The organism is Pseudotabrizicola formosa, from assembly GCF_002900965.1.
Taxonomy (GTDB): domain Bacteria; phylum Pseudomonadota; class Alphaproteobacteria; order Rhodobacterales; family Rhodobacteraceae; genus Pseudotabrizicola; species Pseudotabrizicola formosa.
The window spans coordinates 573,317-630,987 of sequence record NZ_PJOM01000002.1 but is presented as its reverse complement, the minus strand read 5'-3'; the positions used below and the strand labels follow the sequence as shown (position 1 = coordinate 630,987).

The following is a 57,671-nucleotide window of genomic DNA, read 5'->3' as shown; positions in this document are numbered from 1 at the left end:
TAATCGGTCATCACGATATGCCCCGATTGCTCGCCGCCCAGATTGAAGCCCCCGGAACGCATGCGTTCCACCACATAGCGGTCGCCGACTGCCGTCCGCTCCAGCCCGATGCCGCGCGCGTCAAGAAACCGCTCCAGCCCAAGGTTGGACATCACCGTGGCCACTAGCGCCCCGCCGCGCAGACGGCCGTCCTCGGCCCAGCGGGCGGCCATCAGCGCCATGATCTGGTCGCCATCCGCCACATGGCCGGTTTCATCAAGAATCATCACCCGGTCGGCGTCGCCGTCCAGACAGATCCCCACATCCGCCCCATGCGCCACCACCGCCTCGGCGGCGGTCTGGGTATAGGTGCTGCCGCAGCGGTCGTTGATATTGGTCCCGTTGGGCGATACCCCCACCGGCACCACTGTCGCGCCCAACTCCCACAGCACATCTGGGGCGGCCTTGTAGGCCGCGCCATTGGCGCAGTCGATCACCACCTTCAGCCCGTCCAGCCGCAGCCCCGCCGGGAAGGTGGTCTTGACGAACTCCTGATACCGCCCGCGCCCGTCTTCGATGCGCTTGGCCCGGCCAATGTTCTGCGCCTGCGCCAGCTGGATCTCGCCTTCCACCATGGCCTCGATCTCGGCCTCGGCCTCATCCGACAGTTTGAAGCCGTCGGGGCCAAAGAACTTTATGCCATTGTCCTGATGCGGGTTGTGGCTGGCCGAAATCATCACCCCCAGATCGGCGCGCATGCTGCGGGTCAGAAACCCCACCGCCGGCGTCGGCACCGGCCCCAGCAGCAGCACATTCATGCCGGTGCTGGTCAGCCCGGCCGTCAGCGCGTTTTCCAGCATATAGCCAGACAGCCGCGTGTCCTTGCCGATCACCACCCGATGCGCCGACCCACCGTCGCGGCGGAAATACCGCCCCGCCGCGGCCCCCAGTTTCAAGGCCATCTCGGCGGTCATGGGGTAGGTGTTGGCGCGGCCCCGCACGCCATCGGTGCCAAACAGCTTGCGGCTCATGGGGTCATTCCTTCTTGGTGATTTTGCGTGGCAGCCTGCCACAGGGTCAGCGCCGCCCGGGTCTCGGCCACGTCATGCACGCGGATCATCTGCACCCCCTGTGCCACGCCCGCCAAGGCCACGGCAATGCTGCCGGGCATGCGCCGGGCCGCATCATCCTCTCCGGTCAGCGTGCCGATGAACCGCTTGCGGCTAGCCCCCAGCAGCACCGGCAGACCAAGGCTGTGAAACAGGCTCAGCCGCGCCAGCAGGGCAAGGTTATGCGCCAGCGTCTTGCCAAAGCCGATGCCGGGGTCAATCGCGATGCGGTTGCACGCAATGCCCGCCGCCTCGGCCTGCGCCACACGCGCCGCAAGCGCATCATAGACATCCAGCAGCACATCATCATATTCGGGCGCGTCCTGCATCCGGTCGGGCGTCAGAATCGAGTGCATCAGGATCACCGGAACCCCGGCCTTTGCCACCAGCGCGGCCATCTCGGGGTCGAACTGCAAGGCCGTCACATCATTGACGATCCCCGCCCCGGCCTTCAGCGCGGCCTTTGCCACCGCCGCCTTGCGGGTATCCACCGACACTGCCCGTTCAATCCCCGCCGCGCGCAGCGCCGCGATCACCGGCACCGCGCGGGCGGTTTCCTCATCCGCCGACACCTCGACCGCGCCCGGACGGGTGCTTTCGCCGCCCACATCCAGAATATCGGCCTGGGCCGCCATGGCGCGGGCCTGCATCATCGCGGCCTGCGGGTTCAGAAACAGCCCACCATCGGAAAAGCTGTCGGGCGTCACATTCAGAATGCCCATCAGCCGGGGCCGGTCCATGCTCAGCCCCGCGAAATCGGCACGCGGGGCCATCAGCGGCGACAGCAGGCTTGGGGATGCCTCGGTGGCCGGCACTACCACCGGCGCCCGTCCCCGCTCCAGAATTTCAAGGTGGGTAAAGCGGCACCAGCCCCCGGCCAGCACAATGGCGTCAGAGGGGCGGGCAGCATCATGCAGCGGGAGGGGGCGGATATATGTCATGCGCCCGGATTAGGCCCCAAAGCGGCGTTTTGGCAAGCGGATCGGTTAACCCTTTTCCACCGGAACGCGGCTTCCCGCCGGAAGTGCAACATTCCCGTGAACGATCAGGCCACGCGCCGCCATCTCTTCGGCCAGCCAAAGGGCAAGGGCCACCGGCTCCGCCGATTTTGGCCCATCCACCGCATCCAGCACCATCTTTGACGGGGCCCAGACCACCGATTGTCCGCGCTTGATGGCCCAGTCAATCTCGGTTCGCGTCGCCACCACCACACAGCGCGGGTCGCGCGCCGCCAGAGTCCAGGCGTTCTGCTCGATCGCCAGCAGGTCAATCCGGCGCTGCGTCGGGCGGTGCCCGGTCTGCGGGCGCGGGCAATCCGGCAGCCCGACGGTCAGGATCAGCGGTGCACCGCGCGCCAGCAATCCATCCAGCCGCTGGCCCAGATCGCTGGCCAAAATGGCCGCATTGTCCAGATGCACCACCAACGGATGCACCGCCGCCTCTTGCCCGTCCTGGCCCACCACCCGCAGCGGCATCTCGGCGCGGCTGCGCACGATTTCCACGCCAAGCTTGTAGGGCCCGATGTCCAGTTTTTCGATCCGCACAAAGGCACGCATCGCCTGCGGCTCGGCCAGAATGCGTTCTGCCACCCGTTCGGCAAGGGTTTCGAGCAGGTTCAGCCGTTCCGCCGCCAATTCATGCGCGATGGCCCAGGTGATCCGGTCATAAGACAGGATACGGTCCACATCATCATTCAGCGGAGCCGTCACCGGAGCCACTTCCACCACAACGTTGAACATCACACGCTGCTTGTGGCCGCGTTCCTGCTGAAACGCACCGATATCCACCTCGACAACATGGTCGCGCAGGGAGATGCGGTCGCGGGGGTCGGCACTGGCCGAGGCCTGGCTGCGCTCTTCGGGATGGGCAAAGGCAAGGCGGATGTCGCTGGTCATCTGGCCCCCCATCGGCCCAAAAGGGATCAAGGGCAGGTTACACCCCGCCCCCGCCTCCGATTGCCCCAAGGCGACCTGGGGCGCAAGCCCCGCGACATCAGGGCTGGCGGTAGAACAGATGGGCCCCAATGGCGGCGGTGCGCGGAAACTGCCGCGCCCACCGCGGGTTTACGGCGCGGGTGTGGAAATGCGTGGCCCCTGCGGTCAGCCCGCGCGGCGCGCCGTTCAGCATGATCGCCGCAATCCGGCCGGCCTTGTCGGCGGCCTGACGGTCGCGCATCACATCGCTGTGCCCATCGCAGACATAGCTGAACTGACAGCCGCCACCGCCACTTTGCTTGACCACGCCGCAGACGGTATTGGGATAGTCCCGGCTGTCAACCCGGTTCAGGATGACCTCGGCCACCGCAAACTGGCCTTTCAGGCTTTCGCCGCGCGCCTCGAAATACAGGGCGTTCTGCAGGCATTGCCACTGCGTATCCCCCTTGGGCGCGGGTTGTGCGGCGAGAAAAGTGTCTTCGTAGCGGATCAGCACCGGCTGGGCGGGGTCTTCTGCCTTGGCCGCCTTGGCAGTCTTTTGCTTTTTCGGCCCCGTGGCCAGTGCCGCCAGACGGTCTTCCGCCACAGCACCGACCGTTGCATGTTCCGCGCCCATAAGCGCGGCCACCTGGTCTGCCATGTCCAGATCAGGGCTGTTGGAATGGCTCACCGTCACCTCGGCGAAGGCCGCTCCACCCGTGGCACAGACTGCTAGAGCAGCCGTGGCCATGAATTGTCGCAAGCGCATTGTCTCGTGTTCCGTTCTGTTGCCGTCATCTGCACGACCCCGCAAAACACCCAAGGTCACGCAACAGCCGCTGGACTTACTGCAGGGTCCGGCCCCGAGTCCATTGCGGTGGCAGAAATGCAACAGTTTTCCGCGCGGCATCGGCGGATTCTTGCGCAAATCTTAAGAAACAATCTCAACAATCCCGCCCATACACATGATATTGTGGCATATTTTTGGTTAATTACTAGGGTCAATCAGGGCCAGATGTGCTGCGGCCAACCGCGCCAAAGGCACGCGATACGGCGAACAGGATACGTAGTCGAACCCCGCTTTTCGGCAAAAGGCGATTGATTCGGGGTTTCCGCCATGTTCACCGCAAATGGAAACAGTCAGATCCGGCCGGGTCTTGCGCCCGCGTTCGGCCCCGATCAACAGCAATTCCCCCACGCCATCCACATCCAGAATATGGAAGGGATCTTCGGGAAACACCCCCTGCTGCACATAAGTGTTCATGAACCGCCCGGCATCATCGCGCGACAAGCCGTAGGTCATCTGCGTCAGGTCGTTGGTGCCAAAGGACAGGAAGGCCGCATGCTGCGCAATCTCACCCGCCCGCAAGGCGGCGCGCGGCGTTTCCACCATCACCCCAAGTTTGTAGTCAAAATCCATGCCCGCCCTGACCCGTACCGCCGCCGCCACCGCATCAACGCGGGTTTTCACCAGCTCCACCTCGCGCCGGGCAGAAACCAGCGGGATCATGATTTCCGGCACCACGGCCGCACCCCGCCGCGCCACCTCGACCGTGGCCTCAAAGATCGCCTGCGCCTGCATGTCGTAGATTTCAGGCAGCACCACCCCCAGCCGCACGCCGCGCATGCCCAGCATCGGGTTGAACTCGGTCAGCGCCTCGGCCCGCCGGGTCACTTCCGACAGAGGCTTGTCCAGCGCCTCGGCCAGTTCGCGCAAGCCTTCGCGGCTATGGGGCAGGAATTCATGCAGCGGTGGGTCGAACAACCGGATACAAACCGGCAGACCGGCCATGATTTCAAACAGTTGCACAAAATCTGCCCGCTGCATCGGCAAAAGCCGCGCCAAGGCTGCCGCCCGGTCTTTCGAGGTGTCGGCAAAGATCATCTCGCGCATGGCGACCAGACGATCCTCTTCAAAGAACATATGTTCCGTCCGGCACAGACCGATGCCCTGCGCCGCAAATTGCCGTGCGGTGGCGGCATCGGCGGGGGTGTCGGCATTGGCGCGCACGCCGATATCGCGGAACTCATCCGCCCAGCCCAGCAAGGTCTGGAAATGGCTGTCGAGCGCTGGTGCCAGCATGTCGACCGACCCTGCCAGCACTTGCCCCGTGGTGCCATCGACCGTGATCACATCGCCTTCGCCAAAGCTGCGGCCTTCAACATGGATGCGCTTGTTCTTGCCATCCAGTCGCAGATCGGCCCCCACCACGCAGGGCAGACCAAGGCCCCGCGCGATCACCGCCGCATGGCTGGTGACGCCGCCGCGCTCGGTCAGCACCCCGGCGGCAGAATGCATGCCCCGAATGTCCTCGGGCGCTGTTTCGCGCCGCACCAGAATGCAAGGCTCGCCCCGCGCCGCACTGGCCTGGGCGGCATGGCTGGAAAACACGATCCGCCCCACAGCCGCGCCGGGGCTGGCGGCAATGCCGCGCGCGATCACATCGCGCACCCCCCGCGGATCGACCTGCGGGTGCAGCAGTTCCGACAGGGCGCGCGGTTCTACCCGCAGCACGGCCTCTTCGCGCGGAATCACCCCATCTTCGGCAAGGGCCACCGCAATCCGCAACCCCGCCCGGGCCGAGCGCTGCACCTTGATGGCATCCAGCACCGCCAGACGGCCATCTTCGATGGTGAATTCGATCTGCATTTCTTCGCGCAACCGCGCCCGGCAGGCCGCACCGTGGCGGATCAGGTCGGCCATCAGGTCCGGCGCAATTTCCTCGAGCGACGGGCCGCGCGCATCGCGGGTCAGGAACATCGCCTGCGACGCCTGCAACGCATCACGCCCCTGCCCCTGGCCCAGATAACGCCCGGTGATCTGCGGCTCACCCGTGACCGGATCGACGAATTGCACCACACCAGAGCCGGAAATGCCCTGCCCCAGCCCCTGCGCCATGGCCTGCACCACGAGCCCCAGGGGCGCATCCACCGGCGCCCCCTTGGCCTGCCGCAAGAGCCGTGCGGTCGTGCCCTCCCACGCCCGGGCCATGCTGCGCAGCACTTCCGAGAGTTGTTTCGCCGGATCTTGCGGAAATTCCTCATCCATTTCCGTCATATAGACCTGCAGCGCCGCTTTGAGCGCCTCTGGAGACGGGGCGGTGGCGGCGAACATGTCGGGATCGAGCCGGGCCACATGGGTGGCATAAGACTGCACGAAGCGCAGATAGATCGCATCGGCCGCCTGCTGCCCGTGCCGGGCGGCCAGCGCCCGGTGGCGGTCGGCGTTCAGCCCGATGTTGAGCACCGTGGCAGGCCCGCCCCAATCGGGGTTTTCGGGGGAAGGCCGGACCGAGATCAGCGGGGCCGCACCAAAATGCGCCATGATTCCCGCGCAATCCACCGGCGTGCCTGCCGCAATCCCCCGCACCGTCAGCGCCGGCAGCGCCACGGTCTGCGGCACCGGCAGATCCAGCCGCACCAGCCGCTGCAAGCACTTCGCCCGCCAGCCATGCGCCACCCGGTCGATGCGGGCGGTGGGCGTGACTTCGGTAAAGGCGACGCCTGGGTCGCCGATGCTGAGGACAGGGTCGAGTTTCTGCACTGCGGCATTCCTTCTTCTGGTGCCGACACTACACCGAATCCAAGGTCTGGCAAGCAGGCGGATGCGCGCGGGGTGGGTGACGCAAGGGGGGCTGTCTGCCCCCCTCGGAGCTTACGCTCCTCACCCCCCGAGGATATTTTTGAACAGATAATGTCAGCCGTCGAGCTTGGTCAGGTCGGCGACGGAGAGGCAGATCATGCGGATGCGGTGCAGCAGGTTCAGCCGGTTGCGGCGGACGATGGGGTTGTCGGTGTTGATCTGGGTGGCGGTGAAGAAAGCGTCGATGGGGGCGCGCAAGCCGGCCATCGCCTGCATGGCGGTGGCGAAATCCTCTTGCGCCATCGCCGGGGTGATGGTTTTTTCCGCGGTGTCGAGGGCGGCGAAGAGCGCGCGTTCCTCATCGGTTTCGGCGAATTTCAGGTCGGCGCCGAAGGAGTACTCCACGCCATCCTTCTGTTCCGCCTGCGTCAGGATGTTGCTGGCGCGCTTGTAGCCCTGCACAAGGTTGGCCCCGTCTTCGGTCTGCAAGGTGGCCTGCAAGGCGGTGGCGCGCTTGACCAGCAGGGTCAGGTCGTCATTGCCTGGCATGGCAAGGCAGGCGTCGATAACATCATGACGGATGCCCTGGTCTTTGAGGAAGACTTTGAGACGGTCGTGGAGGAAGGAGAGGAGGTCGGATGCAAGGCCCTTTGCCTCAGTCAACACCAAAGACTTTGCTTTTTCAGCCAACTGCACATCACATGTCTTTTCGGCGTCGAAGCGAACAAATAGTTCGTTACCATTTGCAGACGCATCATCGAAGGCTAGAGCTGTTTCGAGAAATTGTGTCAGCGTCCTAGGTCCATCCACATTGTCAGGGCGGTCATAGGGTTTTCCAAACGGCACATCTGCGTAGACCGCAAACTTTCTGCTTTGAAAGAGCGACTGGCCCATTAGCTTGCACAAGGTGCTCTGCACCCCATTCCCCAGCACCAACCTCAACACCCCCAACGCCGCCCTGCGCAGTGCAAACGGGTCTTTTGACCCCGTGGGCTTCTCGTCAATCGCCCAGAACCCCGTCAGCGTGTCGATTTTGTCGGCCAGTGCCACCGACACCGACACCGGGTCGGTCGGCACCGCGTCCGATGGCCCCAGCGGCGAATAGTGGTCGCGGGCGGCATTGGCCACCGCGTCCGGTTCGCCTGCCGCGCGGGCGTAGTACATGCCCATCAACCCCTGCAGTTCCGGAAATTCGCCGACCATGGCGGAGCGCAGGTCGAGTTTGGCCAGTTTTGCCGCCCGCTCTGCCAGATCGGGGTCGGCCCCGACCATCGGCGCGATCTCGCGGGCGAGGGCCGCGATGCGGGCAATGCGGTCGGCCTGTGAGCCCAGCTTGTTGTGGAAAGTGACGGCTTTCAGCCCCTCGGCCCATTCCGCCATGCCCGCCTTGGCCACGCGCAGGTCATTCTCCCAGAAGAATTTGGCATCCGACAGCCGCGCGGCCAGAACCTTCTGGTTGCCCTTCAGGATCGTCTCGCCATGATCCGCCGTCACGGTGTTGGCGACGGTCACAAAGCCCTCGATCCGCCCGGTTTTCGGGTTGTGGGTGGAGAAGAACTTCTGATGTTCCTTCATGCTGGTCTGCAAGACTTCCGCAGGCAGGCCAAGGAAATCATCGGCGATCCGCCCCATCAGCGGCACCGGCCATTCGACCAGACCCGCCACTTCCGCCAGCAGGCCCGGGTCTTCGACCAGCTCCATCCCGGCGGCGAAGGCAAGGGTTTGTGCCTCGGCACGGATCGCATCCTCGCGTTCGGCGGAGTCCAGAATGACATGGGCGCGCTTGAGCTTTGCCGCGTAATCTTCGAAATTGTTTACCACAAATGCCCCCGGCGACAGGAAGCGGTGGCCGCGCGTGGTGTTGCCCGAGGTGATGCCATCGACGGTCAGCGGCACCACCTCGGTGCCGCCCTCATCCGACAGGATGCACAGGATGGAATGCAGCGGGCGCACCCAGCGGAGCGAGCCGTTGCCCCAGCGCATCGATTTCGGCCAAGGGAAGGTGCGGATCACGCCCTCCAGCACTTCGGCGATGATGTCCGGCGCCTTGCGGCCCGGTTTTTCGATCACCGCAAAATACACCTCGCCCTTTTTGTCGGCGCGTTTCTCCAACTGGTCCAGCGTCAGCCCGGTGGCGCGCAGGAAGCCCTCGACCGCCTGCGCAGGCGCAGAGACGCTTGGCCCCTTGCGTTCCTCGCGCACGGCGCGGGACTCTGTGCTCAGCCCCTCAAGGGCAAGGGTCAGGCGGCGCGGGGTGGAGAAGGCCGCCGCATGGGCATAGGTCAGCCCAGCCTCGACCAGACCATCGGTTACCAGCTTTTGCAGGTCGGCGCGGGCGCGGGCCTGCATCCGGGCCGGGATTTCCTCGGAAAACAGCTCGATCAGCAGATCAGACATCGGATCAATCCTCGGCAGCGGGGTTCAGCTGATGCCAGGCAAAGGCCCGGCCATCGGGGAAGACGGCGACCACGCGGTCGATATCGGTGGCAATGTTGGATTGTGACAGGAAGGCAAGCGCCTCGCCCCGTTCCAGCGCAGTGCCGATTTCCACCGCGTCAAAACAGTCAAACCAGCCGGGCGCGATCAGCGGCACCGCCCCTTCATAGGCGACATAGGTTTCCGACAGCATGGCTTGCGTCATCGGCGTGGTGAAGCAGGCGCGGAAGCGCAGCGGACTGCTGCCGGCATCGATGCCGGTGACATCCTCGGCCAGGATCGGTTCAGGCTGGCCCGACTCGATCGGGGTGAGCAGGATTTCCTGCCCCGGGGTGAAACTGACCGGCTCATAAAAGGCATAGATCTGCAGATACCAGATCGCCACCCCTGCCAAAGCTGCTGATATCACGATTGCCCCCGCTGCGATTTTGCCGTTCATGCGCCCTGCTCCGCCGCATCCGCGCCCGCTTCGGTCTGGCGAAAGGCGTCAGCGCATTTCTTGGCCAGCGCCCGCACCCGGCCGATATAGGCCTGCCGTTCGGTCACCGAAATCACGCCGCGCGCGTCGAGCAGGTTGAACAGATGGCTGGCCTTGATGCATTGGTCATAGGCGGGATGCGCCATGATGATGCGCTTTTTGGTCTTTGGATCGTCCGGTTCAAAGCCCAGCAGACGGTCACATTCGGCCTCGGCATCCTTGAAATGCTGAAACAGCATGTCGGTCGATGCCCCGTCGAAATTGTGGCGCGAATATTCTTCCTCGGTCTGGCGGAAGATGTCGCCATAGCTGAGCGCAATCGGCGATTGCGGGTCATTGAACGGCATGGTCATCACATGGTCGATGCCCAGCACATACATCGCCAGCCGTTCCAGACCATAGGTCAGTTCTCCGCTCACCGGGCGGCAGTCATGGCCGCCGACCTGCTGGAAATAGGTGAACTGGCTGACCTCCATCCCGTCACACCAGACCTCCCATCCCAGACCCCATGCCCCCAACGTGGGGGATTCCCAGTCATCCTCGACAAAGCGGATGTCGTGCAGGCTGGGGTCAAGGCCAATGGCGCGCAAGGAGCCCAGATACAGATCCTGCAGGTCCGGCGGCGAGGGTTTGATAATCACCTGATACTGGTAGTAATGCTGCAAGCGGTTGGGGTTTTCGCCGTAACGCCCGTCGGTCGGGCGGCGCGAGGGCTGCACATAGGCCGCCGCCCAAGGCTTGGTGCCAAGGCTGCGCAGCGTGGTGGCGGGGTGAAATGTGCCGGCCCCCACCTCCATGTCATAGGGTTGCAAAATCGCACAGCCGCGCGCCGCCCAATAGGATTGCAGGCGCAGGATAATCTCCTGAAACGACCGTGGTTTGGTGATGGCCCCCTGAGCGTCAAGGGAATCGGGGCCGGAAAGCGGCGTATCTGACATGATGGTGACCCCCGGTGGCACGTAAAAGCCTTGAAATACACGGCTGTCATAGGCAAGAGGCACGACAGGGTCAATGCGCCGCCGAGCGCCTTTCGGGGTGCCGGACGCTTTGAACCCGGCCGCCGGGGCAAACCGCACCGGCAAAGCAAAAGACCGCAGCGCCACCCGGCCGCCCGCGGAAACCGAAGGGAACGAAACGGAATGCTGCGCGCGACGCTTGGGATCTGGATGCTGACGGCAACAGTTTGGGCCGGAATGGCCGCCGCACAACAACAATCCTGGGTGCAGGTCGAGGCCCAGCCCACGCTGGCCGAGGCGCAAGAGCGGGCAAGCGCCTATGCAAGCGCCTTTCCCGATGTGGTCGGCTATCAGCTTGGGTCGCGCTGGTATGGCATCGCCCTCGGGCCCTATGCCCCGGCAGAGGCGGCCCGGCGCTTGGCCGACCTGCGGCGCGAAAACCTGATCCCGGGTGACAGCTATCTCACGGATGGCACCAATTTCCGCGAGCAGTTCTGGCCGCTGGCGGGGGCGCAGACGGTGCCCCCTGTCACCCCGCTCGCCCCCGATGCGCCGGTCGAGGTCGCCCCCTTGGCCGAGCTTGACGCCGAGACCCCGGCTGCCCCCACGACCCAAGCCCTGCCCGACGAAACCGTCGCCGAGGCGCGGCGGTCCGAAGCAGCCCTGTCGCGCGAAGACCGTCAGGATCTGCAACGCGCCCTGCAATGGGACGGCTATTACACCGCCGCCATCGACGGCGCTTTCGGCCCCGGCACCCGCAGTTCGATGGCCGCCTACCAATCTGCCCTGGGGCTGGAGCCGACCGGCGTGCTGACCACCCGCCAGCGCGACATGCTGGTGGCCAACTGGCGCGCGGATATCGCGGAATACGGGTTTGAGACGGTGTCGGAGCCCGAATCCGGTATCGAGATCACACTGCCTTTGGCTTTGGTGCAGTTTGACCATTATGAACCGCCCTTCGTGCATTACGCCCCGAAGACACCCGATGGGATGCAGATCATCCTGATTTCGCAGCCCGGCGACACGGCGGCGCTGTCCGGCCTGTATGATGTGCTGCAAACCCTGACCATCATCCCGCAAGACGGCGCGCGCGCGCTGGCAGAGCGGTCGTTCGAGATCAACGGCGCGTCGGCCACCACCCGCAGCTATGCCTTTGCCGAAACCCGTGCCGGCCTTGTGAAGGGCTATATTCTGGTGTGGTCGCCGGATCAGGCTGATCGGGCCGCCCGGGTTCTGGCGCAGATGCAGGGCAGCTTCCGCGCCATTGGCAACCGCGCGCTGGACCCCGGAATGGTGCCGATGTCTGACGCGACGCGGCGCGGCCTGCTGGCCGGGCTGGATGTGCGCCGCCCCAAGCTGACCGGTTCGGGCTTTTATGTCGATCCGACAGGCCGGGTGCTGACGCCCGCCGACACCGTGGCCAGCTGTGGCCGCATCACGCTCGACGGGATGACAGAGGCACGTGTCAGTTTCGCAGATGCCGCCAGCGGCACCGCACTGCTGACCCCCGCGACCCCGCTGGCCCCGCCCGAATTTGCCGGGTTTCAGACCGCAGCCAACCGGGTGGGATCGCAGGTGGCGGTGGCCGGCTATAGCTATGGCGACAGCCTGCCCGCCCCGGTCATCACCTTTGGCCTGCTGGAAGACGTGCAGGGCCTGAACGGGGAGCCGGGGCTGCACCGCCTTGGCATCGACACTTTGCCCGGTGATGCCGGTGGCCCGGTGCTGGATGGCACGGGGGCCGTGCTGGGCATGCTGCTGCCGCGCGCCGCAGACCCGGCCCGGGTGCTGCCCGAAGGCGTGGAATTCGCGACCTCGGGCGCGGTGCTGCAACAGATGCTGACCACCCGCGGCATCGACGTGGCCGCCGCTGCCACCACCGGCCCCCTCACCCCCGACGCCCTGACCCGCCGGGCCAGCGGACTGACGGTGCTGGTCAGCTGCTGGGACTAGCGGCGGCGCACAACGCCCTGCCAAACCGAACAGCAAGAGCCGCCCCACATCCGAGGGGCGGCTCTTTTTTTTAGTCTGGCGTTTGGCTGGTCTGCCGGTCAGACCGGTTCAGACCCGGACACGCGCTTTTGTTCGACCGGCGCTTCCAGCCAGCGCAGGTTCAGGCCCGGCACCAGCATGGGCACCCGCCTGGCGTACTCTGCATACTCTGGAAACGTGGCGCGCAGGATACCTTCTTCGTAGTGCGCGCGGCGGATCTGCAACGTGACCCATAGGGCACCCAGCCCAAAGGCCAGCACCGACCCATGTGACAACAAGATACCCACAATCATCAGAAGTTCGGCGGCATAGAGCGGGTGGCGCACGATCGCATAGGCACCTTCCGTCCGAAGCTCCCGCGAGGATGCCATGATCGAAAAGGATTTTCCCAACTGCATCAGACAGGCAATCGACAGCGCGGTACCGATCAGGATGATCGCCGTTGCAACAATCCGCAATTCGGCACCGATCGGCTCTGGCGGCAAGAACACCAGCGCCATCATGATATAGGTGCCCAAAAGCGCAATGACCCGCGGCATCATGCCATCGGCGCTGTCCTTGGGCGGCAGGCGGACCATCGTGAAATACACGACGAGCAGCACGAACAGCGCGCTGACCACCTGTGACACAAGGATCAGACCCGCCTGCGGGATCTGGTCAGAGTGCTGGAAAATAAACTGGATGGCAAAGATCTTCTCGACCGCCAGATACCCAAAAATCAGCAACATCGCCAATTTTCCGAGGTTGTCTTCAACACGCGCAAACATCGCGGGAGTCCTTTCTGAGATACGCTGAGCAAGCCTTTTGGCAAGCACATTGAACGGGTGGATCATATGCTGATGGTAAAGGCGGGGAATCGGGGTCTCTAACCCGTAGGCCACAGGCTTGCGGTCCTGCGGCAGGAACATGGTGCCCGCAACACGGTCGATGATCGACAGCTGCGCCGCAAAATTGCGGTCATAGGCGTCTTTTTCATTGGCATGGTGCCAGTGATGGTATTCGGGCGACGCCAGAATCCATTTCAGCGGGCCGAAATTGACCTTGATATTGGAATGCAGAAGCAGGGCATGCACATGGTACAGCAAGTGGGCGATCACCAAGGCCTGAGCGCTGAAGCCAAGAAAGTAGACCGGCAGCAAGGACACCAATGTGGAAAACACCTGATCCACCGGGTGCACCCGGTGCGTGGCCAGCCAGTCCATGTCTTCGATGCTATGATGTACGGAATGGAACTGCCACAGGAAGGGAACGGTATGACAGATCCGGTGCGCGATGTAATATCCGATATCGGCCACGATCACGACGCAGATCACCTGAAACCACAACGGCAGCGCGGCAAGGACCGGGAACGGGTTCGGCCCCGCCACCGATCCATAGGCAAGCATCGCCACACCCGCAACGGCGGTAAACCCTGCCCGCACCACAAAACCGTTGAACAGCATGTAAAACAGATCGTTCTTCCAGTCCCGGCGCAGTATGGGTTGATCCGGGTTCAGCGGATACAGACGCTCCAGCGGGATGAAGATGCAGGCCAGAATGAAGATGAGGGTGTAGTCCACTGCCGTTGCCCTGCTCGATTAACCATCACCGCAGCCGTGGCAGCCAAGCATGGCTGAAATGTGGAAAAGCCAAGCCCGTTTCGTGCTCCCCCTCTGGCACAAGGCCCAGCGTCACAGCGCGGCCAATCTCAGGTCTGCCAGAACCGGCGCATGAACAGAACATAGACCGACAGCAGCTCCAGCCGCCCGACCAGCATGCCGGCCATCATCATCCATTTGGCAGATGCGGGAAAATCCGACACCGCGCCGGTGGCCCCCACCTCGCGCCCGAACACCGGGCCGACATTGGCGATGCTGGTCCAGGCGGCGGTGACGGCGGTCTTGAACTCCAGCCCGGTCAGCGACAGGGCCACCGACAGCAGGCCAAAGGTCAGGATGAACAGCGTGAAAAACACGATCACCGAATCCAGAACATCCTGCCCCACCGTGCGCCCGGCATAGCGCAGCGGATTGACCGAAGACGGGTTGTGCAACCGCTTGATCTGCACCTTGATCGCCTCGAACAGGATCAGATAGCGGAACACCTTGACCGAACAACCGGTCGAGGAGGTGCAGCCGCCGATCAGCCCGACGATGATCAGGATGACAAAGGGAAATGTGCCCCAGCCCGACAGGTCCACCGATGAAAACCCTGTGCCCGAAAAGGTTGAGACCACGTTGAAGGCCGACTCGCGCAGGGCGACCCCGAACGACATGTCATGGGTCAGGACCTCATAGAGCACCACCGCCAGGATCGCATAAAGGTTCCAGCGCAGATAGGCGCGCACCTGCGGGTCGTCCCAGATCGGCCGAAAGATGCCCTGTGCCAGCTGCACAAAGCGGATGAAGGGCAGGCTTCCCAGCAGCATGAAGGCCACAGCCGCATATTCCAGCGGTCCCTGAAACATGCCGAAGGACGCGTCATAGCTGGACATGCCGCCGGTCGAAACGGTGGTCAGCGCATGCATCACCGCGTCAAAGCCGTTCATCCCAAGGGCGAAATAGGTCAGCGCACAGGCCACCGTCAGCCAGACATAGATCTGAACCAGCGCCGCAGAGATATCCAGCGCGCGCGGCAGCACCTTGCCCAGCGTGTCGAACCCCTCTGACCGGAAGAACTGCATCCCCCCCACCTTCATCACCGGAAGGAACAACAGCGCCACGATCACGATCCCAAGCCCGCCCAGCCATTGCAGGATGCCACGCCACAGGTTTGCCCCGCGCGGCAGGGCATCCAGCCCGACAATGACCGTGGTGCCGGTGGTGGTCATGCCCGACACCGATTCGAACAGCGCATCGGTCACCGACAGGTCAGGGGCCCCCACGATCAGCGGCAAGGCCCCGAAGGCCGGCATCGCGACCCAGACCCCGGTGGTCAGCAAAAAGATCTGTTGCAGGGTCATCGACCCGCCCGCGCCATTGGCCGAGGCCAGCGCCGTGGCCCCGCCTGCCACCAGGCACAGGATCGCGGATTGCGCAAAAGCCTGCCAGTTCGGATCGCCCGCCGCCCGGTCCAGCGCCAGTGGGAACAGCATGAATACCCCCATGGTTGCCACCAGAAGGCCGATCACATAGGTCACAGGGCGCAGGTCGATCATGGCCCGAGCCTTGGCGAAGCCCGGCACCCGAGTCAATCAGGCAGGGGCAGCCAAGGAGGTCAGGGCCGCCAGAACGACGGCAAAACCACAACCAGCACCGCAAGCAGCCCCAGCCGACCCAGCAGCATCGCCGCTGTCATCACCCATTTGGCGGCACCCGGGAAATCGCGGAAGGTGCCGGTTTCGGCCAGCATCGGCCCATAGCCGTAGCCGATATTGCCGATCGAGGTCCAGATCGCGAACAGCGCCGAAATCATGTCCACCCCGGTCAGCGACATCGCCACCGTCAGCACCCCGATGATCAGGATATAGCCGGTGACATAAAGCATCATGGCGTTGATCACCTCATCCCCGACCCGGCGCCCGGCATAGCGCACCGGGGCAATGCGTCCGGGGCTGTGGATGCTGGCGATCTGCGCACGGACACAGGCCCAGGCCACCTGCACCCGGAACACCGACAACGCCCCCGAAGAAGAGCCCGAACATCCACCGATCAGCCCGACAATCAGCGCCACCGCCATCGAATAGCCGCCCCAGCCACCGAATGACCCGCTGAAAAATCCGGTGCCGGTGATGATCGACACCAGATTGAACAGCGCCTCGCGCAAGGCAGGTTCCGGCGCCATATCCGAGGTCAGCAGCCGCCACAGCGTCACGCTGGCCACCGCATAAAAGGTCCAGCGCAACAGCGCCCAGACCTGCGCATCCCATAGCACCGCGCCGCTTTGGCCGGTGACCATCCGGGCATAGAGGATATAGGGAAAGCTCCCCAGCAGCATGAAGAGCGCGCCCGCATATTCGGCCGCCCCCGGATATTTGCCGAAAGACGCATCCGCGGGGGAAAACCCGCCCGTGGCAATGGTGGCCGCCCCGTTCACCACGGCGTCAAGCCAGCTCATCCCCAGCGCCAGATAGGTGATGATGCACAAAAGCGTCAGCCCGGCATAGACCGCCAGCAGCGCCAGGGCGATATCGGTCGCGCGCGGCAGCGCCTTGCCCAGCGTGTCGAACCCTTCGGTGCGGAAGAATTGCATGCCCCCCACCCGCATCACCGGCAGAAAGATCATGGCGACAAAGGCGATGCCAAGCCCGCCAATCCAGTTCAGCATGCCGCGCCACAGGTTCATCCCCGGCGGCAGTGCGTCCAGCCCCACAATCACCGTGGCCCCGGTGGTGGTCATGCCCGAAACCGCCTCGAAATAGGCATCGGTAAAGCCAAGACCCGGCGCGCCCAGGGCAAAGGGCAGGCAGGCAAACAACGGCAAGCCGGCCCAGACCAGCACGGTCAGCAGATAGGCCTGACGGGTGTTCAACCGCACAAGATTGGCATTGGCCGTTGCAATGCGCAAGGCTAGCCCTACCCCGCCCGTGATCAGCGCGCTTTCGAAAAAATCCCCGGCATTCGGCAGCTTGGCCCAAAAATCTGCCAGAGCTGGAACCAGCATCATGGTGGCCAGAAAGATCAGCAGGGTGCCGATCACATGTGCAAGGGGCCGGGTGTCGACCATGGTGGCCGGAGTTCTGAGCCGCCTTGCACGGATCGTCAAGGACGATCCGTGCAAGGCAGTGGCAAAAACATCAGCCGATGTGGAACAGCGACTGGAACAGGCGCGGGTCCAGGCTGTCCTGGGCAAAAGTGCTGCCTTCGGTCAGCAGGCTGACCGCATCATGGCTGTGCAGGCTTTCCTGATGGCTGGCCAGCACCCGGAAATCGCCAATGCGCGGATCGCGTTTCAGCACGGCGCAGAACAGACGGGCGGCATCCTCGACAAAGATCGGATTGGCGGCGTTCAGCTCGGCAAAGGCCTGTTCATCCTCGCGCTTGACCATGACCTGCGTCTCGGTCACCACGGCGGCGCGGGCGATCTCCACCAGATCTTCGACCGACAGCACATCATCCAGCACCTCGACCGAGATCCGCGCAACCGAGCGCTGCGAATGCGGCGTGGCCAGCTGGCCGCGGGTGTTGCGCGCATGTTCCGACAGTTCCAGAGAGCAGGGGCAGGTGCTGGAATAGACGTAATCCAGATGCACGATCTTCTTGCGCACCCCGGCCTGTTCCACCAGTTCAAAGGCGACATCGTAATATTGCCAGCCCGACAGACCGGAGCGCAAAGAGCCCACCTTCATCGGATACGAGAACCGCATCTGAATGCGCGCATCAAAGCTGCCCAGATCGGATTTGTAATCCTCCAGCGCATCCTCGATCACCGCAAAGCCGAAGGCGCGGTCGGCATGGGCATAGAAGGACCGCATGATCCGGCTCATGTTGATGCCCTTCTTGCCGGCCTCAAGGCTGACCGTGCCGGTAACGCTGGTTTCCAGAAGCACGGGTGCGCCGTCACGGGTCTGATAGCGCAGCGGCAGGCGGAAGTTGGAAATCCCCACATGCTGAATCCGCTGCCGCTCGCCCCGGATCAGGCTGGCAGGGCCGTTCTGCAGGTCGGGCAAGCTGTCCTTATAGGCGGTCGTCACCTCAAAGCCCTGCGGATAGGCGCGGCTGAAGGCCGGGCCGCCGGCATCGGGCAAAAGATACCCCACCGAAGGTTCCAGCGTTGCAATCTCGTCATCCGACGAGCGCGTGGCCCATTGCCGCAACAGGGCAAGCGCTGCCGCAGCCTCGTCGCGGCTCGGCTTGCGGTCGATCTCGGGCGTGTGGATGTTCATGGGGATCGGTCCTTCCGGTTCAGGCCGGGCGCGTGCCGCGGGCCGTCAATGTCAACAGGTATACGCAGGCTGGTCTGTGTCGGATCAGTGCCAGGACAGCAAAGAGCCTGCGACATTTGCACCACCCCCCGCGCGTCCCGCTCTCTTATATGGGCGGCCCTGCCCCGCAGACAAGTCTTGCGGAGCAAAGCCCTGCGTCCCCCGCCTCAGGCCCGGTCCAGGGCGGCCAGCAGATCGGCGATCAGATCCCCCGCATCCTCCAGCCCGACCGACAGCCGGATCAGCCCCGGCGTGATGCCAAGACTGTCCTTCTGATCCTGCGGCAGGCGTTGGTGGGTGGTGGTGGCGGGATGGGTCACGATGGTCTTGGCATCGCCCAGATTGTTGGAAATCTTGGCAATTTCCAGCGCGTTCAGGAACCGGAACGCCGCCTCTTTGCCTGCCGTGATATCAAAGGCCACCATGGTCCCGCCCGAGCCCATCTGCGCCATCGCCAGCCCATGCTGCGGGTGGCTGTCGAGGCCCGGATAGATCACCCGCCCCAGCTTGTCATGCCCCTGCAAGGCCTGCGCGATTCTGAGCGCCGACTCCGCCATCGCCCGGCACCGCAGATCCAGCGTTGCCATGCCGTTCAGATGCATCCAGGCGGTAAAGGGCGACATGCTGCCGCCGGTATGCTTCATATAGGGTTCCAGCACCTTGCGGATGAAGGATTGGGTGCCGCAGACCACGCCGCCAAGCGCCCTGCCCTGCCCGTCGATATGCTTGGTGGTGGAATAGACGATCACATCGGCGCCCTGATCGACGGCGCGGGAAAAGATCGGCGTGGCAAACACATTGTCCACGACCACCAGCGCCCCTGCGGCATGGGCAATCTCGGACACCGCGCGGATATCGACCAGCTCCAGCGTCGGATTCGACATCGATTCAAAGAACACCGCCTTGGTGCCCGGCGTGACAGCGGCGCGCCACTGGTCCAGATCCGCCCCGTCGACAAAGGTCACCTTGACCCCGAACCGTGTCAACACCTCTTCCAGCACGTAAAGGCACGACCCGAACAGCGCGCGCGACGACACCACATGATCCCCCGCCCGCAGCATCGAGGTCAGCGCGCCCGACACTGCCGCCATGCCGCTTGCGGTGGCAAAGGCGTCTTCTGTGCCTTCCAGCGCCGCAATCCGCTCTTCGAACATCCGGGTGGTCGGGTTGCCATAGCGGGCATAGATGAACTCATCCGGCCCCGACTGCACAAACCGCGCCTCGGCCGATTCCGCGGTCGGATAGACAAAGCCCTGCGTCAGGAAAATCGCCTCGGCCATCTCGCCATACTGGCTGCGGCGGCTGCCCTCATGCACCAGTTTCGTGCGCGTGTTCCATGTGTCAGACATGCCGTCCCCTCAGGCAAAAGAAAAACCCCGAAACCGGCAAAGGCTCCGGGGCATGCGCCCAAGACCCTTTTAGCGGAATGTTTAACGTGGCCCGCAATCCGGTAACAAAGCACCACAAAACGCGGCATACGCCTTTGCCGGCAGAGGGTCAACGCCCTTGCGACCGGTCAGAGCCACCGGTTTCACGGGCCATGTGTCCCTCTGGCAAATCCCGCCGCGCAACGCGCTTTTGCAGGTGCCGCCTGCGCTATGCCTTGCCGTCATCCTCGGGCTCGATCAGGAACCGCTGCAATGCAAAGATCTGCCACCACAGGAAGGCCATCAGCGCGGCAGGCATGGCGAAGGTTTCCAGCTTGACCCAGGTGTCGGTCGACATCGTGCGCCAGATGATTTCATTCGCCACCGCCAGCGCCACGAACATCAGACACAGCCGCCGGGTCAGGATCATCCAGCCGGTCCGCTGCATCGGCATCAGATCGCCGATGACATATTCCAGCCAGCTTTGCCCGCGCAGCAAGCCGATGCCCAAAAGCCCGGCCAGACAGCCATAGACGATGCTGGTCTTCATCTTGAAAAACCGCTCGTCGTTGAACCAGGCGGTCAACCCGCCGAAGAAGATCACCATGAAGGCGGTGAACACCTGCATCCGGCTGATGGTGCCGGTCAGCACCCAAAGAATGCCCATGGCCAGCAGCAGGATCGGCACAAAGACCAGCGCCGAGACGATGAAGCCGGAATACTCGGTACCGGCGATGGTGAAACTGTCTTCCTTGATCCACAGGTAGATCGCAAAAAACGCGAGCGTCGGCCCCAGTTCCAGCACCTGTTTGGTCACTGCATTGATCTTGCGTTCTGCCATGTCTATCCCGCCTGCACCATGATTGCCCCGCCCGCCACGCCTGCCATCAGCATGGCCCGGGCAAAGCCCACTTTTTCACCCAATATCGCCCAACCGATGAGCCCCGCAAAGACCGTAGAGGTTTCACGCAGCGCCGCAACCTCGCCCACCTTGCCCAGCCGCGTCGCCAGCATGACCCCGCCAAAGCTGACAAAGGCCACCAGCGCCCCGATCATGCCCCGCAGCACCAGCGGCCCCGCCGGGGGCAAGGGCGCGCCGATCCCGCGCCACTGCCGGTATGCGACCAGCAGCGGGAAGTCGATGGCGGTGATCAGGAAAAACCACGCCAGGAAGGTGAACGGGTCCGGCGTCAGCCGGATGCCCCAGGCGTCATAGGTGGTATAGACCGCCACCAGCAGCCCCCCCGCAAAGGCCCAGGCCAGCCCGGCGCGCAACGCCCCGCGCGCCACCACCCCGCCGCGCAGGTTCAGCCCCGCCAGCGCGAGGATCGAGCCCGACAGGATCGCCACCCCCAGCCATTGCAGCGCCCCATAACCTTCGCCCAGAAAGATCGCGGCAAAGGCCAGCGTCGCCAGCGGCCCGGTGCCGCGCACCACCGGATAGACCACGGTAAAGGCCGCCCGCTCATAGGCCAGGGCCATCGTCAGCTTATAGGCGAAATGAATGCCAAGCGCCCCCAAGAGCACCAGCCACTCCACCCCCTGCGGCCAGGGCACAAGGAACAGGGCCACCGGGGCGGAAAACACCGCGATCCACAGATCGATCGACCCGCGCGTGACCCAAGGATCATGCCGCCCCTTCTGCAAAGCGCCAAAGACCGCATGGGCAAAGGCCGAAGTCAGCGCAAGGATCAGCGCCAGCCGCAGGCCTTCGGGGGTGCCTTCGAGAGAGATGAGCCAGTCTGACATGAAACGCTGTCCTTGCTGGACCCCCGGGGGCTTTGCCCCCGGACCCCCAGGATATTTGGAAACAGATAATGAGGTTAGCTGTCGAGCCCGACAAGCGCGCGCGCAAAATCATCGGGGTCGAAGGGGGCGAGGTCGTCGATCTGTTCGCCCACTCCGATCGCGTGGATCGGCAGGCCGAACTTGTCGGCCAGCGCCACCAGCACGCCGCCCTTGGCCGTGCCGTCAAGCTTGGTCATCACCAGTCCCGAGACATCGGCGATCTTGCGGAAAATCTCGACCTGGGCGACGGCGTTCTGGCCCGTGGTGGCATCGAGCACCAGCAGCGTGTTGTGCGGTGCTGTCGGATCGACCTTGCGCAGGACGCGCACGATCTTGGCCAGCTCTTCCATCAGATCGGCGCGGTTCTGCAACCGGCCTGCGGTGTCGATCATCAGCAGGTCTGCGCCTTCCGCCCGCGCCTTGGTAAAGGCGTCAAAGGCCAGGCTGGCCGGATCGGAGCCTTCGGGCGCGGTCAGCACCGGGACGCCCGCACGGGTGCCCCAGACCTGCAACTGCTCCACCGCCGCCGCGCGGAACGTGTCGCCCGCCGCGATCACCACCGATTTGCCGGCGGCCTTGAACTGGCTGGCCAGCTTGCCGATGGTCGTGGTCTTGCCCGAGCCGTTGACCCCCACCACCAGCACCACCTGCGGTTTGGTAGGGTAAAGCGGCAAGGGCCGCGCCACCGGGGTCATGATCCGGGCCACTTCGGCGGCCAGAGCCTGGCGCAGCTCGCTGGCGGAGATCTTCTTGCCGTAGCGGCCCTCGGCGATATTGGCGCTGACCCGCAGCGCGGTCTCCACGCCCATATCGGCCTGGATCAGCACATCTTCGAGGCTTTCGAGCATTGCATCATCCAGCTCGCGCCGGGGCTCCTCGGCCCCGGGGGCGCTGAACAGCCGGCCCAGCAGGCCTGGCTTTGCGCTTTCGGGCGGGGGGGCGGCTGCGCCGGCCTGTGCCGGGGCGTCGGACACCAGCGCCTCCAACCCCTCGCCGATCTGGTCGGATGAGCGGAACATCTTGTCGCGCAGCTTTTTGAAGAATGACATCGGGGCCCCGGTCCTGTGACGGCACTTTGCTTCCACCTAAGCCCAAAACCGCCGCGATGGAAGGCAGTGCGGACAGATCTGCCCTGCAAGCCCCTCAACGGCCCGCAAAACAGCGGGCTGAGCCCGGCTTGCGGCGGCAAGGGCGATGGACAGGGGGCCGAGCTGTGCTAACACCCATGCCATGACCCAGCGCCCCGTGCCCCTGCCGCTCTTTGCCGCCGCCGCCCTGTTGCCTGCCGCCCTCCTATGCCTTGGCGTCTGGGCCGGAGGCGGGTGGCTCTGGGCCGGCGCAGCTTACATGGCGGTGCTGGTGATCCTTCTCGATCAGCTGATCCCCTATGTCGGCGGCCCTGCGCCAGAGGGGGCAGAGTTTCCGGCGGCCGATGCGGTGCTGGTTGCGGTCGCCCTCGCCGTGGTGGCGCTGCTGCCGCTGGCCGTCTGGGGGGCCAGCTCCGACCATCTGCGGACGGGCGAAAAGCTGCTGCTGGTCTTTGGCACCGGCACCTTTCTGGGGCAGGTCGGGCATCCGGCGGCGCATGAGCTGATCCATCGGCCGGGCCGCAGGCTTTACCGGCTGGGGGTGCTGGTTTACGCGATGCTGCTGCTGGGTCACCATGCCTCGGCCCACCGGCTGGTGCATCACCGGGCGGTGGCCACAGCGGAAGACCCCAATTCAGCCCGGGCCGAAGAAAGTTTCTGGCACTTTGCGCCCCGGGCATGGATCGGTGGGTTTCGGGCGGGATATCTGGCTGAATCGGCCCTGCGGCGGCGGGTGGCAGGCAACAGGGGGCTGCACCCCTATGTCTGGTATCTGGCGATCGGGCTTGGCAGCCTGGGTGCCGCAGCGTTGATCGGCGGCGGCAGGGGCGTGCTGGTCTGGCTGGCGCTGTCGGCCCATGCGCAGATGCAGCAACTGCTGGGCGATTATGTGCAGCACTATGGTCTGACCCGCGACCGGCTGCCCGATGGCCGCTATGCCCCGGTCAGCCCGCGCCATGCGTGGAACACGCCGCACTGGTTTTCCTCGGCGCTGATGCTGAATGCGCCGCGCCATTCCGACCATCATGCCCACCCCGCACGCCCCTATCCGGCCCTGCGGTTGAGCGAGGACGCGCCGCTGCTGCCCTGGCCCTTGCCGGTCGCCTGCGGCATGGCCATGGTGCCGCGCCTGTGGCGGCGGCGCATGCGCCCGCATCTGCAGCGCTGGCAGGCTGGGAACGCGCAGGAACCCGCTCAGTAACATCGCTGTCACTGGCATTCACAACGCCGGCATGCGACACTGCGATCATGCTTGACCGGAGGTTAACCCGATGCGCCAATCCGACCTGAGCCGTCTGCGCGGTCTTGCGTTCTGCCTGGCCCTGCTGCCCACAGCACTGCCCACCGCGCTGGCCGCCGCCGAACCCCCCGTCCCGATGACAGCGGCCGAGTTCGAGGCCTATACCACCGGCAAGACCCTGACCTTCAGCCAGCGCGGAGAGGTCTACGGGGCCGAGCAATACCTGCCGGGCCGCAACGTCCGCTGGGCCTTCAAGGGAGATACCTGCCGCAACGGGACATGGTACGAAGAGGCGGGGCTGATCTGCTTTGTCTACGACCACGATCCCGGCCCGCAATGCTGGACCTTCTGGCGGGATGAGGGGCGGCTGACCGGGCTGTTCATCGGGGATGGTTTCGGATCGGAACTGTCCGAGGTCGCCCAATCGCCCGACCCCCTTGCCTGCGCCGGGCCCGACCTGGGGGTCTAGGCCGCCGGTCAGACACAGCGCGCCAAGGCCAAGCTCAGCCTGCCTCCATCAAGAAGGTTTGAAAGCCTGCGGAGAAAACATGCTCTGTGGAGTGTAGCTTTCACAAATAGGCCCCGCGAAGCGCCAAACAGCGCGGTTCAGGCAAAGACACCCCGGAAGCGGTGCAAGAAACTACGGCCTTATCTTGTCATTTTCGAACATTTCTGGGGCGCAGGTGGCAAGATTTGTGCCCTGGCTTGCAGAATCAGAACAATGACCCTTGCTCCGGGGGTTTTGCACCCCCGCCCTTGCGCGGGGCGGATTTGCCCGCCGGACCGCCCAAGGCCAGACGCCCATCGTGGAATTCCACCTCCAGCGCCTGCGCTTTTTCGGCCGCCGCGCGCGAGGTGACCACATCGCCATCGCCACGCACCACCGCATAACCGCGCCGCAGGGTCTGGGCATAGCCAAGCGTCTGCCGCGTGCGGTCCAGCGCCTCCAGCCGCCGGGACAGATCGGTCAGCCGCTGCACCGGCGCAGCCTCCAGCCGTGCCGAAACGCCTTGCAAGACCGCGCGTTGGCCGGTGATCTTCCCCCCGGCCTGCGTGATCAGCCGCGCCAGCGAGGGCGCAAGACGCGATGCCCATTTGTCAAATTGCCCGTGCCACAGGTCGCGCCGGCGCGCCAACCGCGCCTCAAGCGCCTCGGCCCGCCGGGCGAGCGCCTCACGCCGCCGCACCACCAACCCGACAAGCGTGGTGCTCGACAAGCGGCCAGCCTGGCGCGCAAAGACCGCGCGCTTGCGACTGACCGCCAGCGACAGCCCGCCCGCAAGCCGCCCTGTCGCCGCATCCAGCCGCTGCGCCGGGGTGGCCAGCAAGGTCTCGAGCCGGGGCAGCGCGCGGGCCAGATCGCGCAGCCGCTGACCGCGCAAAGCCACGCCTTGGGCCAGCGCCCGGCTCAGCCGCGCCCCCAGCGCATCCACCGCGGCCAGCAGCTCCAGCCGCACCGGCACCGCCATTTCCGCCGCCGCCGTCGGCGTGGGCGCGCGCCGGTCTGCGGCATGGTCGATCAGCGTGGTGTCGGTCTCATGCCCCACCGCCGAGATCAGCGGAATGCGCGAGTCTGCCGCCGCCCGCACCACGACCTCCTCGTTGAAGCCCCACAGATCCTCCAGAGACCCGCCACCGCGCGCCACGATCAGCACATCGGGGCGCGGCACCGCGCCACCCGGTTCCAAAGCGTTGAAGCCACGGATCGCCGCCGCCACCTGCGGCGCGCAATCCTTGCCCTGCACCGCCACCGGCCAGATCAGCACCTGGCAGGGAAAGCGGTCGCGCAGCCGGTGCAGGATGTCGCGGATCACCGCGCCAGAGGGAGAGGTGACCACCCCGATCACCCGGGGCAGATAGGGCAAGGCCTGTTTGCGGCCCGCATCGAACAGGCCTTCGGCCTGCAACGCCGCGCGGCGCTTTTCCAGCATCGCCATCAAGGCGCCCGCCCCTGCCGGGGCCACATCCTCGACAATCAGCTGGTATTTCGACTGGCCCGGAAAGGTGGTCATCCGGCCGGTGGCGATCACCTCCATCCCCTCTTCCGGGCGGACCTGCATCTTGGCGACCTGCCCTTTCCAGGAAATCGCGGCGATCACCGAGCGATCGTCCTTGAGGTCGAAGTACAGATGCCCCGAGGCCGGGCGCGACACCCGCCCCACCTCGCCGCGCACGCGGACCAGGCCGAATTCGCCCTCGATCACCCGTTTGACCGCGCCGGACAGTTCCGACACCGTGTATTCCGGACTGTTGCCGGCGGGGGTGGGGGTATCGTCCAGCAGATCCATAGCGCTTGCCTCCATCAGGCGCTGACCTTATGACGCCCGGGAACGAAGGCCAAGGGGGCGCGCCCATGAACATCCTGATCCTCGGTTCCGGCGGGCGCGAACATGCGCTGGCCTGGGCGGTCAAGCAAAACCCCAAGACCGACCGGCTGATCGTGGCCCCCGGCAATGCCGGGATCGCCCGGCTGGCGGATTGTGCCGAGATCGACATTCTGGATGGCGCGGCGGTGGTGGCGTTCTGCGTCGAAAACGCCATCGATTTCGTGATCATCGGGCCGGAAGCGCCGCTGGCCGCCGGGGTTGCCGATGCCACCCGCGCGGCAGGGCTGCTGACCTTTGGCCCTTCGGCGGCAGCCGCGCGGCTGGAAGCGTCCAAAGCCTTCACCAAGGACATCTGCGACGCCTGCGCCGCCCCCACTGCGGCCTATGCCCGCTTTACCGAACCCGGCCCGGCCCGTGCCTATGTGCAGGCGCAGGGCGCGCCCATCGTGGTCAAGGCCGATGGGCTGGCGGCGGGCAAGGGCGTGATCGTCGCCATGACAGAGGCAGAGGCGCTCGCCGCCCTCGACGACATGTTCAGCGGCGAATTCGGGGCAGCCGGGGCCGAGGTGGTGATCGAGGAATTCATGGCCGGCGAAGAGGCCAGCTTTTTCATCCTGACCGATGGCGTGAACGCCCTGCCCATCGGCACCGCACAAGACCACAAACGGGTGGGGGAGGGCGACACCGGCCCCAATACCGGCGGGATGGGGGCCTATTCCCCTGCCCCGGTGCTGACCCCTGCCCTGCAAGCCCAGGCGATGGAGCAGATCGTGCTGCCCACGATCCGCGAAATGGCGCGGCGCGGCACACCCTATCAGGGCGTGCTCTACGCCGGTCTGATGATCGAGAACGGCCAGTGCCGTCTGGTCGAATACAACGCCCGCTTCGGCGACCCCGAAACCCAGGTGCTGATGATGCGCCTGGGCGCGCAGGCGCTCGACCTCTTGCTGGCCTGCGCCGAAGGGCGGCTGGACCTCAACCGCGTGACCTGGGCCGAGGATCACGCCCTGACCGTCGTGATGGCGGCCCGTGGCTATCCGGGCGCCTATGCCAAGGGCAGCGCCATCCGGGGCCTCGACGCCCTGCCCGAGTCCTCCTCTCAGATGGTGTTCCACGCCGGCACCGCCGAGCGCGACGGCCAGATCCTTGCCGCAGGCGGGCGTGTGCTGAACGTCACCGCCCGCGGGGCCAGCCTCGCCGAAGCACAGGCCCGCGCCTATGCCATGGTCGATGCCATCGACTGGCCCGACGGCTTTTGTCGCCGCGACATCGGCTGGCGCGCGCTTTGACCACCGCCAGTCCCCTGTTCGGGCTGCGGGAGCCTCCGGCGGGGATATTTAAGAACAGATAATTGGCAGGCAACGCGCTGCTGTAACATCGGGTCACAGAGATCCTCGGAGCGCGCGCGCAGTTTGCGCGCCGGCGGGGAAGCTTCGACACCAGGCACAGCATGGCAGGGCTTGCGCCGCCCCCCGGCCCGGCCTATGACACGCCCGATTGTTTTGGGGGGCCGTGGGAAGGAACTGATCCATGCCGCTTCTGGTGATGAAATTCGGCGGGACATCGGTGGCAGACCTGTCACGGATCGAGAACGCCGCAAAAAAGGTGCAGGCCGAGGTCGCGCGCGGCTATGACGTGATCGTCATCGTCAGCGCCATGTCGGGTGAGACCAACAAGATGGTGGGCTATGTCGAGGGCACGTCAAAGCTTTATGACGCCCGCGAATATGATGCCGTGGTGTCCAGCGGCGAGAATGTCACCGCCGGGCTGATGGCGCTGCGCCTGCAGGAAATGGACATTCCCGCCCGCAGCTGGCAGGGCTGGCAGGTGCCGATCAACACCACCTCGGCCCATGGCTCGGCCCGGTTCATCGACATTCCGCGCGCCAATATCGACGCCAAATTCGCCGAAGGCTTCAAGGTCGCCGTGGTGGCGGGCTTTCAGGGCATCTCGGCCGAGGGCCGCATCACCACGCTGGGCCGGGGCGGGTCTGACACCACCGCCGTGGCCTTCGCCGCCGCCTTCGGCGCGGAACGCTGCGACATCTACACCGATGTGGACGGCGTCTATACCACCGACCCGCGCATCGCATCGAAAGCCCGCAAGCTCGACCGGATCGCGTTTGAGGAGATGCTGGAACTGGCCTCGCTCGGCGCAAAGGTCTTGCAGACCCGGTCGGTCGAACTGGCGATGCGCTACAAGGTGCGGCTGCGCGTGCTGTCCTCGTTCGAGGACACCGATGAGAACTCTGGAACCCTGGTCTGCGACGAGGATGAAATCATGGAATCGAAAGTCGTCTCTGGCGTGGCCTACAGCCGCGATGAAGCGAAAATGACGCTTGTTACCGTCGAGGACCGTCCCGGTGTGGCAAGCGCCATTTTCGGCCCCCTGGCCGATGCCGGGGTGAATGTCGACATGATCGTGCAGAACATCTCGGAAAAGAACTACGGCACCCATGCCGGTGCGGTGACCGACATGACCTTTTCGGTGCCGGTCAATCAGGTCGCCCGCGCGCAAAAGGCGATGGAAGACGCCCGCGCCGCCGGGATCATCAAATATGATGAGCTGATTTCCGACACCGATGTGGCCAAGGTTTCGGTCGTCGGCATCGGCATGCGCAGCCAGGTCGGCGTGGCGGCCCGCATGTTCAAGGCGCTGGCCGCCGAGAACATCAACATCAAGGTCATCGCCACCTCCGAGATCAAGATTTCGGTCCTGATCGACCGCAAGTATATGGAACTGGCGGTTCAGGCGCTGCACGACTGCTTTGAACTCGACAAAGCCTGACAGAGGGGCCTTTTGACAGGGTTTGACTGCGGGGCCTGATTGGGGGGGCCTGATTGGGGGGCCCTGATTGGGGGGGCCTGAAACCGGGCCCCAACAGATCAGGCCCTTTGCGCAAGCCCCCGGAAAGGCACGATCTGCCAAGGGCACCCTCTGGCAGCTGCCGCCTTTTGCGGCATCCCACCGCCGGCTTGGCCCCATGCCGCAGCGCGGCGTCTTTCTTCCCTCCCCATCCGGCGCGGCCTCGCCTATAGAGAGGCAAGCCAAAGGATGCTCCGCAATGCCAGAACGGTCAGACAGCGACAGCCGAAAACTTCTGCGCCGCCTGCGTGATGTGCTGGGCGCACAGGCCAAGGGCCAGGAACGGCTGGATCAGATCACCCATCTGATCGCCGATTCGATGCATACCGAAGTCTGTTCGATCTACCTGTTCCGCGACCCTGAAACGCTGGAACTCTGCGCCACCGAAGGGCTGAAACCCGAAGCCGTGCATCAGACCCGCATGAAGCTGGGCGAGGGTCTGGTCGGTCGGGTGGCACGCAGCAACACGCCCGTCAACACCGCCGATGCGCCGTCGGAAAAGGGCTTTCGCTACATGCCCGAAACCGGCGAGGAGATTTACTCCAGCTTCCTCGGCGTGCCGATCCAGCGGGTCGGCGAGAAGCTGGGCGTGCTGGTGGTGCAGTCAAAAACCGCCCGGCAGTTTTCCGATGACGAGATCTATGCGCTGGAAGTGGTCGCCATGGTGCTGGCCGAGATGACCGAGCTTGGCGCCTTCACCTCTGACGATGATGGCATGCGCGCCCTGCACCGCCAGCCGGTGATGTTTCACGGGGCCACCGGGCAGGAAGGGGCTGCCGAAGGGAATGTCTGGCTGCACGAACCCCGCGTGGTGGTGACCAACCCGGTCGCCGATGACCCGCTGACCGAGATTGACCGCATCCGCGAGGCCGTGGGCCAGCTGCGCGTGTCGGTCGATGACCTGTTGTCGGTGCAAAGCCTCGACAAGGACCAGAAACAGGTGTTGGAAGCCTACCGCATGTTTGCCAATTCGCGCGGCTGGCTGCGCCGGATGGAAGAAGACATCCAGAACGGCCTGTCCGCCGAGGCGGCGGTGGAAAAGGAACAATCCGCCGCCCGTGCCCGGCTGGAAACCGTGCCCGACGCTTACCTGCGCGAACGGCTGCATGATCTGGATGACCTGTCCAACCGCCTCCTGCGTATCCTGACCGGGCAAGGGGCCGATACCGGGGCCGCCATGCCCGACAATCCGGTGCTGGTGGCGCGCAACATCGGCCCGGCCGAGCTGCTGGATTATGGCCGAAAGCTGCGCGGCGTGGTGCTGGAGGAAGGCTCGGTCGGCAGCCATGCGGCCATCGTCGCCCGCGCCCTTGCCATTCCGCTGGTGATCCATGCCCGCCGGGTGACCACCGAGGCGCTGAACGGCGACCATATCCTGGTCGATGGCGATCAGGGCATCGCCCATCTGCGCCCCGAAGAAACCGTGGCCCGCGCCTTCCGTGACAAGATCGCCATGCAGACCCAGGCCCAGCAGCGCTATGCCTCGCTGCGCGACCTGCCCGCGCTCACCCGCTGCGGCACCACGATCGCGCTGCATATGAATGCGGGGCTGATGGCCGATCTGCCCAGCCTGGAAGGGTCGGGCGCCGATGGCGTCGGCCTGTTCCGCACCGAGCTGCAGTTTCTGGTGCGCAACAAGATGCCGCGCCGCGCCGAACTGGCCTCGCTCTACGCCCGCGTGATGGATGCGGCCAAAGACAAGCGGGTGGCCTTCCGCACGCTCGATATCGGGTCCGACAAGGTTCTGCCTTACATGAAACCGAATGACGAACCCAACCCGGCCATGGGCTGGCGTGCCATCCGGGTGGGTCTCGACAAGCCCGGCGTGCTGCGCATGCAGATCCAGGCCCTGCTGCGCGCCGCCAATGGCCGGCCGCTGACGGTGATGTTCCCCTTCGTGTCCGAATTCGCCGAGTTTCAGCACGCCCGCGCCCATGTGCTGCGCGAAGTGCACCGCGAACGCTCCCTCGGCCATCTGGTGCCCCGCCAGCTCGACATCGGCGCCATGCTGGAAACCCCCAGCCTGGCCTTTGCCCCCGATGCGTTCTTTCAGCTGACCGATTTCGTCTCGATCGGTGGCAATGACCTCAAGCAGTTCTTCTTCGCCGCCGACCGGGAAAATGAACGGGTCCGCCGCCGGTATGACATGCTCAACCTGTCCTTCCTCGGCTTCATCGAGCAGATCATCGCGCGCTGCGCCGCCACCGGCACGCCGCTGTCATTTTGCGGCGAAGATGCGGGCCGCCCGATAGAGGCGCTGGTTCTCGCCGCTCTCGGCCTGCGCAGCCTGTCGATGCGCCCGGCCTCGATCGGCCCGGTCAAGGCGCTGATCCGCCGCGCCGATCTGGACCAGGTCCGTGCCGTGATCGATGCCGCCCGTGCCCGCGGCGATGACAGCGCCCGCCCGGCGCTGATGGAGCATCTCTCGGGCTTGCGCGACTGACCGCGCAAGCTCAGGTCTGCCCCTGCCCCTTACCTGTTGCGCAAATATCCCCGCCGGAGGCCGTCCGCGGGCGGGTTGGCCGCAGGCCAGACGCCCGCACAAAAACCGTGCGGCGCAGCCGCGCCTTCAGATCCCCGCCCGCAGCCGCGGTGACTCGACGGCTTTTCGGAAATCGGCCAGCACCTGTTCGGCCCCATGGATCTGCGACAGCCGCAGCAGGGCAAAGCGCACCCGGGCGATCTCGGAATAATAATTCAGGAATGCCGCATTCAGCGCCGCGCCTGTCACCGCCCCGATCACCGGAATCGCCTGCGCGGCCAGCTTTTGGCCCAGAGCCGTCGCCAGTTTCGGCGCGACACTGGCAATCACCTTTTGCACCGCAGGCCCGGTCAGCGTCAGCCGGGCCGAAATGAAACTGGTGTTGATCCCGTCATCTTCCGCCAGCGGGCTGCCCGCGCCGAACACCCGGATGCACTCCGCCCGCACCATCGGATCCTCCGGATCAAAGCCTTCGGCCCGCGCCGCCTGGCGGATCGCATGCAGGATCAGCGTCACCGCCAGCGGCAGTTCGGCCAGCGCCGTGGGCAAGCCGCCCGCCCCGCCGGCGGCACCGCTGGCCATGGCCGCCAACAGCGGCCCGCGCGTGCCGGTGTCTGGCAGCCGGTCACCCTGCCCCGCCACGGTCATCGCCGCCGACAGCGCCTGCGCCACCACCCGCTCGATCTGCGTCCGGTACCCCTCTGGCACCATGGCCATCTGCCGTTCCAGCGTACCGCCCAGACGGTTCACCAGCCCGATGACCGGCCCGTTGGCACGCTTGTGCCGCGCGGCAAGCGCCCGGATTTCGGGCAGCATGTCCTGCGGCGGCACAACAGTCGACAGATCGGCGGGCAAAGGGTCCATGGCCTATGATATGGGGGCAATCCGCCGCCGCGCAATGGCGCATCTTCTGCGGCTCATGTTCTGGCAGCAGGGGGCCTTTCTCAAGGCCCCTGCCCGCTCAGGTGGCTTTGGTCACAGCCCCCGTCACCCCGTCCCAGGCCCCGGCCTTCAGCGCCAGCCCCAGCACGCGCTCGGGGTTGGTGGGCGGGGGCATCACCACGCCGTCCAGCCGCCGGAACCCGAACCGCCCGTAATAGGGCGCATCCCCCACCAGCAGCACCCGCTCCCAGCCCAGACGCCGCGCCTCGGCCATGCTTTCATTGATCAACAGCGCCCCCAGACCCTCGCCCTGCCGGGTCGGGTGCACCGCAATCGGCCCCAGAAGCAGCACATCCTGCCCGCCCACCAGCGCGGGCCAATAGCGGATCACCGCCGCCAGCGTGCCATCTGCGTCGCGCAGCGTCAGGCACAGCGCCGCCACCGTCGGCACACCCTCGCGCAGGCGATAGGACGACAGCGCCGTGCGCCCGGGGGCAAAGCACAGGTCATACAGGGCCTCGACCTCCCACCAGTCCTCCTCGGTCTCTTCCGCCAGCCTGTACACCCGGACCGCTCCCCGCTCAAACCCCTGCAACCACGCGTGATTCTGCGCACAGCCCCAAGGGCGTGGCACCACAAAGCCGCGTGACAAGCGCCCGTAACATGCGTTTATGTCAGGTTCAAATACCTGTTCCCCAAAGACAGCTTTTCTCCCGACCCCCGCCGAAAGGACCCCGCGCCCGATGTTCTACCGCCCCGAAGATGGCCACGGCCTGCCGCATAACCCGTTCAACGCCATCGTCACCCCGCGCCCCATCGGCTGGATCTCGTCCACCGGGCCCCAGGGCGACAATCTGGCCCCCTATTCGTTCTTCAACGCCGTTGCTTACGTCCCGCCCCAGGTGATGTTCGCCAGCACCGGCGCCAAGGACAGCCTGCACAACATCCGTGAAACCGGGGTCTTTGCCGCCAATATCGTCGCCGCCCGCCAGCTGGAGGTGATGAGCGCAACCTCCGCCGCCCTGCCGCTGGGCACCGATGAATTCGCCACCGCCGGCGTGCCAAAGGCCGCCTGCACCACCATCCCCTGCCCCCGGGTCGCGGATGCCCCGGCCACGCTGGAATGTGTGGTGACGCAGATCATCCCGTTGAAGGGCCAGAACAATTTCCTGATCCTGGGGGAGGTCACCGGCATTCACCTGCGCGATGATTGCCTGGTGGAGGGCCGCTTCGACCCCGGCCGCTATCACCCCTTGGCCCGGATGGGCTACCGCGATTATGCCATCGTGTCAGAGGTCTTCGAACACCTGCGCCCTGACGACGCCTGACCGGAACGCAACAGGCGGGCACGCAACAGGCGGGCAGACTCTCTGCCCGCCTTCTCGGCTCCCCCTCGCGCCGTCACCTTGCGGCCATCAGCGCGCCAGGGTCGGGTCCGCCTTGCCGCGCAGGTAATAGATCGCGCCCCCCAGCACAGCGCCGATCACCCAGGCATAGCCCTGCAGATCCGCCAGGGCCGGAACCCAGACCGTCGCCACCGAAAACACCGCCGCGATGCCAAAGGCCAGAAGCGCATGCGGGTTCCAGCCATTGCCATAGTGATAGCGCCCGCCCTGCATGTTATACAGATCGGCGCGGTTCAGCTCCTGCTTGCGGATCAGGTAGTAATCGACCACCAGAATGCCATACAGCGGGGCCAGCGTCGCTCCCAGCGTGTTCACGAACCCGCTGATCCCGATCGAACTGATCACCGCCGTCCACAACCCGCCGATCACCAGCGCAAACACCGAGGTGACGATCCCCGCCTGACGAAAGCTGATCCGCCCGGGGGCCAGATTGGCAATGCCGTTCACCGCCGGAATGAAATTGGCCACCAGATTGATGCCCACCGTCGCCGCAAAGAAGGTGATCGCCGCAATCACTCCCAGCAGCACGGAATCCGTCCGCTCCACAATCTCGGTCGGGTTGATGATCTGCTCGCCATAGACCGCCGCCGCCCCGGCCGTGGTCAGCAGGGCAAGCGCCGAAAACAGGATCATGTTGAGCGGCAATCCGGTCAGATTGCCCTTGATCATCGCCTCCTTCGATTTGGCATAGCGCGAAAAATCGCTGAAATTGATCATCACAGCCGCGAAATAGGCGATCATCGTGCCGACAATGGCGATGAACCCGGCAAATTCGGTGCCCCAGGTGCCTTCGGGATTGGCAAAGATCGTCGCCGCCTGCTGCAACAGCTGGCCATCCGATTTCACCCAGAGCACAGCCACCAGCCCGATCATCACCGCATAGACAAAAGGCCCGGCAATGTTGAGGAAGGTGGCAACCCAGGTCATGCCGCGCCAGAAGATCACGATATGGAAGGCCCAGACAATCAGGAAGGACAGCCAGTCGATCCCGGTCAGTCCCAGAAATTCAGCCCCGCCCGAAGCCCCGGTCACCAGCCGGATCAGCAGCGCCAGCGCGGTAGAGGCGAAATAGACCTGCACCCCGTACCAGAACACCGCCACCGTGGCGCGCAGGATGGCCGGCAGCTTGGCCCCCGCCGTGCCCATGCTGGCGCGGGCAAACACCGGATAGGGAATGCCGTATTTCTCTCCGGCAGCGCCCGACAGGTTCACCAGAAACATCACGAACAGCCCCGCGGCGATCAGGGCGGCAAAGGCGGTCCAGCCGCTCACGCCATAGCCGATGAACAAGGATGCCACCAGGCTGTAGCCGAACAATGACTGCACGTCATTGGCCCAGACGTTGAAAATCGCAAACCAGCCCCAGGTCTTTTCATGCGGTTCGGTCGGGCGCAGCGCATCCTCGTCGCCGGCCAGGTCTTGCGTTGCTGTGATGACTGCCATTGTGTTGTCCCTTCCACTGTTGCTGTCGTGTTGGTCGATCAGGGCCTTGCCCCTTGTCTCCGGCTGTTGTCCGCCGGTATGCCGCAGCGCTTTCCCACTGGCATTGCGAGAAGCATTCATCGTAACATGTTAGATACAGGCCCAGACTCAGACTACACAGAACGGCAAAGAAGGACCTTATTGAAATGAATGACAATCGGCCCCAGACCGCTGGCATTGCCCCCAAGGCCGACGAAACAGGCGCCGCGCCAGACCTGTGCACAAATCAACCGCAGGGCGATCAGTCTGATCAGGCCTACCGCGCCCTTGTCGAGGGGTTGCGCGCCGGCACCCTGCGCAGCGGCATGTTCCTGTCCATGCCGATGCTGGTCACCCTTCTGGCCTTCCCGCTTGCCGCCGTGCGCGAGGCGGTCAAGCGGGCCGAAGCCGCCGCACTGGTGCAGATCCTGCCCAAACGCGGGGTGATGGTGATGACCGCCGACCCCGACACCACACGCGACTGCATGGACCTGCGCGCGATGCTGGACCTGCACGGCGCGCGCCGCCTGCTGCTAGGGGGAGGCAGCCTGCCGCTTGCCAGCCTGCGCGCCACGCATGAGGCGCTGCTGCGCGACGCCCGCGCGCCTGCCGCCGATCTGCAACGGCGCGCCATCACCACCGACCTGTCGCTGCATGACGCGCTCGCCACCGGGCTCGACGGCCCGGTCTTGCGCAGGATCTACGCCGAAAACCGCGACCGCATCGCCGTGATCCAGACCCAACGCCCGTTTCTGGCCGACCGTATCCTGCCCGCGATGACCGAACATCTGGCCATCATCGCGGCGCTGGAGGCGCGCGATCTACCGGCCGTCGAACAGGCCATCCGCGACCATCTGACCAACACCCTGCGCTGGTGGGGTATCGCCAACCGCTGAAGGCCACGCGCCGCGCCGCAGCATCAGGGCGCGGTTCACCCCGCCCCCACCGGCCCAGCCCACCCAACACCCGATATGCCAGGCTCACGCACCCGATCCAAACTTAACAACTCCTTAATGCCCTATATCCAACTCATTGATTTTCCTCGCTTCGCCCTCTTGTAACACAGGGGGAAGCCCCCCCCTTCCCCCGGCCCCGCTCCCGGCCTAAGATCAGGCCGGAACACGCGGGCAAGCACAGGGGCGGCGCGATATGGATACCATGATCGGCATCATCGGGGGCTCGGGCCTCTATCAGATCGATGGGCTGGAGGGCGCAAGCTGGGTGCGGGTCAAAACCCCCTGGGGCAAACCTTCGGACGAGGTTCTGGTGGGCCGGCTGGATGGCGTTGCCATGGCCTTCCTGCCCCGGCACGGGCGCGGCCATGTCCATTCCCCCGGTGCGGTGAATTACCGGGCCAATATCGACGCCCTCAAACGCTTGGGCTGCACCGATCTGGTGGCCGTCTCCGCCGTCGGCTCGCTGCGGGAAGACTACGCGCCGGGCGACTTTGTGATGGTGGACCAATACATCGACCGGACCTTCGCGCGCGAAAAGTCGTTCTTCGGCAGCGGCTGCGTCGCCCATGTCGGCTTTGCCCACCCCACCTGCCCGCGCCTGTCAGGCCATGTCGCGGCGGCGGCCCGTGCAGCGGGGACAAGGGTGCATGACGGGGCCACCTATGTCGCGATGGAGGGGCCGCAGTTTTCCACCCTTGCCGAGTCTCGGCTCTACCGGCACTGGGGGGCCGACCTGATCGGCATGACCGGAATGCCCGAGGCCAAGCTCGCCCGTGAGGCCGAGCTGTGCTACGCCAGCCTTGCCATGGTGACCGATTTCGACTGCTGGCACCCGTCGCATGGCGCGGTGGATGTGGCGCAGGTGGTGGCGACGCTGGGGCGCAACGCACAGGTGGCGCGCGACACCGTGGCCCGCCTGCCGGCGCTGCTGGGGGCAAGCCGCGCCGCCTGCCCGCAGGGCTGCGACCGGGCGCTGGATCATGCGATCATGACGGCACCGGCGCAGCGCGATCCGGACCTGCTGGCCAGGCTTGATGCCGTCGCCGGGCGGGTGCTGTGACGCGCCACCTGCCCCTTGTTGCCCTGCTGCTGGCCGTTTCCGGGCCATCGCATGCCTTTGATGGCGTGGCGGTGGATGGGCTCTTGCCCGATGCCGATTTTTTCCGCGCCGCCACGTGCGGGGCCGCCCCCGGGCAGGACTGCCTGCACCCGCCCCTGCGCTGGCCCCGGCCGACCCTGACCCTTGCCATTCTGCCATCCGAGGCAGAGGCCGGGCTTTTGGACCGCATGCTTCTGTCGGCCAGCGTGGATTACGCGCTTGCCCAGATCAACGCCGCCGGATCGGGCCTGACCATCACCCGCATCGCAGGACCAAAGGCCGATATCCGCCTGTCGCTGACCGATGCCCGCGAGGACGGCCAAATTGCCGAGGTGCCCGGTCTGTCGGGGGCCGGGCTGATGGGGGTGGGCTATGCCACCCTGTGGTACACGCCAGATCATCAGATCACCGAAGCGGCGATTCTGATCTCTACCGCCATCACACCCGGTGAGATCGTCTCGGTCGTGCTGGAAGAGATCTTCCAGACCACTGGCCCCCTGTTCGACATAGAGGGCGCGGCTTATGAAGGGGTGTCGATCCTGTCGCAAAGCTCGAACGCCACTGTCACCATCGCGGGTCAGGATGCGCGCCTGTTGCATCACCTGTACCCGCCCGAACCCTGAAAGCCTGCCATGCCCGGCCCCAAGCCCGCACACAAGACCGTCAAGGACTATATCCGCACCATCGTGGATTTCCCGCATGAAGGGATTCTGTTCCGCGATGTGACCACGCTGTTTGCCGATCCGCGCGGCTTCCGGATGTGCGTTGACCAGTTGCTGGCCCCCTATGCCGGCATGCGGATCGACAAGGTGGTGGGGCTGGAGGCGCGCGGGTTCATCCTTGGCGGGGCGGTGGCGCATCAGCTCTCGACCGGGTTTGTCCCGGTGCGCAAGAAGGGCAAGCTGCCGGGGCAGACCATCGCCCAGGCCTATACGCTGGAATATGGCGAGGCGGTGGTCGAAGTGCATGACGATGCGCTGCGGCCGGGCGAGGCGGTGCTGATTGTCGATGACCTGCTGGCCACCGGCGGCACCGCCGAGGCGGGGATAAAGTTGATCGAACGCCTGGGCGCGCAGGTGGTAGGCTGCGCCTTTGTCGTCGATCTGCCCGATCTGGGCGGGCGCAAGAAGCTTGAGGCCCTGGGGATGGATGTGCACGCCCTTTGTGCCTTTGAAGGTCTTTGACAGGTCCGGTTAACCCTAACTTAGAGAATCGTGCCTAAAAAAGGCCTGCGCGGCCATGGTCGCGTTGCTGCTTGCAAGGGCGAAAGCCCTGTTTTGATGTGCTGCTTGCAACCACACGTCACCAACTGCCCCGTCGGTCCGAAAGGGCCGGCGGGGTTTCTGTCTTGGCACCGTCATCACACTCGCCTAGCTTGCGCCCATGACAGCCAGCTTATCAGACTTGGCCCGCACCTTCGCCCGCATCGGCATCTTGTCTTTTGGCGGGCCCGCCGCGCAAATTGCCCTGATGCACAAGGTGCTGGTGGAAGAGCGCAGGTGGCTGACCGAGAAAGATTATCTGTCGGCCTTGTCGTTCTGCATGCTGCTGCCGGGGCCAGAGGCGATGCAGCTTGCCACCTGGGCGGGGTGGCGGCTGCACGGGGTGAAGGGCGGTTTGATCGCGGGGGGTCTGTTCGTCTTGCCCGGCGCGCTGGTGGTGCTGGCGCTGTCGATGGCCTATGCCGCCTGGGGGCAGTTGCCACTGATGCAGGCGCTGTTTCTGGGGGTCCAGGCGGCTGTCATCGCCATCGTGATCGAGGCCCTGATCCGGGTGGCGCGCCGCGCGCTGAAGGGAACAGCGGCTTATATTATTGCGATTGCTGCCTTTCTGGGCCTGTTTGTGCTGAACCTGCCGTTTCCGGTGATCATCCTTGCCGCCGGGATCTGGGGCCTGCTGACCGCGCGGGGCAATCGCATGGCCCAAGCCGCCCCAGCCGATACGACCGCGCCGCACACGGCACAAACGCTTTGCCTTTGGCTGGCGGTCTGGTTGCTGCCCCTAGCAGGCCTGTGGCTGCACGGCGGGCTGCTGTTCGATGTCGGCTGGTTCTTTTCGAAACTTGCGGTGCTGACCTTCGGCGGGGCCTATGCCGTGCTGGCCTGGATGACGCAAGACGTGGTGGCGGTACAAGGCTGGCTGACCACGCCGCAGATGATGGCCGGGCTGGGGCTGGCCGAAACCACGCCAGGGCCGTTGATTCTGGTCAATGAATTCGTGGGCTTCATGGCGGGATATGGGGCGGGCGGCTGGGGGTTGGGCGTTGCCGCGGCGGTCGTCGCCCTGTGGATGACCTTTGTGCCCTGCTTTTTGTGGATTTTCGTCGCGGCACCCTATCTGTCGCGCATCACCGCGGCGCCTCGCCTTGCCGGGGCTTTGTCCGCCATCATGGCGGCGGTGGTTGGGGTGATCGCGAATCTGTCAGTGTGGTTTGCCCTGCACCTCATGTTCTCGCGCCTGACACCGCAGGGCTTTGGCCCGGTACAGATGCTGGTGCCCGATCCGGCCAGCCTGAACCTGACAGCGCTTGGGCTTGCCATCGTCTCGGCGCTGCTCTTGCTGGGGCTTCATCGGCCCCTGTGGCAGGTTCTTGCCACCTCGGCACTGCTCTCGGTTGCAATCAGTCTCGCCTGACCCCTTTTCATCGGGGTCAAATCCCCTATGCTGGGGCAACAAGAAACTGAGGGTCCGGAATGGCGCGGTCGATCGACTACGGAAATCTGATGCATCGCGCGATGCGCAGCCTGATCCAGTCCGTGCTGGAGGATGTGGGCCAGAACGGCCTGCCCGGCGCGCATCATTTCTTCATCACCTTTGACACCACCCACCCCGAGGTGGAGATGGCCGATTGGCTCAAGGCCCGCTATCCGGCGGAAATGACCATCGTCATCCAGCACTGGTTCGAAAACCTGACCGTGACGGAAGACGGATTCACCATCACGCTGAACTTCGGCAACCAGCCGGAGCCGATGGTGATTCCCTTCGATGCGGTGCGCACCTTTGTCGACCCATCTGTCGAATTCGGCCTGCGCTTTGAAAGCCATGTCGAAGAGGATGAAGAGGAGGAAGACGAAGATGATGGCGATGATGATCCGCCACCCCAGCACGACGCCGAAGTTGTCAGCCTGGACAAGTTCCGCAAGCAATAGACCCCGGTTTGCGCAAAAAGCGATAGGCTTTGGCGTAGTATGCCACGGTATGCCGATTGATTTTCCTGCGCCCGCCCCGTAAGGACAGGGCAGCAAAATCAGGAGGCTTGCCAATGTCCGCCACCCGTACCGAAACCGACAGCTTTGGCCCGCTTGAGGTTCCTGCCGACAAATACTGGGGGGCGCAGACCCAGCGGTCGATCATCAATTTCCCGATCGGTTGGGAAAAGCAGCCCGTCGCCATCATCCGCGCCTTGGGCGTGATCAAGAAGGCCTGTGCTCTGGTCAACATTGACCAGGGCGATATCCCGGCCGAGTTGGGCAACGCGATTGCCGCCGCCGCGACCGAAGTGATCGACGGCAAGTTCGATGACAACTTCCCGCTGGTGGTCTGGCAGACCGGGTCTGGCACCCAAAGCAACATGAACGCGAATGAGGTGATCTCGAACCGCGCGATTGAAATGCTGGGTGGGGTGAAGGGCAGCAAGAAACCTGTCCACCCGAATGACCATGTGAACATGGGCCAGTCCAGCAACGACACCTTCCCCACCGCGATGCATGTGGCCACCGGCATGATGGCCCGCGATGTGCTGCTGCCGGGGCTGGAAAAGCTGCATGCGGCCCTGCTGACAAAATCGGAAGAGTTCAAGGATATCATCAAGATCGGCCGCACCCATACCCAGGATGCCACACCGCTGACGCTGGGCCAGGAATTCGGCGGCTATGCAGCGCAGGTCGAAAAGGGCATCGCCCGGGTCAAGATGTGCCTGCCCGACATTTATGAACTGGCCCAAGGTGGCACCGCCGTTGGCACCGGGCTGAACACTCGTGTCGGCTGGGATACCCGCGTGGCCGCCCGCATCGCCGAAATCACCGACCTGCCTTTCGTGACCGCGCCCAACAAGTTCGAAGCCCTGGCCGCGCATGATGCCATGGTGATGTTTTCGGGCGCTCTGAAAACGGTCGCGGCGGCGCTGTTCAAGATCGCCAATGATCTGCGGCTCTTGGGGTCCGGTCCCCGCTCCGGCCTGGGCGAGCTGATCCTGCCGGAAAATGAGCCGGGCTCGTCGATCATGCCGGGCAAGGTGAACCCCACCCAGGCGGAGGCGCTGACCATGGTCTGCGCCCATGTCATGGGCAATGATGCCGCCATCGGCTTTGCCGGAAGCCAGGGGCATTTCGAGCTGAACGTCTATAACCCGATGATGTCGTATAACCTGCTGCAATCCATGCAGCTTCTGGGCGATGCGGCAGGGTCTTTCACCGACAATATGGTGGTGGGCACGCAGGCCAATGTGGCGCGGATCGACAAGCTGATGAAGGAATCGCTGATGCTGGTCACGGCGCTTGCGCCCACCATCGGCTATGACAACGCCACCAAGGTCGCCAAGACCGCGCATAAGAACGGCACCACCCTGCGCGAGGAGGCCATCGCGCTTGGTTTTGTCGATGGCGAGACCTTTGACCGCGTGGTCCGGCCCGAGGATATGATCGGCCCCAAGGGCTAAGTCTTCGGGCGTAAAAAAAACGGCGGTCAGATCTGACCGCCGTTTCACGATGACTGCGATCCCAAACGATCGTTCAGGCAGCCTTGCGGCGGCTGCGCGACACGACGCCGCCCATTGCCAAAGCCGACAGCAACAGCAGACCGGCAGCAGGGACCGGAACGGGTGCCGTCACATCGACCATGATCGACCCTGAGTTGTCGCCATACTGGGTGTCCCAGGTGAACAGCGACAGTGCACCGCTGGTTGTCGCGTTGAAGACGCCACCCAGACCGATAAAGAAGAAGTCACCTGTGCCGATCCGGCCGACCAGCGCGCCGAAATCAAAGGTGGCCCCGCCAAAGCTGAACCCGCCGTAATCCACGGTTCCAGAGATTTCCTTGCCATTGGCCCTGAACGTGCGCGGCGGCGCGCCGAGCGACCAGGTATCCTCTGGGTCAGTTACCATGACAGAAAAGCTCTGACCGGCGGTCAGAGATTGACCTGTGACATAACCCGCGCCGTTGATGTTGGCGACAGCCGCCCCGACATCATGTTGTATCGTTGCCGCAGCAACCGGTGCCGCAGCGAGCATCGCCGCCACAGCCAAACTTGTTCCAAGCTTCATAATCGTCTCCAGTAAAATCACACCACAGGGGGAAAATATCACTGTGCCCTGCCGCAAGGAACAGATAACCAAGATGCCGAACAAAAAATGTGGCAATAAAATGGCAATTGTGTCTTTTTTGGGGAGCTTTCGGTAAAATGGGCACCGTCGTAAACCTTCGGCAAAGGCGAAAACAAAAGGCGCGCGACCAGCAGGCCAGACTTGCGGATGAAAATGCTGTGCGCTTTGGCCTGACCCGCGCCGAGCGCGACCGGCAAAAGGCAGAGGCCGAAAAAGCGGCCCGAGATCTTTCGGGCCACAAGCGCGAACCATAGGGCGGGCCCTCCCCCATCTTGCGAGCGCGCGCCCCACCTGTTAGGGCAGATCCCATGCTGTCATATCAACACCTGTATCACGCCGGAAATCTGGCCGATGTCCACAAGCACGCGCTGCTGGCCACGACGCTGGACTACCTGACCCGCAAGGACAAACCGCTCACCTATGTGGAAACCCATGCGGGGCGCGGGTTGTATGACCTGACGGCGCCCGAGGCGGTGAAAACCGGTGAGGCCGCAAAGGGCATCGCCATCGCCGAGGGCTGGTTCCCGGCCAGCCACCCCTATGCCCGCGCCCTTGCGGCCACCCGTGACCAGCGCGGACCGAACGCTTACCCCGGCAGCCCTCTGATCGCCGGGCATCTGCTGCGCGAAACCGACAGCATGCACTTGGCCGAACTGCACCCGCAGGAACATGCGGCACTGGACTATGCCGCCGCCCCGTTCGGGGCCAAGGTCTATCACGAGGATGGTCTGGCCAAGGCCCTGTCAATCTGTCCGCCCACCCCCCGGCGCGGCATGGTGCTGATCGACCCGTCCTATGAGGTGAAGACGGATTACGAAACCATTCCCCGCGTGCTCGGCCAGTTGCACCGCAAATGGAATGTCGGCCTTATCTACCTGTGGTATCCGATCCTGCGCGAAGGGTATCACAAGCCGATGCTGGCCGAACTCAAAGCCCTGGCCCCCGAGGCGATGGTGCATGAGGTGCGCTTTCCACCGGTGCGGGACGGGCACCGGATGGAAGGGTCGGGCATGGTCATGATCAACCCGCCGTTCGGCCTCGAGACCGAGACCAAACGCCTGACCGGATTGTTCCGCAAGCTCGGCTGACGGTTTTTTCCAGGTCACCAGCCGGATGTCTGGCCCGGCCGGGGCGCTCAGTCGCCCAGCATCCGCGCCGCCATCTCGGTCAGATCCCGGCTCAGCCCGTCGGTGGCCAGCATCCGGCGCAACACGTCGCGCACCCTGCCCTGCCGGTCGGCGTCATAGCGTGGCCAGGTCTCGAACGCCGTGGACATCCGCGCCGCCGTTTGCGGGTTCAGCGGGTCCAGCCGCAACAGCCAATCGGCCACCAGCGCATAGCCTGCCCCGCTGCTGTGGTGGAACCCGGCATGATTGCCCGACAAGGCCCCGATCACCGCGCGGAAGCGGTTGGGGTTTTTCCAGTCGAAATCCGGGTGTTCGGTCAATCCGCGTGTCACCTCTGCCGCCCTGTCAGGTGCGGCATAGGCGATCTGCAACGCAAACCATTTGTCCATCACATTGCGGTCAGCCGCCCAGCGTGCGGCAAAGCGTGCAAGCTCTTGCTGGCCCGAACCGATATCCAGCAGGCAGGACAGAGCGCCCACCTCTTCGGTCATATTATCCGCCGCAGCATAGGCCGCCTGTGCCGCCCGACCGCCATCAACCCGGGACAGCAGCGACAGGGCCGCCAGCCGCAAGGCCCTGCGCCCTGCGGCGCGGGCGTCGGGGGTGAAGGGGCCCGGCTCGGCCAGGGCGGCAATCAACCCCGGCAAGGCCCCGGCCAGCCGCTGTGCCAAGGCATCACCCATCCGACGGCGGGCGGCGTAAATACCTGCCGGATCAGGCACATGACCCGAGGCATGCAAGGTCTGCGCCATATCGTCATCCGATGGCAGGCGCAGGCACAGCGCGCGGAAGGCCGGATCAAGACTGTCATCCTGCGCCACGCGCGCCAGTGCATCCAGCCAGTCCGGCCCCGGCGCTGCCCCTTCGGTCACCATCCGCGCCAGCAGATCCTTGGCAAGCGCGCGTCCCGCCTCCCATTTGTTGAACGGGTCCGTGTCATGCGCGAGCAAAAAGGCGCGCTCCTCCGCGCTGACCCTATGATCCAGCACCACCGGCGCGGAAAACCCGCGCAGGATCGACGGTACCGGGCGCGCCGCCAGCCCTTCGAACCGGAAGGATTGGCGGGTTTGCGTCATCTCCAGCACCGTGGTCGGCACCACCTCATCGCCATTGGGGTTCAGAAGACCCACCGCAATCGGCAGCACCTTGGCCCCTTTGTCCGGCTGCCCCGGTGTGGCTGGGTTTTCCTGTTCGAAATGAAGGGTGTAGACGCCGTCGTTGAAGTCATCTCTCACCTTCAGCCTTGGCGTCCCCGCCTCCGCATACCAGCGCTTGAACTGAGTCAGATCGCGGCCCGTCGCATCCTGAAACACCGCCAGCCAGTCCTCAATGGTGGCCGCCTGCCCGTCATGCCGGTCAAAATACAGGTCCAGCGCGCGGGCATAGCCCTCATCCCCCACCAGACGCTTCAGCATGCCGATCACCTCGGCCCCTTTTTCGTAAATGGTTGCCGTGTAGAAATTATTGATCTCCACATAGGTCTCGGGCCGCACCGCATGCGCGAGGGGCCCCTGATCCTCGCGGAACTGGCGGGCGCGGAGCATCAGCACATCCTCGATCCGCTTCACCGCATGGCTGCGCATGTCGCCGGAAAACTGCTGGTCACGGAAGACGGTCAGCCCTTCCTTCAGGCACAGCTGAAACCAGTCGCGGCAGGTGATGCGGTTGCCGGTCCAGTTGTGGAAATACTCATGCGCGATGATCGCCTCAATCCGGGCGAAATCATCGTCGGTGGCGGTTTCCGGGCTGGCCAGCACGAATTTGGAGTTGAAGATGTTCAACCCCTTGTTCTCCATCGCGCCCATGTTGAAATCATCCACAGCGACGATGTTGAACACATCCAGATCATATTCGCGGTCGTAGACCTGTTCATCCCAGCGCATCGAGCGGATCAGACTGTCCATCGCATAGGCGCAACGTCCTTCATCGCCCGGGCGCACCCAGATGTTGAGCGCCACATCGCGGCCAGACAGGGTGCGGAAGGCGGCAGAATGCGCGCGCAGATCGCCCGCGACCAGCGCGAACAGATAGGCGGGTTTGGGCCAGGGATCATCCCAGTCCGCCCAGTCGGGCCCTTGCGCCACAAGATTGCCGTTCGACAACAGCACCGGCTGGTCGCCCTTCACCCGAACCCGGAACCGCGCCATCACATCCGGGCGGTCGGGGTAGAAGGTGATCTTGCGGAACCCTTCCGCCTCGCATTGGGTGCAATACATACCGCGCGACATATACAGGCCTTCCAGCGCGGTGTTGCCTTCGGGCGCGATCTCGACCTCGGTTTCCAGCACAAAGTCTGCGTCGGGCAGATCCGCCGCAAGGATGGTCAGGCCGGTGCCATCGGGTTGTGCGGCCAGCGTCCGACCGTCGACCCTGAGCGCCAAAAGCCGAAGCCCTTCGCCATCCAGCCGCAGATCATGGCCCGCCCCCCGCGCGGGATTGGGCCGCATCTCCAGCCGTGCCATCACCCGCGTCGCCTGAGGTGACAGATCGAAGGTCAGGGCAACCTGATCGATCAGGTGCGTGAACGGCTGGTAGTCTGCAAGGTGAATGGCGCGCGCTTCGGTCATGGCAAGGGTCTCCTGTCCCGGCCCAAGCTAGGCGCTTGGGCCGCGCGCGCAAGCCCGAAGGCCTTGCACCGGGGCAAAAAGACCGGCCATCGCGGATCGGGGCTTTACGAATCCGCGCCAGCCGCTATCTCTTTGTTCCATGAATGTTCTTGTCTGGTTCAAGCGCGATCTGCGGGTCCATGACCACCCGGCCCTGACCCATGCCTTGGGTCTTGGGCCGGTCCTGCCGCTTTATATTGTGGAGCCGGAGTATTGGGCCCTGCCCGATACCTCGGCCCGGCAATGGGAGTTTACCGCCGAATGCCTGACCGATCTGCGCCACGAACTGGGGGCGGCGGGGGCGCGGCTGATCGTGCGGGTCGGCGACGCGGTGGAAGTGATGGAGCGGTTGTGCCGCCAGCACCGCATCACCCACATTGTCAGCCATGAAGAGACCGGAAATCTGTGGACCTTTGCGCGCGACTGCCGCGTGGCGGCATGGGCCAGGGCGGCGGGCATCCTATGGACCGAACTGCCGCAATCGGGCGTGGTGCGCAGGCTGGGCGGGCGCGATGGCTGGGCGCGGCGGCGCGACAGCTTTACCGCGCAAGACCAGCTGCCCGCACCCATGGGGATGACCCCGGTACCGGGGGTGGAACCGGGGGTGATTCCCACCGCCCGCGCATTGCGATTGACTGAGGACCGCTGCGCCCACCGGCAGGCGGGCGGGCGTCAGCACGCCCTGCTGGCGCTGGAGTCGTTCCTGACCAAACGCGGCGAGCCTTACCGTGCCGCCATGTCCTCGCCGTTGACGGGCGAGCGGGCCTGCTCGCGGCTGTCGCCCTATCTGGCGCTTGGCGCGCTGTCGGGGCGCGAAGTGGCGCAGGGCACCAGCGCCCGGCTGGCCGAACGCCCCGGCGGGCGCTGGCCGGGGTCATTGTCCAGCTTTCAAAGCCGTCTCGCCTGGCGCGACCATTTCATGCAAAAACTGGAGGATGAACCACAGATCGAAACCCGCTGCCTGCACCGTGCGGCGGAAGGTCTGCGCCCGCGCGACCCCGATGCTGGCCGCCTCGCGGCATGGCGGGCGGGGGAAACCGGTCTGCCCTTTGTCGATGCCTGTATGCGCTATCTGGCGGCGACCGGCTGGTTGAATTTCCGGATGCGGGCGATGGTGACTTCGGTTGCCTCCTATCACCTCTGGCTCGACTGGCGCGCCACCGGTCCGGTGCTGGCACGGCTGTTCACCGATTACGAGCCGGGCATTCACTGGCCGCAGGTGCAGATGCAGTCGGGCACCACCGGGATCAATACCCCAAGGATCTATAACCCGGTAAAACAGGGTCTGGATCAAGACCCAACCGGCACCTTCACCCGCCGCTGGGTGCCGGAACTGGCCGATGTGCCTGACGCCCTGTTGCAAAGCCCCTGGCGGTGGGAGGGCGCGCGGGGCCTGTTGGGCCGGCGCTACCCCGAGCCGGTGGTCGATGTGGTAGCCGCGCAGCGGGCGGCGCGCGATGCCATCTTTGGCCTGCGCAAGGCCGCGCCGCGCGCCGAGATTGTGGAGATCATCGAACGCCATGCCAGCCGTGCCGATGCGCGTTTTGTCAACGACCGCGCCCCGCGCAGGCGCGCCGCTTTGTCTTCGGCGCAAGGGCACGGCGTGCTGGCAGCGCAACTGAGCTTTGAGCTGTAAACCATGGGAAAGATGGTCAAAAAAGGCGATCTTCCCAGCAAGATCTGTGCGCAATGCGGCAAGCCTTTTGCCTGGCGCAAGAAATGGGAAAAGGTCTGGCACGAGGTGCGGTATTGTTCCGACCGCTGTCGGAGCGAGGCAAAGCGCAAGCCCGGCTAAGCCCTTTGCGCCATGGCTGCCAGTTTTGCCAAAGTCTGATGGCCCAGGTCCACCGCCCCAAATCCCACCGCCAGGCTGCGCGCGGCCAAAGTGGGGAAGGTCATTTCATAGCGGATGCGGGTGGCACCGTCCTCGGCGGTCAGGGTCATCACCACCTCATTGACCGCCTCATCCCCCTCGCCTGCGTCCAAGAGAAAGTCCAGCCGGTGCGGGGCCTCCATCCGCGTGTAGCGGTGACGGTTCGGCCAGACCTTGCCATCCGGCCCGGTCATGTCAAACAGCCAGTGCCCGCCCGCCCGCAGGTCGATGTCATGGGTCTGGCAGCTGAACCCCTCTGGCCCGAACCAGAGCGGCAACAGCGCCGGATCGGTCCAGCAGCGCCAGACCTTGGCCACCGGCGCAGGAATCACTCGCGACAGGGTGATGCTGCGCCCGGTCACAACGTCACCGCCACGCGTTCCAACTGGTCCGCCGCCATGCCCCAGCCCTGATGAAAGCCCATGTCTTCATGGGATTTGCGCTGGTCCGCGGTGCGGTGCAGAGCAATGGCGCGGTAGAGCGTGCCAGAGCCTTCGTGTTCCAGCAGGATCAGTGCGGTCATGCCAAAGCTGTCGGCTGCCGGGCGATAACCGGGGCCGAGCAGGTCGGTCCAGACCAGACGCCGCTCTGGGACAACTTCCAGAATACAGCCCGCGCCGGTCTGGCTGTCCATGCCGGGAATATCCATCGTGGTCGCAAAAATGCCACCGGGGCGCAGGTCAATCTGCACATCGCGCGTGACCACAGGTTTTGGCGCGAACCACTGTTCCAGCAGCGCAGGTTCGGTCCAGCAGCGCCAGACCTTGGCCGGCGGGGCCTTGATATGGCGGGTCAGGTCAAGGTCTGTCTCGGGGTTCAGGATCATCGTCATCCTCCAGCGTTTCAAGGAAAGCTTCCAGCCGGTCACTCCGCGACTCCCCCTCGGCCCGGGGCGTGATCAGCCGGTCGGTTGCCAGATCAAGCGTCACCGGCCCCGCCTGATCCTGCAAAAGCGCATGGATGATACGCGACAGATCGGAGGCATGCTTAGCCATATGATTTCGTATCACCGCGGATATAGGCCACCAAGGAAAACTTGGAACCTTGGCTTTGTGTGGCACTCTTCGCCAAATGCGAAAGCTGTCATCCGAATTATTTGGTAAAATAACTTGACCGCTTTTGTTGCCTCTGGCGCCTTTTCTGACTATCTCTGCCCGCAGCATACCACGGCATCCCATCGGACACCGCCCCCAGCAGCGAGGACACCCATGACAGACCGCATCGCCATCACCGGGCTGAAGGTTGACGCCCGTCTTGTGGACTTCGTCGAAAAGCAGGCCCTTCCCGGCACCGGCATAGAGGCGGCCAGTTTCTGGCACGGATTTGCCGGCGCAGTGGCCGATCTGATGCCGAAGAACACGGCTTTGCTGGCAAAGCGCGCAGAGATGCAGGCGCAGATCGACAGCTGGCACAAGGCGCGTCAGGGGCAGGTGTTTGACGCCGCCGCCTATAAGGCATTTTTGACCGAGATCGGCTATCTGGTGCCGGAAGGCCCCGATTTCACGATTGAAACCACGCAGACCGATCCGGAAATCGCCCTTGTCCCCGGCCCGCAGCTGGTGGTGCCGGTGATGAACGCGCGCTATGCGCTGAACGCGGCCAATGCGCGCTGGGGCAGCCTTTATGATGCGCTGTATGGCACCGATGCCTTGGGCGATCTGCCGACGGCCAAGGGCTATGACGCGGCGCGTGGCGCCCGGGTCGTGGCCTGGGGCCGGGCCTTCCTGGATGAGTCAGTGCCACTGGCCGCAGGGTCCTGGTCTGAAGCGCGTGGCTTCCGCGTCGATGCGGGCCAGCTGTGGGTGACCGGGGCCGCCGATGCGGTCGGTCTGGCCGATGCGTCGCGCTTTGCCGGTTTTGCGGGCGACCCGACAGCGCCGACGATGATTGTACTGAAAAACAATGGCTTGCATATTGCTCTTCAGGTGGATGCCACCACGCCCACCGGGCGGGATGATCTGGCGCATGTGTCGGATATCCGGCTGGAATCTGCGATGTCGGCGATCATGGATTGCGAGGATTCCGTCGCCGCAGTCGACGCTGAAGACAAGGTGCTGGCTTACGGCAACTGGCTGGGGCTGATGAAGGGCGATCTGGCCGAGGTGATCGTCAAGGGCGGCAAGGAGTCGGTGCGTCGGCTGAACCCGGACCTGACCCTGACCGCACCGGATGGCGGCACGCTCACGCTCAAATCCCGCGCGCTGATGCTGGTGCGCAACGTGGGCCACCTGATGACCAACCCGGCAATCCTGACAGAGGATGACCGTGAAATCGGGGAAGGCATCATGGATGCTTTCCTGACCACGCTCTGCGCCATGCATGATCTGAAAAAGGCGCAAGGCACCCGCAATTCGACCATGGGATCGGTCTATGTGGTCAAGCCAAAGATGCACGGCCCCGAAGAAGTGGCCTTCGCCTGTGAAATCTTTGACCGGGTGGAACAGGTTCTGGGCCTGCCCCGCTTTACCGTCAAACTGGGCATCATGGATGAAGAGCGCCGCACCAGTGCCAATCTGAAGGAGTGTATCCGCGCGGCCAAGGATCGGGTAGCCTTCATCAACACCGGGTTCCTCGACCGGACCGGGGATGAGATCCACACCAGCATGGAAGCCGGCCCCATGGTCCGCAAGGGCGACATGAAAGCCTCAAGCTGGATCAAGGCCTATGAGGACCGCAATGTCGACATCGGTCTGGCGTGTGGCTTGCAGGGCCGCGCACAGATCGGCAAGGGCATGTGGGCGGCCCCTGATCTGATGGGCGACATGCTGGCGCAGAAGATTGCGCATCCGCAGGCCGGCGCCAATTGCGCCTGGGTGCCTTCGCCCACCGCCGCGACGCTGCATGCCACGCATTACCACCGCGTCGATGTGCTGGCGCGGCAGGCCGACATTGCAGCGGGTGGACCGCGCGGCACGTTGGACGCGCTGCTGGCCATTCCGCTGGCCACCGGCGCCAACTGGTCGGAAGAGGACATCCGGCAAGAGGTGGAAAACAACGCGCAGGGCATTCTGGGCTATGTGGTGCGCTGGATCGATCAGGGCGTGGGCTGCTCCAAGGTGCCAGACATTCATGATGTGGGCCTGATGGAAGACCGCGCCACCTGCCGGATCTCGTCGCAGGCCTTGGCAAACTGGCTGCATCACGGGGTGATCACCGAGGATCAGGTGATCACGGCCATGCGCAAGATGGCAGCCGTGGTGGACCGGCAGAACGAAGGCGACCCGCTCTATCAAGCGATGGCTCCGGGCTATGACGGGGTTGCATTCCGCGCCGCCTGTGATCTGGTGCTCAAGGGGCGCGCGCAACCTTCGGGCTATACCGAACCGGTGTTGCACGCCCGGCGTCTGGAAAAGAAGGCAGAAGCGCTATGACGATCAGCATCGCACAGGCCCGCACGATCATCGCCACCGCCCTGGCCAAGGGGCGTGAGGCCGGTATGAAGCCGCTCTCGGTGGTGGTGGTCGATGCCGGTGGCCACACCATCGCCTTTGAGCGTGAGGATGGGGCGGCACCAGGCCGCTATGCGCTTGCGCATGGCAAGGCCAATGGCTGCATCATGCTGGGTCTGCCCGGCAGCGCCATCCACGCCCGCGCCGATGCCCAGGCCTATTTCGTTCAGGCGATGAACGGGCTTTATGGGGGCGACTTCGTGCCGGTCAAGGGCGGGGTTCTGGTGCGCGATGCGGGCGGCACGGTGCTGGGTGCGGTGGGTGTCACCGGTGACACGTCAGACAATGACGCACTGGCCGCCTGCGCGGGGATCGAGGCGGCGGGGCTGGTGGCGGAAAGCTGACGCGCCGCCCCTGCCCTCAGCCAATATCCAGCGCGATGGAATGAACCCGCGTGTTCAGATCGCCAAGTGCCGCATGAACCGCGCGGTGGCGCGCCACCCGGGTCATTGCAGCCAGACTGTCGGCCCGCAGCAGGATGCGGAAATGGCTTTCGCCGGTGCCATCATCGCCAGCATGGCCAGCATGCATATGACTTTCATTCACGATTTCAATCTGTTGCGGCGCGAATGCCGCAATCAGCCGCTGTTCCATTTCGGTCTTCACGGTCATTTTTGATCTGCCCCCTTCAATCTGCCGCCCAAACCCCTAAACTGTGCCGCCCGAGTCGGAAAGACAAAGGGATGCAAGAAAGGCAGACCATGGTCACGAAACCCCCCTTCGAATTCGACATCCGCGTCTCGGCGGACAAGAAGCGCAAGAAAACCACACGGCGGGGGATGTCTGGCGCATTCGAGACCTCGAACAAACCCTGCGACTTTCCGGGCTGCTCGGAGGCCGGGGCTTACCGCGCGCCCAAAAGCCCCGATCTGCTGGATGAATTCTTCTGGTTCTGCAAGGACCACATCCGCGAGTATAACCTGAAGTGGAATTTCTTTCAGGGCACGTCGGACGATGATTTCCAGAAGTTCCTCGACAAGGACAGGGTCTGGGAACGCCCCACCAAACCGTTCAGCCGCAAGGATGACGGGCGGGCCTGGGCACGGCTGGGGGTGGATGACCCGCTGTCGCTGCTGGGGGAAAAGGCCACGCAGAACCCGGGCAGCCGCCCTGCCGGCACATCGACCCGCAAACTGCCGCCGACCGAACGCAAGGCGATCGAGATCCTGGATGCGCGCGACACCTGGACCAAGACCGAAATCCGCAAGCAATACAAATCTTTGGTCAAGGATCTTCATCCCGACATGAACGGTGGTGACCGGTCCGATGAAGAGCGCCTGCAAGAGGTGGTCTGGGCCTGGGATCAACTCAAGGACAGCCGTTACTTCCGGGAATGACGGGCGGCCGTGCTGGAAGTCAAAACAGCGGGCCAGGGCCCGCTGTTTGTCTGTTCCGGTGATGCACGCTCTCGGGCCGCGCGCTGTGTCAGGCCAAACGGAAGGTCAGCGCCGCGCCATTCATGCAATAGCGCTTGCCGGTTGGCTGCGGACCATCATCGAAGACATGGCCGAAATGCCCGCCGCAACGGCGGCAATGGACCTCGGTCCTTGTGCCGAACAGGCTGCGGTCTGCCTTGGTGCCCACCGCATTCTGCAGCGGCTGCCAGAAGCTGGGCCAGCCGGTGCCACTGTCATATTTGTGCTCGGACGAAAACGCCGGCAGGTCACAGCCCGCGCAGTGATAGGTGCCGGCCCGGGTTTCGGTGTCGAGCGGGCTGGTGAAGGCGCGTTCTGTCGCCTCTTCGCGCAACACGCGATAGGGCAGATCGCCCAGCTTTGCCCGCCATTCCGCCTCGGACAGCTGGTATTCGAAATTGCCCTCGGCAGACCAGGCGGACTGGCCCATCACAAAAAGGGCCACGCCCCCCAATACAACTGCACGTCTGTTCATGACCGTCTCCCTTTGCACAAAGCATACACCGGCTTTACGCGGGCGCAGGACCAAAGGTTTCACGCTCACGCAAACGGGAACGCATGCCCTTGCCCTTGAACCCCCCGGTATTATGCTCCACAACTCCACCAAACATCACCGAAAGACCGGAACAGGACGAAGCACGATGCTGGATCACGCCATGAAGCCGACCGAAGAAATCAATGTGCGTGAGGTGTTCGGCATCGACACCGACATGAAGGTCAAGGGCTTTGCCGAAGCGACAGACCGCGTGCCGGCAATTGATCCGACCTACAAGTTCGATCCGGACACCACTTTGGCGATTCTGGCAGGCTTTGCCTATAACCGTCGGGTGATGATCCAAGGCTATCACGGCACGGGGAAATCGACCCATATCGAACAGGTGGCCGCGCGGCTGAACTGGCCTTGCGTGCGCGTCAACCTTGACAGCCACATCAGCCGGATCGACCTGATCGGCAAGGATGCGATCAAGCTGCGCGATGGCAAGCAGGTGACGGAGTTTCACGAAGGCATCCTGCCCTGGGCCTTGCGCAACACCGTGGCCATCGTGTTTGACGAATATGACGCTGGCCGCGCCGATGTGATGTTCGTCATTCAGCGCGTGCTGGAAACCGATGGCAAGCTGACGCTGCTGGACCAGAATGAAATCATCACGCCCAATCCCTATTTCCGCCTGTTCGCCACCGCAAACACGGTGGGTCTGGGCGATACCACGGGGCTTTATCACGGCACCCAGCAGATCAACCAGGCGCAGATGGACCGCTGGAGCCTTGTGGCCACGCTGAACTACCTGTCCCATGATGCCGAAGCCGCGATCGTTCTGGCCAAAAGCCCGCATTACAACACCGAAAAAGGCCGCAAGCAGATCAGCCAGATGGTCACCGTGGCCGATCTGACCCGCACCGCCTTTATGAATGGCGATCTGTCCACTGTGATGAGCCCGCGCACCGTGTTGAACTGGGCGCAGAATGCCGAGATCTTCCGCAATGTGGGCTATGCCTTCCGGCTGACCTTCCTCAACAAATGCGACGAGCTGGAACGGCAGACGGTGGCCGAATTCTACCAGCGCTGCTTTGCCGAGGAACTGCCGGAGTCAGCTGCTTCGATGGCGATGAAATAAGTCGGTCGGGCGGGGGTCTCCCCGCCTGTGCCGCAGCGGCGGGGAGACCCCCGCCCTACCGGGGCGAGAGATGACCAAACCCACCGACAACCCAGCCGATCCGTTCAAGAAGGCCCTTGCCGAGGCCACCAAGGTCATGGCCGATGATCCGGAGATGACCGTCACCTATTCGGTGGACCCGCCGGGCATGAACCGCGATGGCGTGCGCCTGCCGCAGGTCAGCCGCCGGATGACCCGGGATGAGGTGCTTCTGGCCCGCGGCACGGCGGATGCCTTTGCCTTGCGCCGCAAGTTCCATGACGAGGCGGTGTCAAACCGCTATGCGCCCTCTGGCCAGATGGCGCGCGACATCTATGACGCGATGGAAACCGCCCGCTGCGAGGCGGTGGGCGCCCGGGCGATGCCGGGCACGGCAGGCAATATCGACGCCAAGATCGGGCATGAGGCGGACCGCAAGGGCTATGCCCAGATCACCAATTCTCAGGATGCGCCCTTGTCGGTGGCGGCGGGCTATCTGGTGCGCCATCTGGCCACCGGGCGCGATCTGCCTGCCGGGGCGGAGAACGTGATGAACCTGTGGCGCGGCTTCATCGAAGAACAGGCCAGCGGCACATTGGAAAACATCGACCATGTGCTGGCCGATCAGGCGGCTTTTGCCCGCCTGACCCGCAAGGTGATTTCCGACCTTGGCTACGGCGACCAGCTGGGCGACGACCCCGACGCGCCCGACGATGATGCCGCCGATGATCAGGCGCAGGAAGACGAGGACAGCCCCGAAAGCGAAGGCGAGGATCAGTCCGAACAGGACGAGTCCGAAGCCAGCCCCGAGCGCAGCCAGGAAGACCAGCAGGACCAGTCTCAGGCGCAGGTCTCGATGGAAGACAGCGCCGATATGGAGCAGGGCGATGAGGCGGAACTGCCCGAGGGCGAGGCCCCGCTGGAGCCGCCGCCCCCTGCCCCGCATTCTTCGGCCGATCCGAACTATACCGTCTATACCACAGATTTTGATGAGGAAATCCGCGCGGAAGATCTGGCCGAACCGGCAGAGCTGGAACGGTTGCGCGCCTACCTCGACCAGCAGCTGGAACCGCTCAAAGGGGCCGTCAGCCGGCTTGCCAACAAGCTGCAACGCCGGTTGCAGGCGCAACAGAACCGCTCTTGGGATTTCGATCTGGAAGAGGGCACGCTGGATGCGGGCCGCTTGGCGCGTGTGGTGGCCAACCCGACCACGCCGCTGAGCTTCAAGCAGGAAAAGGACACCGAGTTCCGCGACACCTGCGTGACGATCCTTCTGGACAACTCCGGCTCGATGCGCGGGCGGCCCATCAGCATTGCCGCGATCTGTGCCGATGTGCTGGCCCGCACGCTGGAACGCTGTTCGGTGAAGGTGGAGATCCTTGGCTTCACCACCCGCGCCTGGAAGGGTGGCCAAAGCCGCGAACGCTGGCTGGCCCAGGGGCGGCCACAGCAGCCGGGGCGGCTGAACGATCTGCGCCACATCATCTACAAGGGGGCGGATGCGCCCTGGCGCCGGGCGCGGCCCAATCTGGGGCTGATGATGAAAGAGGGCCTCTTGAAGGAAAACATCGACGGCGAGGCGCTGGAATGGGCGCATCGCCGCGCGGCGGCCCGGCCCGAGGCGCGCAAGATCCTGATGGTGATTTCCGATGGCGCGCCGGTGGATGACAGCAGCCTGTCGGTCAACCCGGCGAACTTTCTGGAAAAACACCTGCGCGACGTGATCGCCATGGTCGAACGCAAGCGCGCGGTGGAGCTGATTGCCATCGGCATCGGCCATGACGTGACCCGCTATTACCAGCGCGCCGTGACCATCACCGATGTGGAACAGCTGGCGGGCGCGATGACCGAACAGCTGGCCGGGCTGTTTGACACCGATCCGCGCAAGCGGGCGCGGGTGCTGGGGCTGCGCAAGACCGGTTAGGATGGCTGCGGTCAGTTGGGGGGGCCGCCCCCCTTTGTCGCGCCCCCGGCGTATTTCTGAAAGGTGCAAACCATGTTCCAGAGCTTTGACAGCCATGCCACACCGGACCACGGCCCGCCCCGTTTGGCCGCGCTGCGCGAGGTGATGGCGCGCGAGGGGCTGGCCGGATTCATCGTGCCGCGCGCCGATGCGCATCAGGGCGAATACGTGGCGGCACGGGACGAGAGGTTGCAATGGCTGACCGGGTTTACCGGATCGGCCGGTTTTGCGGTGGTGCTTCCCACAATCGCAGGGGTGTTCATTGACGGGCGATACCGGCTGCAGGTCAAGACGCAAGTGGACCTTGGCCATTTCACCCCGGTGCCCTGGCCCGACATCAAGGCGGGGGACTGGATCAGACAGCATCTTGAGGCCGGAGAGATCGGCTTTGACCCCTGGCTGCACACGGCCGATGACATCGCTGCCCTGCGGGTGGTGCTGGAACCGGCGGGGCTTGGCCTGCGCGCCACGCGCAATCTGATTGATGCGGTCTGGCCGGATCAGCCGCCTGCCCCCTGCGGGCTGGCCTTTGTGCATCCGGATGCTCTGGCCGGCGAGACCAGTGCCGAAAAGCGGGCGCGGCTGGCCGAGGGTTTGCGGACGGCCGGACAGCGGGCAGCGGTGATCACCCTGCCCGACTCGATCTGCTGGCTGCTCAACATCCGGGGTGCTGATGTGCCGAAAAACCCGGTGCTGCAGGGGTTTGCCATCCTGCTTGATGATGGCCGGGTGACGCTGTTCACCGATCTGGCCAAGCTGGATGGCCCCACGCGCGCCCATCTTGGCCCGCAGGTCACCTTGTGCCCGCCTGCCGCCTTTGTGCCCGCGCTGCGGAGTCTGACAGGGCCGGTGCGGGTGGATCGCGGCAGCGCGCCACTGGCCATCCGTGACGAGATGGCTGACGCGGGAATTGACGTGGTCTGGGGCGATGACCCCTGCCGCCTGCCCAAGGCGCGCAAAACCGCCGCCGAGATTGTCGGCATGCGCGAGGCCCATCTGCGCGATGGGGCGGCGATGGTGGAGTTTCTGTGCTG

General features: G+C 64.6%; 51 protein-coding genes and 1 riboswitch (2 of these 52 running past the window's edge). Of the genes, 24 read left to right on the top strand and 27 right to left on the bottom strand.

Going from position 1 to position 57,671, the window contains the following annotated elements; genetic code table 11:
• The 8 genes from glmM to CXR43_RS06995 all read right to left on the bottom strand — a co-directional run.
• Positions 1-1,010, bottom strand: partial view of a phosphoglucosamine mutase gene (gene glmM, locus CXR43_RS07030; RefSeq protein WP_103333325.1) — the 5' portion only. Its footprint begins 334 nt before the window's first position; 1,010 of the gene's 1,344 nt are visible here — the first part of the coding sequence; the start codon lies at positions 1,008-1,010; its stop codon lies off the left edge, out of view.
• Positions 1,007-2,029 carry a dihydropteroate synthase gene (gene folP / locus CXR43_RS07025; RefSeq protein ID WP_103333324.1) on the bottom strand — a complete coding sequence of 341 codons (1,023 nt, stop codon included), beginning with the start codon at positions 2,027-2,029 and terminating at the stop codon, positions 1,007-1,009. Before folP ends, glmM begins: the two co-directional genes overlap by 4 nt.
• 45 nt (positions 2,030-2,074) lie before the next feature.
• The gene (locus CXR43_RS07020) at positions 2,075-2,983 is read right to left on the bottom strand and encodes a dihydroneopterin aldolase (RefSeq protein WP_103334077.1); all 909 of its coding nucleotides are present in this window, start codon (positions 2,981-2,983) and stop codon (positions 2,075-2,077) included.
• Between the two features lie 97 nt (positions 2,984-3,080).
• Positions 3,081-3,770, bottom strand: a complete 690-nt coding sequence (locus CXR43_RS07015; RefSeq protein WP_103333323.1) for a cell wall hydrolase — start codon at positions 3,768-3,770, stop codon at positions 3,081-3,083.
• 219 nt (positions 3,771-3,989) lie between these two features.
• On the bottom strand, positions 3,990-6,545 hold the full coding sequence (gene ppdK, locus CXR43_RS07010; protein ID WP_246831300.1) for a pyruvate, phosphate dikinase: 2,556 nt from the start codon (positions 6,543-6,545) through the stop codon (positions 3,990-3,992).
• Positions 6,546-6,698: 153 nt separating this feature from the next.
• Positions 6,699-8,981 carry a glycine--tRNA ligase subunit beta gene (glyS, locus tag CXR43_RS07005; protein WP_103333322.1) on the bottom strand — a complete coding sequence of 761 codons (2,283 nt, stop codon included), beginning with the start codon at positions 8,979-8,981 and terminating at the stop codon, positions 6,699-6,701.
• Positions 8,982-8,985: 4 nt separating this feature from the next.
• A complete protein-coding gene (locus CXR43_RS07000) occupies positions 8,986-9,459 on the bottom strand; it encodes a DUF6446 family protein (RefSeq protein WP_103333321.1) in 474 nt (157 codons plus the stop codon).
• Entirely contained in the window at positions 9,456-10,436 is a 981-nt protein-coding gene (locus CXR43_RS06995; protein WP_103334075.1) for a glycine--tRNA ligase subunit alpha, read from the bottom strand. The genes CXR43_RS07000 and CXR43_RS06995 overlap by 4 nt, the downstream gene beginning before the upstream one ends.
• A gap of 201 nt (positions 10,437-10,637) precedes the next feature.
• Here CXR43_RS06995 and CXR43_RS06990 point away from each other — a divergent pair, with 201 nt between their 5' ends.
• A complete protein-coding gene (locus CXR43_RS06990) occupies positions 10,638-12,407 on the top strand; it encodes a peptidoglycan-binding protein (RefSeq protein WP_246831299.1) in 1,770 nt (589 codons plus the stop codon).
• Positions 12,408-12,505: 98 nt separating this feature from the next.
• On the opposite strand, the gene CXR43_RS17845 is transcribed toward CXR43_RS06990, so the two are convergent.
• The 8 genes from CXR43_RS17845 to ftsY all read right to left on the bottom strand — a co-directional run bounded on the left by CXR43_RS17845 (position 12,506) and on the right by ftsY (position 22,492).
• Positions 12,506-14,005: a sterol desaturase family protein gene (locus tag CXR43_RS17845; RefSeq protein ID WP_168219772.1), complete on the bottom strand. Its 1,500-nt coding sequence runs from the start codon at positions 14,003-14,005 to the stop codon at positions 12,506-12,508.
• 128 nt (positions 14,006-14,133) lie between these two features.
• Entirely contained in the window at positions 14,134-15,582 is a 1,449-nt protein-coding gene (locus CXR43_RS06980; RefSeq protein ID WP_103333320.1) for a TrkH family potassium uptake protein, read from the bottom strand.
• A gap of 59 nt (positions 15,583-15,641) precedes the next feature.
• Positions 15,642-17,129 carry a TrkH family potassium uptake protein gene (locus CXR43_RS06975; RefSeq protein ID WP_246831298.1) on the bottom strand — a complete coding sequence of 496 codons (1,488 nt, stop codon included), beginning with the start codon at positions 17,127-17,129 and terminating at the stop codon, positions 15,642-15,644.
• A gap of 31 nt (positions 17,130-17,160) precedes the next feature.
• Complete coding sequence (folE2, locus tag CXR43_RS06970; RefSeq protein ID WP_103333318.1) at positions 17,161-18,249, bottom strand: GTP cyclohydrolase FolE2; 1,089 nt, start codon at positions 18,247-18,249, stop codon at positions 17,161-17,163.
• Positions 18,250-18,455: 206 nt separating this feature from the next.
• Positions 18,456-19,637: an O-succinylhomoserine sulfhydrylase gene (gene metZ / locus CXR43_RS06965; RefSeq protein ID WP_103333317.1), complete on the bottom strand. Its 1,182-nt coding sequence runs from the start codon at positions 19,635-19,637 to the stop codon at positions 18,456-18,458.
• A 48-nt stretch (positions 19,638-19,685) separates the two neighbouring features.
• A riboswitch (SAM riboswitch) is annotated at positions 19,686-19,763 on the bottom strand.
• A gap of 121 nt (positions 19,764-19,884) precedes the next feature.
• The gene (locus CXR43_RS06960; protein ID WP_103333316.1) at positions 19,885-20,496 is read right to left on the bottom strand and encodes an inner membrane-spanning protein YciB; all 612 of its coding nucleotides are present in this window, start codon (positions 20,494-20,496) and stop codon (positions 19,885-19,887) included.
• Positions 20,497-20,498: 2 nt separating this feature from the next.
• The gene (locus CXR43_RS06955; protein ID WP_103333315.1) at positions 20,499-21,404 is read right to left on the bottom strand and encodes an EamA family transporter; all 906 of its coding nucleotides are present in this window, start codon (positions 21,402-21,404) and stop codon (positions 20,499-20,501) included.
• A 74-nt stretch (positions 21,405-21,478) separates the two neighbouring features.
• Positions 21,479-22,492 (bottom strand): signal recognition particle-docking protein FtsY, encoded by a 1,014-nt coding sequence (ftsY, locus tag CXR43_RS06950; protein WP_103333314.1) that lies wholly within the window; start codon positions 22,490-22,492, stop codon positions 21,479-21,481.
• A gap of 181 nt (positions 22,493-22,673) precedes the next feature.
• On the opposite strand from ftsY, the gene CXR43_RS06945 reads away from it, so the two are divergent.
• The gene (locus CXR43_RS06945; RefSeq protein WP_103333313.1) at positions 22,674-23,732 is read left to right on the top strand and encodes an alkane 1-monooxygenase; all 1,059 of its coding nucleotides are present in this window, start codon (positions 22,674-22,676) and stop codon (positions 23,730-23,732) included.
• A 70-nt stretch (positions 23,733-23,802) separates the two neighbouring features.
• Positions 23,803-24,240: a hypothetical protein gene (locus tag CXR43_RS06940; RefSeq protein ID WP_246831297.1), complete on the top strand. Its 438-nt coding sequence runs from the start codon at positions 23,803-23,805 to the stop codon at positions 24,238-24,240.
• Between the two features lie 244 nt (positions 24,241-24,484).
• Here the strand turns inward: CXR43_RS06940 and xseA are convergent, their stop codons facing one another.
• Positions 24,485-26,059: an exodeoxyribonuclease VII large subunit gene (gene xseA / locus CXR43_RS06935; RefSeq protein ID WP_103334072.1), complete on the bottom strand. Its 1,575-nt coding sequence runs from the start codon at positions 26,057-26,059 to the stop codon at positions 24,485-24,487.
• 65 nt (positions 26,060-26,124) lie between these two features.
• Here xseA and purD point away from each other — a divergent pair, with 65 nt between their 5' ends.
• The 3 genes from purD (at position 26,125) to ptsP (ending at position 31,406) form a co-directional block, all read left to right on the top strand.
• Positions 26,125-27,387 carry a phosphoribosylamine--glycine ligase gene (purD, locus tag CXR43_RS06930; protein WP_103334071.1) on the top strand — a complete coding sequence of 421 codons (1,263 nt, stop codon included), beginning with the start codon at positions 26,125-26,127 and terminating at the stop codon, positions 27,385-27,387.
• Between the two features lie 241 nt (positions 27,388-27,628).
• Positions 27,629-28,885, top strand: a complete 1,257-nt coding sequence (locus CXR43_RS06925; RefSeq protein ID WP_103333312.1) for an aspartate kinase — start codon at positions 27,629-27,631, stop codon at positions 28,883-28,885.
• Between the two features lie 277 nt (positions 28,886-29,162).
• A complete protein-coding gene (gene ptsP / locus CXR43_RS06920) occupies positions 29,163-31,406 on the top strand; it encodes a phosphoenolpyruvate--protein phosphotransferase (protein WP_103333311.1) in 2,244 nt (747 codons plus the stop codon).
• Between the two features lie 126 nt (positions 31,407-31,532).
• Here the strand turns inward: ptsP and CXR43_RS06915 are convergent, their stop codons facing one another.
• The gene (locus CXR43_RS06915) at positions 31,533-32,309 is read right to left on the bottom strand and encodes an EcsC family protein (protein WP_103333310.1); all 777 of its coding nucleotides are present in this window, start codon (positions 32,307-32,309) and stop codon (positions 31,533-31,535) included.
• A gap of 97 nt (positions 32,310-32,406) precedes the next feature.
• Positions 32,407-32,892 carry a GNAT family N-acetyltransferase gene (locus CXR43_RS06910; protein ID WP_103334070.1) on the bottom strand — a complete coding sequence of 162 codons (486 nt, stop codon included), beginning with the start codon at positions 32,890-32,892 and terminating at the stop codon, positions 32,407-32,409.
• A gap of 178 nt (positions 32,893-33,070) precedes the next feature.
• On the opposite strand from CXR43_RS06910, the gene CXR43_RS06905 reads away from it, so the two are divergent.
• Entirely contained in the window at positions 33,071-33,655 is a 585-nt protein-coding gene (locus CXR43_RS06905) for a flavin reductase family protein (RefSeq protein ID WP_103333309.1), read from the top strand.
• Between the two features lie 87 nt (positions 33,656-33,742).
• Here the strand turns inward: CXR43_RS06905 and CXR43_RS06900 are convergent, their stop codons facing one another.
• Positions 33,743-35,176, bottom strand: coding sequence for an NCS1 family nucleobase:cation symporter-1 (locus CXR43_RS06900; protein ID WP_103334069.1), 1,434 nt, complete (start codon positions 35,174-35,176; stop codon positions 33,743-33,745).
• Between the two features lie 185 nt (positions 35,177-35,361).
• Here CXR43_RS06900 and CXR43_RS06895 point away from each other — a divergent pair, with 185 nt between their 5' ends.
• From CXR43_RS06895 to fumC, 7 genes are all read left to right on the top strand, one after another.
• A complete protein-coding gene (locus CXR43_RS06895; protein WP_103333308.1) occupies positions 35,362-36,090 on the top strand; it encodes a GntR family transcriptional regulator in 729 nt (242 codons plus the stop codon).
• 253 nt (positions 36,091-36,343) lie between these two features.
• On the top strand, positions 36,344-37,210 hold the full coding sequence (locus tag CXR43_RS06890) for an S-methyl-5'-thioadenosine phosphorylase (protein WP_103333307.1): 867 nt from the start codon (positions 36,344-36,346) through the stop codon (positions 37,208-37,210).
• Positions 37,207-37,872, top strand: a complete 666-nt coding sequence (locus tag CXR43_RS06885; protein ID WP_103333306.1) for a hypothetical protein — start codon at positions 37,207-37,209, stop codon at positions 37,870-37,872. The genes CXR43_RS06890 and CXR43_RS06885 overlap by 4 nt, the downstream gene beginning before the upstream one ends.
• Positions 37,873-37,881: 9 nt before the next feature.
• The gene (locus tag CXR43_RS06880) at positions 37,882-38,433 is read left to right on the top strand and encodes an adenine phosphoribosyltransferase (protein WP_103333305.1); all 552 of its coding nucleotides are present in this window, start codon (positions 37,882-37,884) and stop codon (positions 38,431-38,433) included.
• A gap of 199 nt (positions 38,434-38,632) precedes the next feature.
• Entirely contained in the window at positions 38,633-39,883 is a 1,251-nt protein-coding gene (gene chrA / locus CXR43_RS06875) for a chromate efflux transporter (RefSeq protein ID WP_103333304.1), read from the top strand.
• Between the two features lie 59 nt (positions 39,884-39,942).
• Positions 39,943-40,398: an SspB family protein gene (locus tag CXR43_RS06870; RefSeq protein WP_103333303.1), complete on the top strand. Its 456-nt coding sequence runs from the start codon at positions 39,943-39,945 to the stop codon at positions 40,396-40,398.
• Positions 40,399-40,511: 113 nt separating this feature from the next.
• Positions 40,512-41,906, top strand: a complete 1,395-nt coding sequence (gene fumC, locus CXR43_RS06865; RefSeq protein ID WP_103333302.1) for a class II fumarate hydratase — start codon at positions 40,512-40,514, stop codon at positions 41,904-41,906.
• Between the two features lie 73 nt (positions 41,907-41,979).
• Here fumC and CXR43_RS06860 read toward each other — a convergent pair whose 3' ends face one another.
• On the bottom strand, positions 41,980-42,594 hold the full coding sequence (locus CXR43_RS06860; RefSeq protein ID WP_168219771.1) for a hypothetical protein: 615 nt from the start codon (positions 42,592-42,594) through the stop codon (positions 41,980-41,982).
• A gap of 53 nt (positions 42,595-42,647) precedes the next feature.
• Between CXR43_RS06860 and CXR43_RS06855 the strand changes: the two genes are divergently transcribed.
• Both CXR43_RS06855 and CXR43_RS06850 read left to right on the top strand, forming a co-directional pair.
• Complete coding sequence (locus CXR43_RS06855) at positions 42,648-42,824, top strand: DUF4169 family protein (RefSeq protein WP_103333300.1); 177 nt, start codon at positions 42,648-42,650, stop codon at positions 42,822-42,824.
• 54 nt (positions 42,825-42,878) lie between these two features.
• Positions 42,879-43,658 (top strand): 23S rRNA (adenine(2030)-N(6))-methyltransferase RlmJ, encoded by a 780-nt coding sequence (locus CXR43_RS06850; RefSeq protein WP_103333299.1) that lies wholly within the window; start codon positions 42,879-42,881, stop codon positions 43,656-43,658.
• 47 nt (positions 43,659-43,705) lie between these two features.
• On the opposite strand, the gene pepN is transcribed toward CXR43_RS06850, so the two are convergent.
• Positions 43,706-46,264, bottom strand: coding sequence for an aminopeptidase N (gene pepN / locus CXR43_RS06845; RefSeq protein ID WP_103333298.1), 2,559 nt, complete (start codon positions 46,262-46,264; stop codon positions 43,706-43,708).
• Between the two features lie 139 nt (positions 46,265-46,403).
• On the opposite strand from pepN, the gene CXR43_RS06840 reads away from it, so the two are divergent.
• Complete coding sequence (locus CXR43_RS06840) at positions 46,404-47,939, top strand: FAD-binding domain-containing protein (protein WP_103333297.1); 1,536 nt, start codon at positions 46,404-46,406, stop codon at positions 47,937-47,939.
• A gap of 3 nt (positions 47,940-47,942) precedes the next feature.
• On the top strand, positions 47,943-48,098 hold the full coding sequence (locus CXR43_RS06835; protein ID WP_210402061.1) for a DUF2256 domain-containing protein: 156 nt from the start codon (positions 47,943-47,945) through the stop codon (positions 48,096-48,098).
• Here the strand turns inward: CXR43_RS06835 and CXR43_RS06830 are convergent.
• From CXR43_RS06830 to CXR43_RS06820, 3 genes are read right to left on the bottom strand one after another with little or no spacing between them, the layout of a single operon-like run.
• Positions 48,095-48,538 (bottom strand): SRPBCC domain-containing protein, encoded by a 444-nt coding sequence (locus tag CXR43_RS06830; protein WP_168219770.1) that lies wholly within the window; start codon positions 48,536-48,538, stop codon positions 48,095-48,097. The genes CXR43_RS06835 and CXR43_RS06830 overlap by 4 nt on opposite strands.
• The gene (locus tag CXR43_RS06825) at positions 48,535-49,002 is read right to left on the bottom strand and encodes an SRPBCC family protein (protein WP_210402060.1); all 468 of its coding nucleotides are present in this window, start codon (positions 49,000-49,002) and stop codon (positions 48,535-48,537) included. The genes CXR43_RS06830 and CXR43_RS06825 overlap by 4 nt, the downstream gene beginning before the upstream one ends.
• Positions 48,974-49,171, bottom strand: a complete 198-nt coding sequence (locus tag CXR43_RS06820) for a hypothetical protein (RefSeq protein ID WP_103333294.1) — start codon at positions 49,169-49,171, stop codon at positions 48,974-48,976. Before CXR43_RS06820 ends, CXR43_RS06825 begins: the two co-directional genes overlap by 29 nt.
• A 213-nt stretch (positions 49,172-49,384) precedes the next feature.
• Between CXR43_RS06820 and CXR43_RS06815 the strand changes: the two genes are divergently transcribed.
• Positions 49,385-51,547: a malate synthase G gene (locus CXR43_RS06815; protein ID WP_103333293.1), complete on the top strand. Its 2,163-nt coding sequence runs from the start codon at positions 49,385-49,387 to the stop codon at positions 51,545-51,547.
• Entirely contained in the window at positions 51,544-51,969 is a 426-nt protein-coding gene (locus CXR43_RS06810) for a GlcG/HbpS family heme-binding protein (protein ID WP_103333292.1), read from the top strand. Before CXR43_RS06815 ends, CXR43_RS06810 begins: the two co-directional genes overlap by 4 nt.
• 16 nt (positions 51,970-51,985) lie before the next feature.
• Here CXR43_RS06810 and CXR43_RS06805 read toward each other — a convergent pair whose 3' ends face one another.
• Positions 51,986-52,237, bottom strand: coding sequence for a BolA family protein (locus CXR43_RS06805; protein WP_103333291.1), 252 nt, complete (start codon positions 52,235-52,237; stop codon positions 51,986-51,988).
• 89 nt (positions 52,238-52,326) lie between these two features.
• Between CXR43_RS06805 and CXR43_RS06800 the strand changes: the two genes are divergently transcribed.
• Positions 52,327-52,962, top strand: a complete 636-nt coding sequence (locus tag CXR43_RS06800) for a J domain-containing protein (RefSeq protein ID WP_103334067.1) — start codon at positions 52,327-52,329, stop codon at positions 52,960-52,962.
• An 88-nt stretch (positions 52,963-53,050) separates the two neighbouring features.
• Here the strand turns inward: CXR43_RS06800 and msrB are convergent, their stop codons facing one another.
• Positions 53,051-53,515, bottom strand: a complete 465-nt coding sequence (gene msrB, locus CXR43_RS06795; RefSeq protein ID WP_103333290.1) for a peptide-methionine (R)-S-oxide reductase MsrB — start codon at positions 53,513-53,515, stop codon at positions 53,051-53,053.
• Positions 53,516-53,681: 166 nt separating this feature from the next.
• Here msrB and cobS point away from each other — a divergent pair, with 166 nt between their 5' ends.
• The 3 genes from cobS to CXR43_RS06780 form a co-directional block, all read left to right on the top strand.
• On the top strand, positions 53,682-54,656 hold the full coding sequence (gene cobS / locus CXR43_RS06790; RefSeq protein WP_103333289.1) for a cobaltochelatase subunit CobS: 975 nt from the start codon (positions 53,682-53,684) through the stop codon (positions 54,654-54,656).
• A gap of 70 nt (positions 54,657-54,726) precedes the next feature.
• The gene (cobT, locus tag CXR43_RS06785) at positions 54,727-56,598 is read left to right on the top strand and encodes a cobaltochelatase subunit CobT (RefSeq protein WP_103333288.1); all 1,872 of its coding nucleotides are present in this window, start codon (positions 54,727-54,729) and stop codon (positions 56,596-56,598) included.
• Between the two features lie 72 nt (positions 56,599-56,670).
• A protein-coding gene (locus CXR43_RS06780) for an aminopeptidase P family protein (RefSeq protein ID WP_103333287.1) crosses the window boundary here: on the top strand, positions 56,671-57,671 show its 5' portion. It continues 793 nt past the right edge of the window; only the first 1,001 of its 1,794 coding nucleotides appear in the window; its start codon is at positions 56,671-56,673; its stop codon lies beyond the right edge, outside the window.

Coding starts and splice junctions, on each gene's coding strand:
- CXR43_RS06945 (WP_103333313.1), top strand. CDS start 22,674: ATGACCCAGCGCCCCGTGCCCCTGCCGCTCTTTGCCGCCGCCGCCCTG.
- CXR43_RS06980 (WP_103333320.1), bottom strand. CDS start 15,582: ATGATCGACCTGCGCCCTGTGACCTATGTGATCGGCCTTCTGGTGGCA.
- msrB (WP_103333290.1), bottom strand. CDS start 53,515: ATGAACAGACGTGCAGTTGTATTGGGGGGCGTGGCCCTTTTTGTGATG.
- CXR43_RS06850 (WP_103333299.1), top strand. CDS start 42,879: ATGCTGTCATATCAACACCTGTATCACGCCGGAAATCTGGCCGATGTC.
- metZ (WP_103333317.1), bottom strand. CDS start 19,637: ATGTCTGACACATGGAACACGCGCACGAAACTGGTGCATGAGGGCAGC.
- CXR43_RS06810 (WP_103333292.1), top strand. CDS start 51,544: ATGACGATCAGCATCGCACAGGCCCGCACGATCATCGCCACCGCCCTG.
- folE2 (WP_103333318.1), bottom strand. CDS start 18,249: ATGAACATCCACACGCCCGAGATCGACCGCAAGCCGAGCCGCGACGAG.
- CXR43_RS06990 (WP_246831299.1), top strand. CDS start 10,638: ATGCTGCGCGCGACGCTTGGGATCTGGATGCTGACGGCAACAGTTTGG.
- CXR43_RS06895 (WP_103333308.1), top strand. CDS start 35,362: ATGAATGACAATCGGCCCCAGACCGCTGGCATTGCCCCCAAGGCCGAC.
- cobT (WP_103333288.1), top strand. CDS start 54,727: ATGACCAAACCCACCGACAACCCAGCCGATCCGTTCAAGAAGGCCCTT.
- folP (WP_103333324.1), bottom strand. CDS start 2,029: ATGACATATATCCGCCCCCTCCCGCTGCATGATGCTGCCCGCCCCTCT.
- CXR43_RS06800 (WP_103334067.1), top strand. CDS start 52,327: ATGGTCACGAAACCCCCCTTCGAATTCGACATCCGCGTCTCGGCGGAC.
- purD (WP_103334071.1), top strand. CDS start 26,125: ATGAACATCCTGATCCTCGGTTCCGGCGGGCGCGAACATGCGCTGGCC.
- CXR43_RS06890 (WP_103333307.1), top strand. CDS start 36,344: ATGGATACCATGATCGGCATCATCGGGGGCTCGGGCCTCTATCAGATC.
- CXR43_RS06805 (WP_103333291.1), bottom strand. CDS start 52,237: ATGACCGTGAAGACCGAAATGGAACAGCGGCTGATTGCGGCATTCGCG.
- CXR43_RS06905 (WP_103333309.1), top strand. CDS start 33,071: ATGTTCTACCGCCCCGAAGATGGCCACGGCCTGCCGCATAACCCGTTC.
- CXR43_RS06955 (WP_103333315.1), bottom strand. CDS start 21,404: ATGTCAGACTGGCTCATCTCTCTCGAAGGCACCCCCGAAGGCCTGCGG.
- cobS (WP_103333289.1), top strand. CDS start 53,682: ATGCTGGATCACGCCATGAAGCCGACCGAAGAAATCAATGTGCGTGAG.
- CXR43_RS06870 (WP_103333303.1), top strand. CDS start 39,943: ATGGCGCGGTCGATCGACTACGGAAATCTGATGCATCGCGCGATGCGC.
- CXR43_RS06925 (WP_103333312.1), top strand. CDS start 27,629: ATGCCGCTTCTGGTGATGAAATTCGGCGGGACATCGGTGGCAGACCTG.
- pepN (WP_103333298.1), bottom strand. CDS start 46,264: ATGACCGAAGCGCGCGCCATTCACCTTGCAGACTACCAGCCGTTCACG.
- CXR43_RS06825 (WP_210402060.1), bottom strand. CDS start 49,002: ATGATCCTGAACCCCGAGACAGACCTTGACCTGACCCGCCATATCAAG.
- CXR43_RS06815 (WP_103333293.1), top strand. CDS start 49,385: ATGACAGACCGCATCGCCATCACCGGGCTGAAGGTTGACGCCCGTCTT.
- CXR43_RS06915 (WP_103333310.1), bottom strand. CDS start 32,309: ATGGACCCTTTGCCCGCCGATCTGTCGACTGTTGTGCCGCCGCAGGAC.
- xseA (WP_103334072.1), bottom strand. CDS start 26,059: ATGGATCTGCTGGACGATACCCCCACCCCCGCCGGCAACAGTCCGGAA.
- CXR43_RS07020 (WP_103334077.1), bottom strand. CDS start 2,983: ATGACCAGCGACATCCGCCTTGCCTTTGCCCATCCCGAAGAGCGCAGC.
- CXR43_RS06960 (WP_103333316.1), bottom strand. CDS start 20,496: ATGGCAGAACGCAAGATCAATGCAGTGACCAAACAGGTGCTGGAACTG.
- CXR43_RS07015 (WP_103333323.1), bottom strand. CDS start 3,770: ATGCGCTTGCGACAATTCATGGCCACGGCTGCTCTAGCAGTCTGTGCC.
- CXR43_RS06820 (WP_103333294.1), bottom strand. CDS start 49,171: ATGGCTAAGCATGCCTCCGATCTGTCGCGTATCATCCATGCGCTTTTG.
- chrA (WP_103333304.1), top strand. CDS start 38,633: ATGACAGCCAGCTTATCAGACTTGGCCCGCACCTTCGCCCGCATCGGC.
- CXR43_RS06855 (WP_103333300.1), top strand. CDS start 42,648: ATGGGCACCGTCGTAAACCTTCGGCAAAGGCGAAAACAAAAGGCGCGC.
- ptsP (WP_103333311.1), top strand. CDS start 29,163: ATGCCAGAACGGTCAGACAGCGACAGCCGAAAACTTCTGCGCCGCCTG.
- CXR43_RS06840 (WP_103333297.1), top strand. CDS start 46,404: ATGAATGTTCTTGTCTGGTTCAAGCGCGATCTGCGGGTCCATGACCAC.
- CXR43_RS06880 (WP_103333305.1), top strand. CDS start 37,882: ATGCCCGGCCCCAAGCCCGCACACAAGACCGTCAAGGACTATATCCGC.
- CXR43_RS07000 (WP_103333321.1), bottom strand. CDS start 9,459: ATGAACGGCAAAATCGCAGCGGGGGCAATCGTGATATCAGCAGCTTTG.
- ftsY (WP_103333314.1), bottom strand. CDS start 22,492: ATGTCATTCTTCAAAAAGCTGCGCGACAAGATGTTCCGCTCATCCGAC.
- CXR43_RS06995 (WP_103334075.1), bottom strand. CDS start 10,436: ATGTCAGATACGCCGCTTTCCGGCCCCGATTCCCTTGACGCTCAGGGG.
- CXR43_RS06940 (WP_246831297.1), top strand. CDS start 23,803: ATGCGCCAATCCGACCTGAGCCGTCTGCGCGGTCTTGCGTTCTGCCTG.
- fumC (WP_103333302.1), top strand. CDS start 40,512: ATGTCCGCCACCCGTACCGAAACCGACAGCTTTGGCCCGCTTGAGGTT.
- CXR43_RS06900 (WP_103334069.1), bottom strand. CDS start 35,176: ATGGCAGTCATCACAGCAACGCAAGACCTGGCCGGCGACGAGGATGCG.
- glyS (WP_103333322.1), bottom strand. CDS start 8,981: ATGTCTGATCTGCTGATCGAGCTGTTTTCCGAGGAAATCCCGGCCCGG.
- CXR43_RS06835 (WP_210402061.1), top strand. CDS start 47,943: ATGGGAAAGATGGTCAAAAAAGGCGATCTTCCCAGCAAGATCTGTGCG.